Annotated in this window: 46 protein-coding genes (2 of these 46 running past the window's edge); 14 read left to right on the top strand and 32 right to left on the bottom strand. The window is 45.6% G+C overall.

Annotated elements, in window-relative coordinates:
* The 14 genes from GC093_RS19435 to GC093_RS19500 form a co-directional block, all read right to left on the bottom strand.
* Nucleotides 1-2,887, bottom strand: partial view of an efflux RND transporter permease subunit gene (locus tag GC093_RS19435; RefSeq protein ID WP_171653539.1) — the 5' portion only. The gene continues 227 nt to the left of window position 1, outside the view; 2,887 of the gene's 3,114 nt are visible here — the first part of the coding sequence; its start codon is at nucleotides 2,885-2,887; the stop codon falls past the left edge of the window.
* Nucleotides 2,888-2,974: 87 nt separating this feature from the next.
* A complete protein-coding gene (locus GC093_RS19440; protein ID WP_171653540.1) occupies nucleotides 2,975-3,499 on the bottom strand; it encodes a GbsR/MarR family transcriptional regulator in 525 nt (174 codons plus the stop codon).
* A 212-nt stretch (nucleotides 3,500-3,711) separates the two neighbouring features.
* Entirely contained in the window at nucleotides 3,712-5,877 is a 2,166-nt protein-coding gene (locus GC093_RS19445) for a hypothetical protein (RefSeq protein ID WP_171653541.1), read from the bottom strand.
* A gap of 8 nt (nucleotides 5,878-5,885) precedes the next feature.
* Nucleotides 5,886-7,352, bottom strand: coding sequence for an ABC transporter substrate-binding protein (locus GC093_RS19450; protein ID WP_171653542.1), 1,467 nt, complete (start codon nucleotides 7,350-7,352; stop codon nucleotides 5,886-5,888).
* A 49-nt stretch (nucleotides 7,353-7,401) separates the two neighbouring features.
* Complete coding sequence (locus GC093_RS19455; RefSeq protein ID WP_171653543.1) at nucleotides 7,402-8,286, bottom strand: ABC transporter ATP-binding protein; 885 nt, start codon at nucleotides 8,284-8,286, stop codon at nucleotides 7,402-7,404.
* Between the two features lie 3 nt (nucleotides 8,287-8,289).
* Nucleotides 8,290-11,265, bottom strand: coding sequence for an ABC transporter permease (locus GC093_RS19460; protein ID WP_171653544.1), 2,976 nt, complete (start codon nucleotides 11,263-11,265; stop codon nucleotides 8,290-8,292).
* Nucleotides 11,265-12,386 (bottom strand): efflux RND transporter periplasmic adaptor subunit, encoded by a 1,122-nt coding sequence (locus GC093_RS19465; protein WP_246314806.1) that lies wholly within the window; start codon nucleotides 12,384-12,386, stop codon nucleotides 11,265-11,267. Before GC093_RS19465 ends, GC093_RS19460 begins: the two co-directional genes overlap by 1 nt.
* On the bottom strand, nucleotides 12,346-13,191 hold the full coding sequence (locus tag GC093_RS19470) for an ABC transporter ATP-binding protein (RefSeq protein ID WP_171653545.1): 846 nt from the start codon (nucleotides 13,189-13,191) through the stop codon (nucleotides 12,346-12,348). The genes GC093_RS19465 and GC093_RS19470 overlap by 41 nt, the downstream gene beginning before the upstream one ends.
* A 385-nt stretch (nucleotides 13,192-13,576) precedes the next feature.
* On the bottom strand, nucleotides 13,577-14,251 hold the full coding sequence (locus GC093_RS19475; RefSeq protein WP_171653546.1) for a DnaD domain-containing protein: 675 nt from the start codon (nucleotides 14,249-14,251) through the stop codon (nucleotides 13,577-13,579).
* Between the two features lie 26 nt (nucleotides 14,252-14,277).
* Nucleotides 14,278-15,576, bottom strand: a complete 1,299-nt coding sequence (asnS, locus tag GC093_RS19480) for an asparagine--tRNA ligase (RefSeq protein ID WP_171653547.1) — start codon at nucleotides 15,574-15,576, stop codon at nucleotides 14,278-14,280.
* Between the two features lie 65 nt (nucleotides 15,577-15,641).
* Entirely contained in the window at nucleotides 15,642-16,859 is a 1,218-nt protein-coding gene (locus GC093_RS19485; RefSeq protein WP_171653548.1) for an acetate/propionate family kinase, read from the bottom strand.
* Nucleotides 16,856-17,728 carry a 3-hydroxyacyl-CoA dehydrogenase family protein gene (locus GC093_RS19490; protein ID WP_171653549.1) on the bottom strand — a complete coding sequence of 291 codons (873 nt, stop codon included), beginning with the start codon at nucleotides 17,726-17,728 and terminating at the stop codon, nucleotides 16,856-16,858. The genes GC093_RS19485 and GC093_RS19490 overlap by 4 nt, the downstream gene beginning before the upstream one ends.
* 490 nt (nucleotides 17,729-18,218) lie before the next feature.
* On the bottom strand, nucleotides 18,219-19,241 hold the full coding sequence (locus tag GC093_RS19495) for a Gfo/Idh/MocA family protein (RefSeq protein WP_171653550.1): 1,023 nt from the start codon (nucleotides 19,239-19,241) through the stop codon (nucleotides 18,219-18,221).
* A gap of 26 nt (nucleotides 19,242-19,267) precedes the next feature.
* Entirely contained in the window at nucleotides 19,268-20,041 is a 774-nt protein-coding gene (locus tag GC093_RS19500) for a sugar phosphate isomerase/epimerase family protein (RefSeq protein ID WP_171653551.1), read from the bottom strand.
* 126 nt (nucleotides 20,042-20,167) lie between these two features.
* Here GC093_RS19500 and GC093_RS19505 point away from each other — a divergent pair, with 126 nt between their 5' ends.
* Nucleotides 20,168-20,992, top strand: a complete 825-nt coding sequence (locus tag GC093_RS19505) for a helix-turn-helix domain-containing protein (RefSeq protein WP_171653552.1) — start codon at nucleotides 20,168-20,170, stop codon at nucleotides 20,990-20,992.
* A gap of 184 nt (nucleotides 20,993-21,176) precedes the next feature.
* A complete protein-coding gene (locus tag GC093_RS19510) occupies nucleotides 21,177-22,424 on the top strand; it encodes an MFS transporter (RefSeq protein WP_171653553.1) in 1,248 nt (415 codons plus the stop codon).
* 128 nt (nucleotides 22,425-22,552) lie between these two features.
* Here the strand turns inward: GC093_RS19510 and leuD are convergent, their stop codons facing one another.
* Together leuD and leuC are read right to left on the bottom strand one after the other, a co-directional pair.
* Complete coding sequence (gene leuD, locus GC093_RS19515) at nucleotides 22,553-23,158, bottom strand: 3-isopropylmalate dehydratase small subunit (protein ID WP_171653554.1); 606 nt, start codon at nucleotides 23,156-23,158, stop codon at nucleotides 22,553-22,555.
* A gap of 73 nt (nucleotides 23,159-23,231) precedes the next feature.
* Nucleotides 23,232-24,650, bottom strand: a complete 1,419-nt coding sequence (leuC, locus tag GC093_RS19520) for a 3-isopropylmalate dehydratase large subunit (RefSeq protein WP_171653555.1) — start codon at nucleotides 24,648-24,650, stop codon at nucleotides 23,232-23,234.
* A gap of 145 nt (nucleotides 24,651-24,795) precedes the next feature.
* Between leuC and GC093_RS19525 the strand changes: the two genes are divergently transcribed.
* Nucleotides 24,796-25,716, top strand: a complete 921-nt coding sequence (locus GC093_RS19525) for a LysR family transcriptional regulator (RefSeq protein WP_171653556.1) — start codon at nucleotides 24,796-24,798, stop codon at nucleotides 25,714-25,716.
* Between the two features lie 248 nt (nucleotides 25,717-25,964).
* Here GC093_RS19525 and GC093_RS19530 read toward each other — a convergent pair whose 3' ends face one another.
* Both GC093_RS19530 and GC093_RS19535 read right to left on the bottom strand, forming a co-directional pair.
* Nucleotides 25,965-26,762 (bottom strand): carbon-nitrogen family hydrolase, encoded by a 798-nt coding sequence (locus GC093_RS19530; RefSeq protein ID WP_171653557.1) that lies wholly within the window; start codon nucleotides 26,760-26,762, stop codon nucleotides 25,965-25,967.
* A gap of 78 nt (nucleotides 26,763-26,840) precedes the next feature.
* Nucleotides 26,841-27,629, bottom strand: coding sequence for a class I SAM-dependent methyltransferase (locus GC093_RS19535; protein ID WP_171653558.1), 789 nt, complete (start codon nucleotides 27,627-27,629; stop codon nucleotides 26,841-26,843).
* Between the two features lie 255 nt (nucleotides 27,630-27,884).
* Between GC093_RS19535 and GC093_RS19540 the strand changes: the two genes are divergently transcribed.
* The 7 genes from GC093_RS19540 (at nucleotide 27,885) to mtnB (ending at nucleotide 35,438) form a co-directional block, all read left to right on the top strand.
* The gene (locus tag GC093_RS19540) at nucleotides 27,885-29,090 is read left to right on the top strand and encodes a pyridoxal phosphate-dependent aminotransferase (RefSeq protein ID WP_171653559.1); all 1,206 of its coding nucleotides are present in this window, start codon (nucleotides 27,885-27,887) and stop codon (nucleotides 29,088-29,090) included.
* A gap of 343 nt (nucleotides 29,091-29,433) precedes the next feature.
* A complete protein-coding gene (gene proB / locus GC093_RS19545; protein WP_171653560.1) occupies nucleotides 29,434-30,564 on the top strand; it encodes a glutamate 5-kinase in 1,131 nt (376 codons plus the stop codon).
* A 33-nt stretch (nucleotides 30,565-30,597) separates the two neighbouring features.
* Complete coding sequence (locus tag GC093_RS19550) at nucleotides 30,598-31,878, top strand: glutamate-5-semialdehyde dehydrogenase (protein ID WP_171653561.1); 1,281 nt, start codon at nucleotides 30,598-30,600, stop codon at nucleotides 31,876-31,878.
* A gap of 49 nt (nucleotides 31,879-31,927) precedes the next feature.
* Complete coding sequence (proC, locus tag GC093_RS19555) at nucleotides 31,928-32,791, top strand: pyrroline-5-carboxylate reductase (protein ID WP_171653562.1); 864 nt, start codon at nucleotides 31,928-31,930, stop codon at nucleotides 32,789-32,791.
* A 58-nt stretch (nucleotides 32,792-32,849) separates the two neighbouring features.
* On the top strand, nucleotides 32,850-34,142 hold the full coding sequence (locus GC093_RS19560) for a 2,3-diketo-5-methylthiopentyl-1-phosphate enolase (RefSeq protein WP_171653563.1): 1,293 nt from the start codon (nucleotides 32,850-32,852) through the stop codon (nucleotides 34,140-34,142).
* Nucleotides 34,139-34,804, top strand: a complete 666-nt coding sequence (locus GC093_RS19565; RefSeq protein WP_171653564.1) for a 2-hydroxy-3-keto-5-methylthiopentenyl-1-phosphate phosphatase — start codon at nucleotides 34,139-34,141, stop codon at nucleotides 34,802-34,804. The genes GC093_RS19560 and GC093_RS19565 overlap by 4 nt, the downstream gene beginning before the upstream one ends.
* Nucleotides 34,797-35,438, top strand: coding sequence for a methylthioribulose 1-phosphate dehydratase (mtnB, locus tag GC093_RS19570; protein ID WP_171653565.1), 642 nt, complete (start codon nucleotides 34,797-34,799; stop codon nucleotides 35,436-35,438). Before GC093_RS19565 ends, mtnB begins: the two co-directional genes overlap by 8 nt.
* A 104-nt stretch (nucleotides 35,439-35,542) precedes the next feature.
* On the opposite strand, the gene helD is transcribed toward mtnB, so the two are convergent.
* The 8 genes from helD to pyrR all read right to left on the bottom strand — a co-directional run bounded on the left by helD (nucleotide 35,543) and on the right by pyrR (nucleotide 47,168).
* Nucleotides 35,543-37,918, bottom strand: a complete 2,376-nt coding sequence (helD, locus tag GC093_RS19575; RefSeq protein WP_171653566.1) for an RNA polymerase recycling motor HelD — start codon at nucleotides 37,916-37,918, stop codon at nucleotides 35,543-35,545.
* A gap of 300 nt (nucleotides 37,919-38,218) precedes the next feature.
* Nucleotides 38,219-38,875: an orotate phosphoribosyltransferase gene (pyrE, locus tag GC093_RS19580; RefSeq protein ID WP_171653567.1), complete on the bottom strand. Its 657-nt coding sequence runs from the start codon at nucleotides 38,873-38,875 to the stop codon at nucleotides 38,219-38,221.
* 48 nt (nucleotides 38,876-38,923) lie between these two features.
* Nucleotides 38,924-39,664 (bottom strand): orotidine-5'-phosphate decarboxylase, encoded by a 741-nt coding sequence (pyrF, locus tag GC093_RS19585; RefSeq protein ID WP_216624704.1) that lies wholly within the window; start codon nucleotides 39,662-39,664, stop codon nucleotides 38,924-38,926.
* Nucleotides 39,665-39,851: 187 nt separating this feature from the next.
* Nucleotides 39,852-43,067: a carbamoyl-phosphate synthase large subunit gene (carB, locus tag GC093_RS19590; RefSeq protein ID WP_171653568.1), complete on the bottom strand. Its 3,216-nt coding sequence runs from the start codon at nucleotides 43,065-43,067 to the stop codon at nucleotides 39,852-39,854.
* On the bottom strand, nucleotides 43,054-44,241 hold the full coding sequence (locus GC093_RS19595; protein WP_171653569.1) for a carbamoyl phosphate synthase small subunit: 1,188 nt from the start codon (nucleotides 44,239-44,241) through the stop codon (nucleotides 43,054-43,056). Before GC093_RS19595 ends, carB begins: the two co-directional genes overlap by 14 nt.
* Nucleotides 44,242-44,377: 136 nt before the next feature.
* Nucleotides 44,378-45,667 (bottom strand): dihydroorotase, encoded by a 1,290-nt coding sequence (gene pyrC, locus GC093_RS19600; protein WP_171653570.1) that lies wholly within the window; start codon nucleotides 45,665-45,667, stop codon nucleotides 44,378-44,380.
* Nucleotides 45,668-45,702: 35 nt separating this feature from the next.
* A complete protein-coding gene (locus tag GC093_RS19605) occupies nucleotides 45,703-46,608 on the bottom strand; it encodes an aspartate carbamoyltransferase catalytic subunit (RefSeq protein WP_171653571.1) in 906 nt (301 codons plus the stop codon).
* Nucleotides 46,605-47,168 (bottom strand): bifunctional pyr operon transcriptional regulator/uracil phosphoribosyltransferase PyrR, encoded by a 564-nt coding sequence (pyrR, locus tag GC093_RS19610; protein WP_312886578.1) that lies wholly within the window; start codon nucleotides 47,166-47,168, stop codon nucleotides 46,605-46,607. Before pyrR ends, GC093_RS19605 begins: the two co-directional genes overlap by 4 nt.
* A gap of 487 nt (nucleotides 47,169-47,655) precedes the next feature.
* On the opposite strand from pyrR, the gene dapD reads away from it, so the two are divergent.
* The 3 genes from dapD (at nucleotide 47,656) to GC093_RS19625 (ending at nucleotide 50,692) form a co-directional block, all read left to right on the top strand.
* The gene (gene dapD / locus GC093_RS19615; protein WP_171653573.1) at nucleotides 47,656-48,366 is read left to right on the top strand and encodes a 2,3,4,5-tetrahydropyridine-2,6-dicarboxylate N-acetyltransferase; all 711 of its coding nucleotides are present in this window, start codon (nucleotides 47,656-47,658) and stop codon (nucleotides 48,364-48,366) included.
* Nucleotides 48,367-48,453: 87 nt separating this feature from the next.
* A complete protein-coding gene (locus GC093_RS19620) occupies nucleotides 48,454-49,626 on the top strand; it encodes an N-acetyldiaminopimelate deacetylase (protein WP_171653574.1) in 1,173 nt (390 codons plus the stop codon).
* 358 nt (nucleotides 49,627-49,984) lie between these two features.
* Nucleotides 49,985-50,692: a class I SAM-dependent methyltransferase gene (locus GC093_RS19625; RefSeq protein ID WP_171653575.1), complete on the top strand. Its 708-nt coding sequence runs from the start codon at nucleotides 49,985-49,987 to the stop codon at nucleotides 50,690-50,692.
* Between the two features lie 84 nt (nucleotides 50,693-50,776).
* On the opposite strand, the gene GC093_RS19630 is transcribed toward GC093_RS19625, so the two are convergent.
* From GC093_RS19630 to lspA, 5 genes are all read right to left on the bottom strand, one after another.
* On the bottom strand, nucleotides 50,777-50,938 hold the full coding sequence (locus GC093_RS19630; RefSeq protein WP_171653576.1) for a hypothetical protein: 162 nt from the start codon (nucleotides 50,936-50,938) through the stop codon (nucleotides 50,777-50,779).
* On the bottom strand, nucleotides 50,935-51,951 hold the full coding sequence (locus tag GC093_RS19635; RefSeq protein WP_171653577.1) for a nucleotide-binding protein: 1,017 nt from the start codon (nucleotides 51,949-51,951) through the stop codon (nucleotides 50,935-50,937). The genes GC093_RS19630 and GC093_RS19635 overlap by 4 nt, the downstream gene beginning before the upstream one ends.
* 140 nt (nucleotides 51,952-52,091) lie before the next feature.
* Nucleotides 52,092-53,246 (bottom strand): aminotransferase A, encoded by a 1,155-nt coding sequence (locus GC093_RS19640; RefSeq protein WP_171653578.1) that lies wholly within the window; start codon nucleotides 53,244-53,246, stop codon nucleotides 52,092-52,094.
* A 13-nt stretch (nucleotides 53,247-53,259) separates the two neighbouring features.
* Nucleotides 53,260-54,183, bottom strand: coding sequence for an RluA family pseudouridine synthase (locus GC093_RS19645; protein ID WP_246314840.1), 924 nt, complete (start codon nucleotides 54,181-54,183; stop codon nucleotides 53,260-53,262).
* A gap of 37 nt (nucleotides 54,184-54,220) precedes the next feature.
* Nucleotides 54,221-54,712: a signal peptidase II gene (lspA, locus tag GC093_RS19650; RefSeq protein WP_171653580.1), complete on the bottom strand. Its 492-nt coding sequence runs from the start codon at nucleotides 54,710-54,712 to the stop codon at nucleotides 54,221-54,223.
* 178 nt (nucleotides 54,713-54,890) lie between these two features.
* Here lspA and GC093_RS19655 point away from each other — a divergent pair, with 178 nt between their 5' ends.
* Nucleotides 54,891-55,646: a TraR/DksA C4-type zinc finger protein gene (locus GC093_RS19655; protein WP_171653581.1), complete on the top strand. Its 756-nt coding sequence runs from the start codon at nucleotides 54,891-54,893 to the stop codon at nucleotides 55,644-55,646.
* A 70-nt stretch (nucleotides 55,647-55,716) separates the two neighbouring features.
* Here the strand turns inward: GC093_RS19655 and ileS are convergent, their stop codons facing one another.
* Nucleotides 55,717-57,671: the 3' portion of an isoleucine--tRNA ligase gene (gene ileS / locus GC093_RS19660; RefSeq protein WP_171653582.1), read on the bottom strand. 820 nt of this gene lie beyond the right edge of the window; the window shows 1,955 of its 2,775 coding nt (coding positions 821-2,775); the start codon falls outside the window, past its right edge — the gene reads right to left on this strand; its stop codon occupies nucleotides 55,717-55,719.

Consider the following 57,671-nt stretch of genomic DNA (forward strand, 5'->3'; position numbering starts at 1 on the left):
CTAGAACGGTAGCACCAGCCGTCATTATGATCGGTCTTAGACGAGTCATTCCTGCTTCCACTAAAGCATCGCGTACGCTGTAATTAGCTTCACGCAGCTGCTGTACACGGTCTACAAGTACAATCGCATTCGTTACGACAACCCCTATAAGCATCAAGAAGCCGATCAAGGATGTGATGTTAATCGATTCTCCGGTGAATAAAAGCCCGAACAAGCCACCGATTGCGGCAAGAGGAAGCGAGAATAATATCGCGAATGGCGCGCTCGCATTACCAAATGCAAGCACCATAACTAGATACACGATAAAAATGGATGCTCCCATGGCAATAAACATCTCACCAAAGCTCTTCTGAATATCGTCCGTTACCCCTTTTACCTCAGTACGTACGCCAGCAGGAAGCTCTATAGTTTTCAGTGCATCTCCTACCTTCTGACTGATGCCCCCCTTATCGGGATTATCAATTTTGGCTGTTACACTGACGATCTGCTCTTGAGCTTCACGACCAATAGCAACTGGCGCATCGATTTGGCGTATTTTTGCAATATCGTTAATGGATATCGTCAAGCCAGTCGCCGTTTTAATCGTGAACTGACCCACCTTTTCAAGGGAATCTTTAAACCGGGAGTCCAGCATTACCTTGGTTTCGTAAGTAATATTATCGAACTTCAGGTCTCCGATTTCTTCTTCAGCCAACCAACTACGCACGGTTTCCATGATTTGAGGTGAGCTTAAGCCATACATTCTAGCTTTATTCTGATCAACCGTAATTTCCACTTCCGTCTTGGATTCACTGAGACTGTCTTTAATGTCAATCAGCTCAGGGAACTCTTTCATTTTCTCTCTTACTGCTTGCGCACCTAGTTTTAATAGGTTAAGGTCCTCACCTTTTAAGGCGTAAGAGAAATCTGCTCCTCCAGATGGAGGGCCTCCAGAAAGCAGCATTACTTCTACCTCGGCACTTTTTGGAACTGCATATTCGATCATTACTTTTAAATCTTTAACAACCTGCTTAGCATCTGATGCTTTGGAAACCTCCGAAAAGAACTGAGTACGGTATGGAATTCGATCTGAACCGCCATTGTATCCAGTCAATGATTCAATATATACAAAGGTTGGTTTCCCAGCAGGATCCTTTAAATCTCGCATCATAGCTTCAACTTCTTTTACCTTTGCATCCATCGTTTCCAATTTGGTTTCACGAGGCATCTTGATAGTAACCTGCATTAATTTATCTGCTTCGCTCTCCGGCATAAAGCCTACCGCCAAATTAGGAATGGTAACGACTATCGTGATTATAAACATGAGAAGTGCAAGCAGCAGTGTTTTAATCCGGTTTCTAAGCGACCAGTGCAACGCTTTTTTATAAGTTAATGCCATTTTCCCTACATGATTTTCATCGTGATGCGGGATTTTTTTGCTGTTCATTACCAACAGCTTAGCTAGCATAGGAATTACGGTTAAAGCCACAATCAATGAAGACATCAAGGCACAAACCAAAGTGATCGCGAACGGCCGGAACACTTCTCCGAGCACACCGCTTACCATCGCAATTGGCGCGAATACACCTACCGTTGTAATAGTAGACGATGTAATCGCTGAGGCCACCTGCTTTGTCGCTAGCTTGATGACAGATTCATTGCGATCCTGCGCTTTGAGCAGCTGGCTGTATATATTCTCAATAACAACAATACTATCGTCTACGACCCGACCTACAGCAATCGCCATGCCGCCCAAGGTCATAATGTTTAAGGAAATATTAAGTGGAGCCATTAACAATAGCGTTGTTAAAATAGATAAGGGAATAGAGACCAACACGATCAAAGTCATTCGAATATTTCTTAAAAAAAGTAAAATCATAACGGAAGCCAGAATAGCTCCGAGCGATCCTTCCTGTAACATCCCGCGAACCGAATCTTTAACGTCGACGGCAGAGTTGTAAATGGTATGGAAAGTGATATTAGGATAATCTATCTTCCATTGTGCCATTAAACGGTCAGCATCATCGGCAAATTGTACGGCATTAGCATTTTTCGTTTTAAATAAATGAATGCCAATCGCCGGCTTGCCATCCAACCTTGAAATAAAGGTTGATTCTTGAATCGCTTCTATTTTAGCAAACTGCTTCAGAAGTAAAGTGTCGCCTGATGGTGCGCTGATCTTCATATTTTCCAAATTGTAAATCGTGTTAAGCTCCGTTTTTACACGAACCATCTGTGTATTTCCGCTAAAATCAACGGATCCTGTTGGACTGGACATCAATGCGGCTTTTATACTGTTGGCAACCTGCGCCGGTGTAAGATCATAGTTGTTAATTGAGTTAGCATCGAGCTTTAAAGTTAGTACTGCTTCCTGATTCCCGATGGAATCTACATGGTCAATTCCCTTGATGCTATTAAAGCCTGGTAAAATAACATCCTTATATACCTTATCGAGATCATTCTGGTTCATCCCGTTGTTAGCATAAGCCGACAAATAATAGACCGGCTCAGATGCAAAACCCATAGTAGCCACTTTGGGCTTCTCGGAGCTTTGCGGCAGCTTAACGTTGGATATCAAGCTTTCAACATCTTTTTTTACATCATCAGGCTTCTTGTCTTGCTCGAGCTCAATAATCACCTGCGAAAAGTTGTCACTTGAATTAGACGATAATTTCTTAATCCCTTCCAAACTGGCAATCGCTTTTTCAAGCGGCTTTGTTACGTCCTCCAGCACATCTTTAGGCGGCGCTGTATATTGGGTCGTAACGATGACAACCGGGAACGTAATGTCCGGCATACTTTCCATCTTGAGCGTGGTCGCTGCATAGGTTCCGCCTCCAAACAGCAGCAGAATCAAAATGATAACAGCTGCGACGTTTTTCATCGAAAACTCAGTTAACTTATTCATCTCTCTACTCCTCCATTACTTTTGCTGACTTTTTAGACGAAGCTTTTTTTGGCTACCCCTTCAATTTTTATTGAAAAGTGGAAAATTTTATTCAATTGGCGGAAATAACCTTGCTCTTCTTTCGTTCCACTCCTCTTCTAAGCCATCCAAACGGTTCAAAAACATCTGGTACAGCTCCTGCATCTCGACAAATCTTCGTTTCGATATGTCGTGTGATCGTTGCTCTGGTTGTTCAATATCCTCCAAGCTATTAAACAGAAGTAAAGTCGACTCAATTTGCTGTAAGACGCGCCTCATCTTAATAATGCTGTTCTGAACTGCCGTCATGCTGAAATCTTCCGATATGTAATAATAATCCTTGCGATCGCTGCTTGTGGGCAGCTTTTGGCACATTAAATGCTTTTCAAGCGTTCTCACTTGTACGCTGATTGCGGCTTTAGTGACACCGAGTTGATTTGCCATTTCCTGAAGACTGACCGGTTCCGCTGCAAAAAGCAAATATGCAAAAATTCTTCCTACCAATGGACTGAACCCTTCGTTTTCAAAAGACAGTGACATATGGTCGCTCTCGCGTTGCTTTAAGCCGGAAAATGATTGATGCGATGGTTTCATAGCAATCCCCTCAATTTTGTGCATTATGATCGTTAAGATTGTTGTTAACGATAATAACATTAAAGTTTTTAGAAAAAACTGTCAATATATTTTAGAAAAATTAACCAAATGTACATAAATGGGACCAGTAATAATATCACAAAAAATGCCCTGTCAGGGTCATGCTCTAGGCATTCTTTGACAGGGCAGTTATATTGTGTGAATTTTATTTATTAGTCCGTTGTTGAAAACCAATCGATTTTTTTAGTTGCTAGCAGCTTTTTCTGACCCTGGAACGAGTCGTAAATGCTGAGCTTGTATGTTTTTAGTGTTTCTAATTTAAATATAAGATCTTGGTCACGTTCAATAATTTTAACACCGTCATGCTTGCCCAGAGTCAGCTTGGTAATATTAACATCATCGCCTGAACTATCTACGGTAGCGGCACTACTATCAAAATCTTTAAAATCAAATTCTCTGCTGAAGGTTTTATTGCCGTTTTCATCCTCTAATCCAATTATCAGCTTGCGGCCTTCTGTATTAGATTCCATCAACAGATTTTTGGTTAGCTCATAGTTAAAGGTTAGCTTCAGCTGACCTTGCAGCAACCATGTATTAATATGATTCATTGAGAATTTATATGGCAATAAATCTATATTCATCAAATCATTTTGAACCGTCAGTTCCTCGTTAGGCAGCCAAAAGGCCGCAGCATTAACATAGGCATCAGCTACTGCTTCCTTCTCCGTGAATTTATCCTCTGTTACAGCTTCACCAATCATTAAATGCACATTAGATGATGGGAAGCCCTTAGGAAGTGTTCCGGATAAAAATAGCAAGGATGAGGCGTTAGGGCCGATCTTTTTCTTAATCTCAGATATGGCTGCAGGATAGACCGTACCATCTGTCGTTTTGAATTGAGCAACCAGCTTGGATATATCCGTGAAGCGTTTCTCCAAGTTCGTAGCTTCAAGCTGCACAGTGAAAATATCAGCCGTATCTCCTGAATAGGTTTTGATACTTCTTACACTGTAGCTCGCGTTGCGGCCTACACCTGTCATTTTGTAGGTTTCTCCTACATTGTGATAAGGGATATTGAGCAGTTCGGAGCTATGTGCAAACTCCAGTAGCTCCTCCTTCTCCGTTTCACTTGTTTTCTCCTCAAGCACCAGCTTTACTGTTGTAAATTCATAGGTGTAAGGCATTTTACCAATGAATTGAAAATTTGCCGAAGCCCCTTTGGCAAGCCCAATAGTTTTGTCTGTCTTGATCAGCTTGGCTTCCACCTTTACTGCATCATCCAGCATGTAATAACCGGCTATGTCAGGAAGAGGGAGCGCCTCAACGCCCTTATTCATCAAAGTAATATTCGCCGCCAAAATGTCCTGATCCTCCCAAGGTAAGCGTTGGAACGAGTTCAGCTTGGTTGTGTAGGTACCCTTCTTGTTCGAAAAATTATACTCAATTCCTGTTGCTATTGTATCAGTGGCCGAAACAGGCGGCAGCTGAAAATAAGCAATCGGCAAATTGAGTTTTAATTCTGTTGATTCTTGAACAATTACAAGCTGCCAGCCTTCCGTGCTCACAGCAATCGGTACGGAGCCGGATAGCTCTACTTCTTCCTTGACTTGAGGATTGATGGTCAAATCTTTATTTTTCTTGGCATCCAGCGGATACATATACCCTTCCGCAGTTCGCAGCAAGTATTGATAGCCAGGGAGCTTAGCCGTACGGTTTCCGATATTCTCCATATTTAAGATGACCGTAGGTGAATAGTTCTTCTCATTTTTGGTCAGAAGCACTTTTTTTATGGATGTCTTCACATCTGTTCCCGTCATATTAATTGCATGCGACTCTTCTGCGGGTGTCACTGTAGAATAATTGTTAGGTACAGCAATATCGCCTATCATTCGTTCGAAATTAGGCTGGCTGAAGTCCCATTTAATGAATTCAAATACAAGATCATTCAGTTCTGTAGTCTCATTAAGAGACGCATAGAAGTTAATATCCTGTTCCGATTTGGCTGATATCTTATTTTTGTCTTTATCCTGAGGTAGTACTCGAACCGATATTTGATTTCCGGACTTCGTCCTCACATGAACCCAATAATCAATGAAGAGTAGATCCGTACTGCTTTCATTATGGACGTTTACAGTAAAAGTAACGGTCTTGCCTTTCTGTTCGCTAAGCATAATCACATTCTTAAGTTCAAAATAACTGCCGCCGTTCAACGGTACAGTCCCGAGCGAAGGAGCACTTCCTGTCGAAAAGGTTCCGGATGAATTGCCATTTGAGGACGAAGCTGAAGAGCTGTCAGCGGCGAATGCCGTAACAACACTGCTGCAGCTCAATGCAGCTGCTAATAATAGTACCATGGTTGCTTTCTTCTTAGTTCTCATGTTGTTGTTTACCCTCTTCCTCCATTTATGGGTCCATTGGGATTATTCTTGATCTCCTGCAGCATTGCATCACCGTCGGTTTGCCATTTTTTTAACGCATCCCGAACTTGAATTTTTCCTTGGGTTACATCGTTAAACAAACGTCGTCCAATATCTTGCACCTGGTATAAATTTCGATTCTCACGATAAATCTTGTTATCCGGTTGAGGAGCCGGTGTTAGCGTTGTGAAAGCTTCGATGTGGAATTGAATACCGTCCTTAGGTTTGATGTACTTTTTACGTGTAACGATCTGGTAGGAGCTGTTTGACTTAAGACGGGCCCAGTCTTCGCCATTAATAAATTTAATGAACTTCCAAGCATCCTCGATATTTTGAGCTTTGGAGTTTATTCCCATAATCCCATTCATTCCGATTTGCCCGCCAATGTCCGGTGCTTCAGGATGAACAGGTAAAGTTACAACATCCCAATCGATTGGTGTAAAACCTTTAACATTTTGCGCGTTTTTATTGGCATTGTTGATTTGACTGATTTGCCCGTAATTAATTATCGACATGGCCACACGGCTTGACAGAAAATCGTCATATTGGAACGGATTGAAGCTCTCACCGCTTGCGCTGCTCATAGCACGGCTTTTCATCATAGCCGGCTCCTGTTGCGAAGGTGTTACTTTATCCTGCGAAAGCTGGTACATCTTTTTCCAAATTTTTTCCCATTGGTCAGTGTCAACGGTCATACGCTCGGCCTTCTCATCAAACATACTCAGCTGCAAGGGGGCTGTATACATTTGCATCGAGTAGAACATATCCCCCATAGATTGGTTGGAAAAGGAGAAGCCGTATTTGCGATTTTCTCCTTCTCCCTTCGTCAACCGTTTAGCTAAATCGAAGGTTTCATCCCAAGTCATTTTATCTTTGGGATAAGCTACGCCAGCTTCGTCAAACATTCTTTTATTGTAGATAAGGGCTGAAGAGCTAAAGTTGGGTGCCATCGCATACAGCTTGCCATCGCCCATCTTCTTTAATCCGTCAATTACGGCTGGAACCATATCCGAAGTATCGAATTTATCCTTAGTGATCATAGGATCCAGTTGCGTCAACAGATTGCCTCCGATCAATTCACCAAGCTGATCATAGCCAACCATCACGACATCCGGCGGATTGGCACCCTGCATAACTTCCTTAAGTTTGACCATTGGATCAACAGGCTTCGCATTAGGATCCTGTCTTCCGTAGCGGAAGCTTTCATCCATCGTGGGAATCATCTCCAGCTTGATTGTTGGATTGGCAAACTCAAAAACCTCTGTAAACTGCTGGCGAAAATATTCATCATCACCATAACCGAAGCTTGTCGCAATTCGAAGCACTTTCTCCGTCTTGCCGTCACCGCTCTGCGTTTTGCTGCATGCAGCCAATAAAGGTAAGGTAAGACTCGTACATATGGATAATAGCATGACTTTCTTAATACGTGATTTCATTCCAGCACTCCTCCAAATATATCATTCTTAAATCCGTATAAAAATAGTACTATAATGCTTTAGGTGGGCGTATTATGATTTTTTCTCCATCAAATTCCATAGAAGCTTTATTATCAATTTTGAGTGCTTGTAGGTAAGCTCTCGGAATTTGCATTCTCCCGGCGCGGTCTAATACCACATATTCCTCATGTGCTTCTTGAATGGTATCCGTATGCGATCCAGCAGAGCCTCCCTCTTCTATGTGATCCAAATTAGGATTGCGTTTGATAAATTCGGTGCTAGTCATACCGTCGCGTATTGCTACGACACGATCCACTTTACTGGCAAGCGTCATATCATGGGTAACAATTACAATAGTGACGCCAAGCTCTTGGTTTAGCTTACGAAAAATATCCATAATCATATCGGATGTTTTGGTATCGACAGAACCCGTTGGCTCATCCGCCAGTAGGAGCGATGGCTTATTGGCCAGTGAAATGGCAATAGCTACACGCTGCTGCTCCCCGCCTGACAACTGCTGCAGCTTGTTGCCCATACGTTCCTTAAGCCCGACCCATTCAAGCAGCTGCTTTGCATATGCCCGGTCATACTGACCGCTCAGCATCATTGGCATTTCAACATTTTCCAAGGCTGATAAATAAGGCACTAAATTACGCGCGTTATTCTGCCAAATAAAGCCGACAGTTTTGCGTTTATACTGTACAAGCTCTTCGTCACTAATCTTAAGCAAATTCCATTCTCCGACCTGCACCTGACCGGCCGAAGGACGGTCGAGACCGCCTAAGATGTTAAGGAGCGTTGATTTACCACTGCCGCTGTTACCAATGATCGCCATCATTTCGCCATCGGCAATAGAGATGTTAAGGCCTTTTAATGCAACAACCTCTATTTCATCGGTTTTGTAAATTTTGACGAGCTCTTCGCATTGAATCACCGCTTATTTCTCCTCTCCGAGCTTCACGGCTTGATGCACCTTCAGCCTACGTATATGAAGGAACAATAATCCTGCTCCCGTAAGCATCATAAAAGCTACCACAACGTACAGCTGATCTGTGTCCCTGGCATTAAATACAACCCTGAATGGCGGAACTTGAGTCTTAACATTCTCCGCTGTTTGCAGGAATGGCAGGAACAAATAGCTGGTCAGCTTGCCGATTCCAACCCCAAGTGCAATTGAAAGTCCCGCAGTAAAGCCTTGTTCGAGAAGGAGCATACCTGTCAGCTGTCTCCTGGACAGCCCCATCGCCCTGAGCACCCCGAACTGCACTACCCGGCTCGAGAGATTGAAGAACCAGTACAGAATGTAACCGACCAAGGACACAAGCACGGATACGAGGAAGCCAAGACTCAGAATCCCGAACACACCGCCTCTTGCAGGATGCTTCTTCTGCGTTATTAGCTCGTTGCGGACATCCTTCATGCTTGCAATTTGAATTTGCTTGGCATTCAACGCTTCAATAAGCGGTGCTGCCTTCGCCCCATCCTTCATTTTTAGCCAAACCTCATAAGGAGTAACAGGAGCTTGATCATAGATATAATCCAGATTAGCTATGAAGAACGGCATCTGCTCCGGATATTGACTTGGCCAATAAGGCACAGTCGCAACGACAACAAATTCAACCAGCTGCTGCTGGATGGAAATGCTAATAATATCGCCTTCCTTAATATGATTCTTCTCTGCAAATGAGGTCGGCACAATAACAGCCTGCTCATAGGTTCCCAATAGGTTTAAATATTGATAAGGATGCGCCTTAAACAAGTCATTTCGAAACCAAGCTACCTTCGCAAAATCGACATTATCAATCCCCATCAGCATCCCCTGTCCGAAGGACTTGCCGGACACCACAACATTCCCTTTTGTACGTAAAACACGGGCTGCGTGTTCTACTCCCTCCATCTGCTGATACACGACAAATGGCGGTTCAACATACCTCAGCTTTGGAGGAGGTTCTTCCATCCCACCTCCGGGGCTGCCTCCACCTGCTGCGCCACCGCCCTGTTGTCCTCCGCCTGAACCACTGCCAGCACCTCCGCTGCCACCCTGTGATCCACCGGCTCCACCAGAGCCGCCAGCTCCTCCCGAACCGCTACCGGAGCCACCAGCACCTCCGCTTTGTCCACCGGATTGATCCTGAGGCAATTCATCAGAAACGCCATCCCAGACAGCCTGAATGACAATGTCTGTTCCATACGCATAAAGTGTTCGGTCCGTTGAATTCAGATCGATCGTCCGGGCAGCCGAGGAATTATACACCCCAAGTCCCAACGTCAAGATTAACAGCAGCATTAATGGATAATACGACTGTGCGGAACGCGACAGCTGTGTCAAGGTTAAGTAGACCGGAACTGGAAGGAATCGCTTGCCCAACCAATTCCACAGCCTCAGCAGCCATGGAAAGATACGCAGAAAAAATAAGCCTAATGCAATAATCGACAGCGCCGGCACAAAAAATAACAGAGGATGTACCTGCAGCTGATCCGTGGTCAATCCAGTTTGAGCGGATAAAACCTGCCGTTGGTCAAACAAATAGTAGCCATAGCCCACAATACCAATCAGCAATACATCGAGAAACCATTTTTGCCAGAATGGCGAACGATCCGATCGGGCAAGCTTTTGCTTATAGCTGACGATTGACGCCCTAGCAAAAACGATAGCTGGAATGACACTCGCGAGCAATGCTATTAGAACGGCAACCGCACCGTATATTAACGCTTCTGCCGAAACACCAATCGGTACGGACTGACGATCGACAAAGGTCAGAAACCCGCTTGAGGAGCCGATGCTCTTAGCCATGAACCAGCCAAGCACAGGACCAATAATCAAAGCTGTAATTCCTAGAAGCAGTCCTTCGAGTAAATAAATACCGATGATTTGCCTAGTACTGCCTCCACGGCTGCGAAGCACCGCAATGACACTGCGTTGGCGGTCTAACGATTGTCTTGCATTCATCACAATATAATAGAACACCATAGCAATCATAGGCGCAGCCAATGTAAACAGTAGAATTTGCAGCTGCAAGCTTTGTGTTTTGAATTCCTGAAGAATCGGAATAAACGACAGGTCCACCCGAGTGTTTTTCAGTTTTTGATACAAGGTGACATCAAGACGCTCCAGCGTATTTTCCAAAGGTGAAAGCTGGCTCGTTTGAATATTGCGCAAATCAAATGCGTAGTACCAATTCGCCAGGTTCAACGGAATTTTTTTCTGCTTCAAAATATAATCTTGAAAACCCGAATCGCTCATAAAAAAAGTATTAATAAGTCCTTCCATCCCTTGAAACCAGTAAGGGTCATTGTCATCCTTAGCCTTAATGGTTCCGGCTACCCTAATTTTCAGCGGAGCAATACCTAGCCCTCCACTGATCGGATATGTAAATACATCTCCGATATGGATATCATTCCGATACATGGCTTCTTCCAAAATAACCGCATCAACGATACCTCCGGTCACTTGATCGGAGAACCATGCACCCTGCTTAATCTCAGCATGTTCCTTCAAGCTGTTTTGCGACAGCAAGGTCATCTGCCGTTTCTTGCTGGGATCTACCTTTTGGGGATCATCCGGTGTCAGCTGAGAAACGCGAATGGAATAGCTCTTCACATAGGCTTGATACGGAAAAGCGATGTCCTTAGGGAGATCATTCTGTATGTATTGGTCCGCATCGTTCAGCGAATCCAGATCAGCTTTGTCACTACCCGCCACTTGAAAGCGGATCAGTACGGAGCCAGCAGGCAAACCACCGTTTTTCTCTTGAAGCGATTTGGTGACTACCCTTTTCAAAGAACCGTCTGCGTACATGGGAATACTCGTTGTAAAAGCTACCGCCATGATCAAACCAAGCAAGGAGCTTAAGGTCAACCAGCGTGTATTCCACATTTTACGGAATAAAAAACGAAGCATCGGGATTGACATTATCGGCCCACTACTTTCTGTCCAGGCGTTAATCCTTTAATTATCTCAACGTCTGTAGCCGTTTGTTGACCTATTTCCACATCCACTTCCTTCTTATTTCCTTGTTCATCTACGACCTGTACGTAATTCCTTCCTGAGTATGAACGAAGTGCAGCCAAAGGAATCGTTACTGCTTTCTCTTTGCGCTGGGTAATAACCGATACGCTTAGAGGTGTTCCTCTATTCAATCCTTTGGGTAGAGCATCCAATTCAACGACCAAATAATTTTCTATCGTATCTATAGGCTTAGGCTGTCCATTGCCTCCCTGATTGCCCTGAATATAACCTCCATTGTTGCCGTTGTTACCATTGTCTTCCTTAGGAATCGGAAGCTGAGTAACTTTTCCCTTATGCTGGCCTGCTCCATTAATGTCAACAACGGCTTCCATTCCAACGGATACTTTTTTCAAATCCTCTGTATTCAAGGTTGCGACAACCGTTAACTGAGATAAATCAGCGATTGTAGCTACAACGTCATAGGCTTGGGCGGAGTCCCCTTTTTTCATATAGATCGTAACCACTGTTCCCGCAAAAGGTGCAGTCAATTTGGCATTGGCAATTGTAGTTTCCAGCTTAATCAATTCTTCTCGTCTCAGCTCAAAATCGATTTTGGCTTGCTCCAGCGCCTCGGCGCTCATTTCATCCGCTTTGCGCAGTGATTCAATCATGGCCAGCTCATCTTTGCGGGTTTGCAGCCTTTGCTGCTTTAGCTTGCTTTCCTGCTCAGTGACATCCAGCTCGGCAATGACCTGTCCTTGCTCAACCTTATCGCCATTCTTAATGTTCATGGCTTTAATCCGTCGGTTGGCTTCATCGGTAAAATACAAATCTTCTTCCTTGGTAGCCATCATCCTGCCGGAACCGCGTACTTTAGTTTCCAGTGTATCGGTTTTCACTACATATTCCGGTTTCTTGGACAGCTTGGGAGCTGCGATGGCAGGCAGTGTCTCCTCCTCATCCTCCTTGGGCAGCAACGAACATCCGGAACTAACTGCCAATGAGGCAGCCATACATGCGATTAATACAGGCCTTGCGGCTCGTTTATGTGTTAATAAATTTCCCATCCACCATTTCGAATACATGGTCGGCAACCTCCATAATTGTCGGATCGTGTGTTGTCATACATATGGTCACTTGCTCGGCTTGAATAATATCACGAAAAACGGCCATAACCTGTGCTCCCATTTGGGAATCTAGCTCCGCCGTTGGCTCATCCGCTAGCAAAAGACTAGGCCGGTGAGCAATTGCTTTAGCAATAGCAACCCGCTGCTGCTCGCCCCCTGAAAGCTCGAACGGACGATGGTGCATCCGCTTGCTTAGACCTACCAAGTCAAGACAGTGGGCCGTACGCTTTTTCCACTCCGAACGCGGTACATTAGCCATTCGCAGTGCTAGCTCTACATTCTCCCAAGCTGACAGCAGCGGCATCAATGCAAAGGATTGGAAAATAAACCCAATCTCCTTGCGCCGAACTAAAGTTCTCTGGTCATCACCGCTTTGATGAAAAGGATGCCCCATGAAAACAATCTCTCCCTTATTGGGCTGGTCCAATCCACCAATCATATTAAGCAGTGTGGTCTTTCCCGAACCTGACCGCCCCTTAAGCATAATAAGCTGCATTGGAAAAAGCGCCATATCGATGCCCTTCAAGACATCCAATTGACGGCCTCCCACCGAAAAAGAACGTTCAACTCCGCTAACCGTAAGCAGAGGCTTAGTCTCATCAAATAGGCGTGGAGCGAATAAAGATCCAGCACTCGAAGAAAATGCTTCTACTTCTGATATTTCCTCTATAGAAACCTCTGTAGAATCCTGTGCCTTGGAATCGGGATCCTGCTTCGCTGCGATATTACTCGTTTTGCCCTTCGATCGAAGCCAACCCATCATCTCGAACCGCCCTCCTGTCGGTAATCTCTATGTATTTAAGGATTTCTTAATATTTCCAAATTATAGACGACTCAAAACTCCTAAAAGTTACAAAATAATTTCAATTAAAAAAATATTTTTAATGTAAACTAAATTTCATAACCCAAACCAGTGCTTGATTGGTCTGTTGAGCCTGAATTAATTGATTACATGCAAAGTGGAGTGTAACAATGCGGATTTAAAGGGGTGTAAAGCCTTACATAGCGGATCGAGGAGTTATCAACTTTCCATTGTATTCAAAAAAAGACCGCTGCTCCCCGTTTGACGGAGAATACAGCAGTCCTCTTCTCTTGTGAAGCTCGTATTGCTTCCAGCTTTAGCAACCCGTAGTCTCTTCCCTTAACGCTTAACGAATAGAGCGAAATTTTTGCGAGTGCTCCTTCGCTTGCTCCACGGTTGTAATCCGGTTACGGCTCCACTCCATTAAAATCCGGTCAATGTAGCGGAAATGCACTTTGCCGGCAAACACGGCTTCCTTTAACCCAGCCAAAATAAGCTGCTCTTGATATTGATCCTTGTCGAGCCACCCTGTAATGGATTCGAGCTCCATAGGTGTGAGCGGACGACCGAATTCTTTTTCGAAAATACTGAAAATATCTTTGCGCACCACCGGCTCGGATTGCTCCCGCGCTTTTTGCCGCTCCATCTGCTCATCGTACCAGCAGCCTGCCAGCCGCTCCAATAATGGACTGAAGTTGTACTTCTCGCACTGCATCCCACTTACAGGATCAATATCTTCATCTATTGTCAGCAGCCCTTCCTTCAATAGCTTCTGCAGTGCTGCAATAACTTTCTCTGGCCCTACGGACATCCGCCCCTGCAGTTCCTCCAGAGTTGGAAAATCTTTGCGTTCTTTTTCGATCAAGGCCATAACATGGATCATAAGCATGACCTCAACCTCATTCAATTTCAATTGGCTATAATGCTTCAGCAGCAGGTAAGGAATTTCAATATTCCCTTCCCTCCAGCCTGCCACAAAAGCGTTCTGCAGCCCAAGCCGCTCGTAATCGTTTCGTATCATCCGTTCACCTCTTTATTTCGATACTTCTATGGGTACAGTCGGTACAACAGCCTTGGAAAAGGTATCGTCTCCCGTACATGATCCAACCCGCAAATCCAAGCTACCGTACGCTCTAAGCCAAGCCCAAAGCCGGAATGTGGTACAGAGCCGTATTTGCGCAAATCCAAATACCATTGATACGCTTCTTTGGACAGCTCATGCTCCGCAAAGCGTTCCTCCATCAGCTCCGGATCGTCAATCCGCTGGCTGCCTCCAATAATTTCTCCGTAGCCTTCCGGCGCGATCATATCCGCACATAACACCACTTCAGGACGGTTCGGATCAGGCTTCATATAAAATGCTTTAATTTCCGTTGGCCAATGAGTGATGAACACGGGCCTATCATAGTTTGCGGCGATGGCAGTCTCATGGGGAGCACCAAAATCCTCACCCCACTCGAATTCATGACCATTCGATTTCAAGAAATCGACCGCTTCATCATAGGTAATACGCGGGAATGGGGCTGTAATTTGCGCCAGCTTTGTTACATCTCTTTCGAGTACCTCAAGCTCCTTGGAGCAATGCTTCATTACGGATGCAACAATATGGGAGACGAACTGCTCCTGAACCTCTAGATTTTCCTCATGAGCCACAAAAGCCATCTCCGGCTCAATCATCCAGAATTCGATTAGGTGACGCCGCGTTTTGGATTTTTCAGCACGGAATGTAGGGCCGAATGAATACACACGGCCAAGCGCCATCGCTGCAGCTTCCATGTACAATTGTCCGCTTTGAGTCAAATACGCATCCTCATCGAAATATTTGGTGTGGAACAAATTAGTCGTTCCCTCACATGAGGATGGCGTTAGAATCGGCGGATCCACTAGCTGGAAACCTCGCTCGTCAAAAAACTGCTGAATGGCACGAATAATTTGTGCACGTACAACGAGAATTGCCCTCTGCCGCGGTGTCCGAATCCACAAATGACGATGATCCATCAAATAGTCGACCCCATGCTCCTTAGGCGTAATCGGATAGTCACTCGTAATTTGAATAATCTCAACTCCGGTAACATTCAGCTCGAAGCCGCCCTTACTTCTTGTATCTTCACGCACCGTTCCAGTCACGTATAAAGAGCTTTCTTGAGTCAGCTTTGCCGCTGCATCCCACACTTCTTGGGTAACATCACTTTTCACAACCACACCCTGGATATACCCGGAGCCATCGCGGAGCTGCAAAAACTGAATTTTACCGCTTGAACGTTTATTATGCAGCCAGCAGCCTATAGTAACGGTTTCATTTATATGCTTATCAACATCACGGATCATGGATAATTTTCGACTCATAGTGACCAATCATCCTCTCTCTTTCTATTTCCATCTATCTGTCTGCAGTGTTTAAGCTTTCTTCATTATACTACATCTTCCTCGCGGGCTAAAATCAGCCTGTGCGTGTCGCGGGCGATCACTAACTCTTCGTTGGTTGGAATTACCATCACTTGTATACGAGATTCCTTTGTGGAAATGACACGTTCAGCATCAGATCTCTGAACGTTAGCATGCTCATCCAGCTCTAAACCAAGGAATGTCAGGTTGCGGCATAACGCTTCGCGCAGCTCTGCCGAATTTTCCCCGACGCCTGCTGTGAAAACTAATAGATCCAAGCCATTCATCGCAGCCGCATACGCGCCGATATATTTACGCAGCCGATATTCGTACATTTCAAAAGCGAGTGTCGCATTCCTGTCACCGGCTTCCATCGCCCGTACTATTTCCCTCATGTCGCCGCTTATGCCTGATATCGCCATTAAACCGCTATGCTTATTAAGCATCGAGTTAACCTCATTGAGAGTCAGCTCCTCCTTACCCATAGCAAACGGGACAATAGCAGGATCAATATCCCCGCTGCGAGTTCCCATCATCAGCCCTTCAAGAGGTGTCATGCCCATACTGGTATCTACGGAGCGTCCGTTCAAAATTGCTGCGCAGCTAGCCCCATTGCCGATATGGCAGGTCACAATCTTTAGCTTATCGAATGGCTTTTGGATTAAAGCAGCCGCTCTCTCGCTGACATAAGCATGAGATGTACCATGAAAGCCGTATCTACGAATCTGGTGCTTCTTATACAGCACCATTGGAATCGGATACAAATAAGATTTTGGCGGCATGGTTTGGTGGAATGCTGTGTCAAATACAACGACTTGCGGTACATCAGGCATATTATTCTCAACCGCTTGAATTCCTAGCAAATGGGCTGGATTATGAAGCGGTGCAAGATCGAATAATCTTCTGATCTCCCGCTTCACTTCCTCATTGACGATTACCGAGCTTGAAAATGATTCACCGCCATGTACAACCCGGTGTCCAACCGCATCAATTTCTTTCATTGATGACAGCACTCCGTGGTCCTTATGCATAAGCATGCCTAGAACCTTTTGGATAGCTGTCGTATGCTCCAGAACCTCAGCTACCTCCCTGATCCCCTGCCTCTCTGCAGGATCGTAGCTAAGAATAGCCGTTTCCATACCAATCCGTTCTACCTTCCCTTTAGCCAGAACCTCTTCATTATCCATATTATACAACTGAAATTTTAATGACGAGCTTCCTGCATTGATTACTAATATATTCACAAGCGGTCGCCCTCCCTATCGTAGCTGAAAAATCCTTGTCCTGTTTTTGTACCCAGCTGTCCTGCACGCACCATTTGCTTCAGCAGTACAGAGGGCCTATATTTGACATCCCCAAACTCACGGAACATCCGCTCCATCGCATCCAGAACAGAATCCAATCCGAAGCGATCTGCCATCTCCAATGGGCCGTAATGAAATTCATAACCGAGCCTCATCGCTGAATCAATATCTTCAGCAGTAGCCACCCGCTCCGACAAAGTATGCATGGCTTCATTAATAAGCACACATATCAATCTTGTAGTTACGAAACCAGGCGATTCATATACTTGAATACCGCGCTTTTGAATCTTATTCTCAACAAATTCCTTAGTTAGAGTAAATGTCTGCTCGGAGGTTTTCAACCCGCGAATAATTTCTACTAGGTGAACCTTCGAAACAGGATGCAGAAAGTGAACCCCAATTACCCGTCCCGGTTGTGTCGTAACGGCTGCGATCTCGGTCAAGCTAAGCGTAGACGTGTTGCTGGCAAGGATAACCGACGGCGGACAAATCGCATCCAGTTGCTGAAAGAGCAGCTTTTTCTGCTCTAAATCCTCACTGATAGTCTCTATGACCATCTCGCAATCAATTAACCTTTGCATATCGGTTTCTTTATGTATTCTAGACATAATCAGCTTCTTCTCCGAAGAGGTGATCGCCCATTTCTCCAGTCTTTTATCGAGACTTATTTCGATAAATTCGAAAGCCTGCTCTAATCTCAGCGGCGTTCGTTCCATTAGAAGAACTTCCAATCCCTGCTCTGCTAACATTTCAGCGATTCCCTGACCCATAGTACCGGCGCCGATAACGCCAATTTTATTAATTTGCATAACGTGATCTCCCCCTAGCAAACAGCAATTACTGATGGTTATTCCCATCTTACAGGAACCTACTTAACCATTTTATTATACAACAACCTTGGATTGAAATGAAAAAACGCACACTTAAATAAGTTCCTTGCGGTGTCCTTGGTGTCTAATTTATGAATGTGGGATTACAGGCACTGTTGGAAATCAGAGGAATAACGTAACAGCTAGTTCCGTTAACTTTCTGTTTTTCGCCTTTTGAACATACTTGCCCAAAATAACGGAATTTCGAGTTCCGTTATCGCCTTAAATTGAAGACGCCAGGATCAACAAACGAACTTCATGTTCCGTTCCAATTTTTTCAGAACTCATACCAGCTTCGCCTCTACCCTCTTTTATTGCAATGTCAGAAAAGTAAAAGGTAAGCCAGAGCAGCTTAAACCGCTCTAACTTACCTTTTGAGATTGACTTTTGATATGACTAGTTCAATTCCTCGAAGGTCCTAACGACCCACTCACTTAACAAGTACGTTTTGTTTAGTTGCCTGAGATTCAAATGCCGCCAAGATAACGTTCAACGATTTCAAACCTTCTTCACCGGAAATGCTTGGTGGAGTATTCGTCACAATGCTGTTGATAAAAGCATCGATAACGCCGCTTGCCGTTTGCTTATCGTTGGTTGCCATCGCACCGACTCTATGCTTCTCAACTGACCCGTCACGAAGTTCTACGATAACTTGATCCTCTGGATGAGTTCCGATATGCATAGCGCCGTTCTCGCACCATAACACTGTGCTGTTGTCTTGACCTTTGTAGTAAGTCCAGCTAGCTACCAATGTACCGATCGTTCCGCTCTTCATGCGCAGCAAGCAGGTTGAGTTGTCGTCGCATTCTGTGCCCTCTTTATGTATCGTTCCAACAAATGCGGCAACCTCAGTCACCTCATCTTCCAGCAGCCAACGGATCAAGTCGGACTTATGTACGCCAAGGTCACCCATCGCTCCCATAATTGCTTCTTCCTTGCGGAAGAACCAGCTATTGCGTCCATCAATACTCCAGCCTTCCGGGCCTGGATGTCCGAAGGAGGTACGGAAGGTCAATACTTTACCAAGCTTACCGGTTTGCAAAATTTCTTTTGCTTTTACGTGAGGAGGCATCAGACGTTGATTGTGACCGACCATCAAGAATACGCCATTTTTCTTTGCCGCTTCAATCATCGCCAAGCCTTCCTCGTAAGTAGTCGCCATAGGCTTTTCTACCAGAACATGCGCACCTGCATTGGCAACAGCGATTGATACCGGAGCATGAAGTACATTCGGCAGGTTGACGCTAACTGCATCCGGCTTCTCCACTTGCAGCATTTCTTCATAACTTGAATAGGCTTTTGCACCATGTAGCTCGGCGTAATGTTCAGCACGTTCAATAACGATATCGCAAAATGCTACTAACTCAACGTTCGGATTAGCCGCATATTCAGGAATATGACGGTGCTTGGAAATCGAACCACAACCTATTACAGCGACTCTAACTTTACTCATGATTTATATGCACCCCAGTTATATGTTTAAAATTTAGACAAATAATTATCTCTAACCCAATTTAAGCTCGTTGCCACGCTTTCTAAAGGAGGATTTGCACAACGGTCCTGTTCGACAATCAGCCATTCCACCCCAGCGTCGGATGATGCTTGAATCACATTCGGCAAATCAACCTCACCAAGTCCCAGCTCAACGGTATCCATTTGATTTTCGGGTCCACGGTTAAAGTCCTTTAAATGAAGCAATGGTAATCTTCCAGCGTACCGGTTTATATAGGCAAGGGGATCTTGGCCTGCATATTTAACCCAGCAAACATCCATCTCAACTTTTACTGCATCAGCAGAAGTGGTTGAATATAACGCATCGAATACAAACTCATCGTTAATGCTTTCTTCAAACTCAAATGCATGGTTATGATAGCCGAACTGTAGTCCAGCTTCCTTAACTTGATGACCTGCATCCTCAAAAAATGCAAACAACGCCTTCCAAGCTTCAGCATCTTTACGGTCTTCCAATGCAATATGAGGGCAAATGAAATAAGGAGCGCCAATCGCTTTCAAGTAAGCGATTTCTTTTTCAAGGTTTTCTCTCATATTTTTAAGGCTTACATGGGCACCTATTGCTTTCAAGTTGAGCTCATCAAGTAAATCTCTTAGTTCTTCTGCTTCCAAGCCTCCGTATCCGGCGAATTCCACACCTTCGTAGCCAAGCTCAGCAACCTTGCGCAGTGTACCACGAAAATCCTCTGCCAAGTCATCGCGCAATGTGTATAGCTGTAAGCCAATTCCCATTCTTCTCATGCTGATGCACACTCCTTAAAAGTTTTTGTATTTGATTCCATTGTACCTATAAATGCCCTATAATGACTATGAACGATGTGGTTCGAACATGAACTATTTGGCTACAAAGTAGACGAGGTGCAAATAATGAACTCCCAGATTTTAACTTGTGGCTATTCTTATCACTCACAAAAGTTTCATAACAGCCATAGCGATGGTCTCCCCTGCTATTTATTCCGGTTACAGACAGAAGGCTGCAGCTACGCTTTGGTAGGTGGCAATATGACCCTTATCGAGACAGGCGACCTGCTCCTTTTTAAACCGGGGGATAAATATGATTTACATGTGGAGGAGCATACAAATTTGATGCAGCAAACCCTCATATCCAGTGGAGATTATTACATTTTGTGCAAAGGTGACTGGATTGATGAATGGTGGAGCAGCTCCAAAAAGCCGCAGAAAGTCCGCATAGCTGTCAACGAACCGCTTCTCACTTTATGGCGGCAAATTATTTTGGAGAAACGCCGTTTCGAGGATGAAAACAAACAATTATCCGAATATTTGTTGTGGGCCTTATGTCTTCACATTGAGCGTGCTGTAGACGATCATATTTCATTGCGAGGCAGCTCTTTCCTCGCCACCCGGATGAAAAGCTTCATAGAGGAGCATGCAGTCCTCCCCTTCAAAGTCGAGGATGTGGCTCAACATGTAGGTATCAGCGTATCACGCGCCGTCCATTTATTTAAGGAATGCTTCGGTAAGACAATCATCCAATACACGCAAGAGATTCGTCTTTCTTCCTCTATTGAGAGGATGGTTTATACCACCATGACATTGGAGCAGATTGCCGAGACCACAGGCTTTGGCAGTTATTCCTATTTCCATCGGGTTTTTCGAGATAAATACGGCTTATCCCCTAAGGCATACAGAGTCAAATTCTCTGATGGTGGAATAGATCAGCCTAGCCTTTAATAGCAGTGAACGAGATAAACGGCTTTTTTGATTATATTCAATCTATCCGTTTCGAGCCTCCGGTCAGCCATGTTATATTGAGTTAACACATCAACAATGATAAAGGAATATTTTGCATTGGGCCATGGGGTTGCTCCACGGCTCTTTTTGATTAAGCAGCAATCTTTGGAAAGGAACTGCATCTATGAACATAAGTCAAAGTCATCTCTCCAGAAATATCCCCTTATTTTATTTGTACCAGTTTTTGAATTCCTTTATTCTCGATCGCGGCATCTGGATGCTCTATTTGGCTTCCCGCGGCTTCACTTTGACAGAAATCGGTTTCATTGAAGCATTGTACCATGCTGTAATTTTCATTTTCGAGGTGCCGACAGGCTATATCGCCGACCGTTTTGGAAATAGGACCAGCCTGCTGCTCTCACAAATACTAGGACTGCTCGCCTCCGGCTGTCTGGTTTTGGCTTCCAATCCCATTTATATTGTTGCGGGTTTTCTACTCGGGGCCTTTGTCGGAACTCTGCAATCGGGGGCAACCAGTGCTCTCGTTTACGAAACGCTTAAGGTTCAGGGTAAACAAGAAGCTTTTAAGAAGCTTACTTCACGGCTGTCTGCTATCGTACTTATATCAATGGGACTTAGCGGCAGCGCTGGCGGCTTTTTATCCGATCTTCATTGGGAATGGGTATACATAGGTAAAATGGTCCTCCATATTCTCTCGTTTCTCATCATTCTTATGATTATTGAACCTCTTCATGTTAGAGGCGAAGAAGGAAGTAGAGAAACCTTGCTCTCTGGAGTAACCCAGCTATCGTTTGTTAACCAATTGCGCAAAGGGTATACGTTCATCAGTGAGAGTCGCCCTTTTCTAACTTTGAGCTTATTCGGTGCATTGCTGTATTCTATGTCTTGGTCAATTTCTTTTTATAGTCAAATCTTATTTCAACAAAACGGCCTGACCAACTCAACCATAGGAACGGTGAATGGGCTCGAAACATGGGTCTCGGCAGCCATTACCGCTGTTGCTTATATCGGTGAACGCTGGCTCGGTAAAAAAGGTTCGTTGATTCTAAGTGCTTCCGGTTTTGCTTGCTGCTTAGTGCTGTTTTCCGCAAGTGAAGGCTCTGTGATGGTTATCAGCTGCTTTTTCCTGCTATCTGTCTTTATTAGCTACTTAGAGCCTCTCTTGGAAGCCTATCTGAATGAGCTTGTCCCCTCTTCCATGCGAGCAACGATGCTTTCTGTTTTTAATATGATGGTTTCTGCAGGGATGATGATAACCTTTTTGCTTCTTGGTATACTGGGGGACCGTATGGGAGTTTTCACTGCTCTGCAATCAGTTCTCGTCGTGTGGGTACCGCTGCTCGCACTATCGATGTTAGGGTGTCTAAGATATACTCATAGTAAAAATGCTAACCCATCAAATATTAAGTAACGCGAAATAGTTTTAAGTAAGGCAAAGCAACTGTTCCCTATGGGGGGCAGTTGCTTTTCTTGTACGCTGAACGCAAAAAAAGCCATTGAGAGAATGACCTCTCAACAGCTTTTTGATTATCTTTAAACTTATTTGTAAGCTAATCTTGCTTGGTGAGCAGCTTCATAAGCACCGATTTTATCATCGTGTTGAAGCGTCAAGCCGATATCGTCCAAGCCTTGCAGAAGGAACTGACGGCGGTGCTCATCCAGATCAAACTCGATGCTAAGACCTTGATCGTCGGTAATTTTGTTGTTCTCAAGATCAACAGTCAGCTTGTAGCCTTCTGTTTTAGCTGTGCGTTGGAACAAATCTTCCACTTGCTCTTCGCTCAGCTTGATAGGCAGGATACCGTTTTTGAAGCAGTTGTTGTAAAAAATATCGGCATAAGAAGGTGCAATAACAACCTTGAAGCCGTAATCTTGAATCGCCCATGGCGCATGCTCACGAGAAGAGCCGCAGCCGAAGTTAGCACGGGAAATCAAGACGGAAGAGCCTTGATAACGCGGCTGATTCAAAGAAAAGTCAGGAATGACATTTCCTTGATTATCAAAACGCCATTCAAAGAACAAGAACTGGCCAAAGCCGGTACGCTCGATCCGTTTCAAAAATTGCTTAGGAATAATCGCATCTGTATCTACGTTTACGCGGTCTACCGGACCTACAAGGCCGGTATGCTTTTTAAAAGCTTCCATGTCGTTCGTCTCCTCACATGAGTGACAGCCACCTTCGGTGTAACTGAAGTAACGGCTGCACTATAAGTTAATTTTAGGCTTGCTGCTTCACTTTGAAGTTCCAATCGCGCACATCAACGAAATGCCCTTTAATAGCAGCCGCAGCAGCCATAGCTGGGGATACCAAGTGAGTACGTCCGTCACGTCCTTGACGACCTTCAAAGTTCCGGTTAGAAGTCGATGCACAACGTTGACCCGGCTTCAATACGTCCGGATTCATTGCTAAGCACATGCTGCAGCCGGCATCACGCCATTCGAAGCCCGCTTCGATGAAAATTTGGTCCAAGCCTTCTTTTTCAGCCTGAATTTTTACGCGTCCTGAGCCAGGAACAACGATAGCCGTTAAGCTAGAAGAAACTTTGTGACCTTGAGCAACCGCTGCCGCCGCACGAAGATCCTCGATACGGCCATTCGTACAGGAACCGATAAATACATAATCCACGGACAAGTCAGTCATCGGAGTACCTGGAGTTAAGCCCATGTATTCAATTGCTTTTTCAGCCGCTTTTCTCTCGTTCTCGGTTGTAAAGTTTTTTGGATCTGGTACAAGCGAAGTAATGTCGGCTCCCATACCAGGGCTTGTTCCCCAGGTTACTTGTGGGATTAGAGTGCTTGCATCAAATTCAACAACACGGTCAAATTGAGCACCTTCATCGGTAATAAGCTTCGTCCATTCAACAACTGCTTGATCAAAAGCTTCGCCTTGCGGTACATATTCGCGTCCGCGCAAATATTCAAAGGTTTTCTCGTCTGGTGCGATCAAGCCGGCTCTTGCTCCGCCTTCAATCGACATGTTGCAAACAGTCATACGCTCTTCCATAGAAAGGTTGCGGATAGCTTCGCCTGTGTATTCAATAACATAGCCGGTAGCAAAATCCGTACCATACTTGCCGATTACCCCAAGAATCAAGTCCTTAGCAGTAATTCCAGGATTCAAGCTTCCAATGATGCGAACTTCCAAGGTTTTAGCCTTTGATTGCTGCAAGCATTGAGTTGCCATTACGTGCTCAACTTCGCTTGTACCGATACCGAAAGCAAGTGCGCCAAATGCGCCGTGAGTGGATGTGTGGCTGTCGCCGCAAACAATCGTTTTGCCCGGGTGAGTTAAACCAATCTCAGGTCCCATAACGTGTACAACGCCTTGATCGATGTTGTCCAAGTCGAATAGCTTTACGCCAAAATCCTTGCAGTTTTGTGAGAGAGTATCAATTTGCTGCTTGGAAATAGGATCTGTAATGTTGAAACGGTCTTTCGTAGGTACATTGTGGTCCATAGTTGCAAATGTCAGGTCAGGACGGCGCACCTTACGGCCGCTTAAGCGAAGACCTTCAAATGCTTGCGGGGACGTTACTTCATGCACAAGTTGCAAGTCGATATAAATGATGCTCGGCTTGCCCTCTTCCTGATGAATAACATGGTTGTCCCAGATCTTTTCAAATAAAGTTTTTGCCATCAGTTTCACCTCATTATCATGAATGCGAATCAATTCATTTTATTTTCTTATACTAGCATTACTTTATTGATTGATCCAAGATATAATATCTATAAGCTTGATAGCTGTTTCCTATAAATTGTAGCTGTAAAGGAGTCTTATTCTTATGGAGCTTAGACAATTGCAGTATGCGCTGCAAATCGCAATAGAAAAAAACTTTTCCAGAGCTGCCGAGAAGCTGCATATCGCCCAGCCATCCCTCAGTCAGCAGCTATCCAAGCTGGAGAAGGAAATCGGTGTGCTGCTGTTTCAGCGAACCACCAACTCGGTGGAGGTGACACACGCAGGCCTGTTGTTCATGGAGAAAGCGCAAGCCATTCTCGACATGGTCGAGCAGCTGAAGCGCGAAATGGAGGATATCTCGCAAATGCGTAAGGGCAAGCTCGTTGTCGGCAGTCTGCCGATTACCGGAGCTCATGTGCTGCCGCTAGTGCTGCCTGTGTTTCAAGCGAGCTATCCTGAAATTGAAATCATGCTGATGGAGGAAACATCCGCGAACCTTGAGCATATGACAGCGAGCGGCCAGATCGATATCTCCTTACTTTCGCTGCCGCTTCAAGACGAGTCATTAACCTATGTACCTTTAATAGAAGAAGAAATTGTTATAGCTGTTCCTCCACAGCATCGATTAGCGCAGTTCTCGGAAAACCCGCAGCAATCGATTAACCTTAGCGACCTGCGTGATGAGCCTTTTATCGCGCTGAAAAAAGGGCAAGGATTCCGTCAAATTACGATCGAGCTCTGTGTGAATGCCGGCTTTACGCCTAGAATAGTTTTCGAAAGCAGCAATATTGAAACTGTGCAATCATTGGTGGCCGCTGGTATGGGTATCGCATTCGTCCCCCACATGGTGTCTAGAGGCGGATGGAGCGAGCATGCACCCCGTTATTTATCATTGTCACACCATCCGACAAGAACACTCGTCATCACCTACCGTAAGGGAAGATATTTATCCAAAGCAGTCGAAGCCTTTATGACAACCTTCCGTGAGGTTGTAGAAAAGCAACAGCAGGAGAAACGCAGCTGAATCGACTCGTTAGCCAGATGTAGTAGCCTTTTCCAAAAAGATAAAAGCAAGTGACTGAATCCCATAAAATGTGCAAAAAGAACCTTCAAATCCACTATGAAAATGGAACTGAGGGTTCTTTTTATCAGAATATTACCTACAAAGCGGTGGCTTAGTTTCCATAAGGTGACACACACTCTTAAAACATTATTTCAGGCAATCCAATCCGCCCTATGCAATCCAATCCATAAGCCATGTTTATTTCTTTCTCAATATAAAGTCGGGCGCCGATCCTCGAAGATCGGAATACGGCTGCGCACTTGCCCAACCAGCTCCATATCGATCTCAGCCCGAATAATCTGTTCGGTCTCATCGCCTTCCGCAAGCACTTCACCCCATGGATCAATGACCATCGAATGCCCGAAAAATTCCGTTGTTCCGCTAATGCCGACCCGGTTGCAAGATACGACGAACATTTGATTTTCAATGGCCCGAGCCATTAATAAAGTCCTCCAATGATGCAGCCTTGGATTAGGCCACTCAGCCGGTACGAATAAGATTTGCGCACCACCAAGCGCCAGCTTTCTGGAAAGCTCGGGAAACCGGATATCATAGCATATCATCATTCCTGCAGGTATATCATCAAGCTGGAACTGCCCTAAGCTTTTGCCTTCCTGTAAATACTTCTCCTCATCCATCAGACGGAATAAATGAATTTTAGAATAATCGGCCACCCGGTTGCCTTCCCGGTCATAAGCATAAATCGTATTGTAAATCTCGTCGCCCTTCTTCTCCGCTATCGAACCGCCAATTACATTTACACCATGCTTCATGCTAAAAGTCGAAAGAAGCTCATGCGTCTGCTTGCCTTCTAAGTCAGCCAGCTCCTGAATTCGGTCTAGCGCATACCCCGTATTCCACATTTCCGGAAACAAGATAACATCAGGCTTAGGCCCCTTCTGAACGGCCTCATCCAGCATTGCTTCTAATTTCGAAAAATTCAACTGCGGCTCCCCAATAGCAATATCCATCTGAAGCAGCGCTACGTTCCATTTTTTATGTGCCATGCAATACCATCCTCTTTACTTAAAATACAACCTTATAAATCAACCTTTTATACATCATAGACGAAGCTGACCAGGACTTCAATGCTTCCTTGCAACCCATACCGTCCAACGATCCTTTTCTTCAAAAGCATCCTCATTCCTATAACCGGATCTCTGCTGAATGAAGTCCGCCAATTCAATCAATTCCTTATCATTCAATTCATGCAAAAGTGTGCGTCCGGTCCGTTTCAGCAGATCACTGCGAAAATCTGAAAACTTAATGTACATTTCTCTCGTTTCCCACAGCAGCATCTGTTCTTGCTCTACAAAGCCCGCCTCCGCAAGCGCATTGCAAACAGCAGACGATGAATGCCTCCGTGCGGCTTCCTTCTCAATTAACTTCGGGAACCTTTCAAAAAAGTATCCTCGCAAATGCTCCCGTCCGCCTGCAAGCAGACAATCATCCGGTGTGCGGTCCTGCACAAGGAGCGTTCCTCCCTGATCTAACACGCGGTATGCTTCACAAAAACAGTCAGTCAGCTGATCAGCAGACAGATGATGAATTAAAGCTCGCTCCAAAACGACATCAAACCCACCATCCGCGAGTCCCGTCTGCAGCGCATGACCTTGGTGGAAATGGATATTCTCAATACCCGAGCAATATACCGCAGCTCCATCCAGCATCGCTTGAGAGAAGTCGATACCTGTCACTTCAGCTGTGCCGAGTTCGGCCAACGCTTTCGTGTAGATCCCGCCACCGCAGCCAATATCGACTGCTTTTGCCCCTTTCAAATCGACCTTGTCTGTAATAAGCTGCCTCCAGCCTACATTAGCAGCCCGACTAGCATAGGAATTGCTGTGTTTACTATCATGAAAGTCCATAGTCATCCTTACACGACCCTTCAAAAGAAGATAAAAACACAAATGAGGATAAAACGCAAATCATCGTATCACGTAGTGAAACTTAATCTCGTTATATAAAACTGTGTGGCACTTATTTTATCATTTCCTATTGAACTTGAAAAGCAATAATCCCGATCAGCTATACAGCTTTTTCGTTTCATGTTACATTATTTTTAGTTTCTTGGAACAATAATCAATACGGATTAAAATAACCTACTTTATCATGGAGTGTGACTATAGATGAATTCATCCTTTTCATCCCAAGTATCTGCTTTTGAGATTCAACCAGCCGAACGTATGCAAGAGCTCCCGACCCAATTTTTTGCCACATTGGTACGCAAAGCGAATGAACAAATTACTGCGGGACATGACGTTATCAATTTGGGCCAAGGCAATCCAGATCAACCGACACCTCCCCATATCGTAAAGACGCTGCAGGAAGCAGCCGAAAATCCGCTGTATCACCGCTATCCGCCTTTTAATGGGTTTATGTTCCTCAAACAAGCTATAGCTCAGCGCTATAAAGAGGATTATGGAGTAGACTTAAATCCGGAGACCGAGGTCGCGATACTATTTGGTGGCAAGACCGGACTTGTTGAAATCAGCCAATGCCTGCTTAATCCAGGGGACGTATGCTTAGTGCCAGATCCCGGCTACCCTGACTATTGGTCCGGAGTAGCGCTATCTGGGGCTAGAATGGCGTTTATGCCGCTCCGTGAATCCAATGCCTTTTTGCCTGATTACAGCGCTCTATCGGCCGATGATTTGAACAAAGCCAAGCTAATGTTCATCAACTACCCTAACAACCCGACAGGCGCAGCGGCTCCCGCTTCATTCTATCAAGATACGATCCGTTTCGCTGAAAAACACGGAATCGTTGTTGCCAGCGACTTTGCGTACGGTGCTCTGGGCTTTGATGGTCAGAAGCCGGTCAGCTTCCTGCAGCAGCCGGGTGCCAAAGAAGTCGGAGTTGAATTCTATACCTTGTCCAAAACTTACAACATGGCTGGATGGCGAGTTGGCTTTGCGCTTGGTAATCCAGAAGTTGTTCGCTTGATTAACCTGATCCAGGATCATTACTATTGCAGTTTATTCGGAGGCATACAAGCGGCTGCGGCGGCCGCGCTGACTGGGCCACAGGATTGCGTTACCTCATTACTTGCTATGTATCAAGGCCGAAGAGACGCATTATATTCCGCATTAGATCAAATTGGCTGGAAGGCTCAACGTTCACAGGGCTCCTTCTTCACTTGGCTGCCGGTTCCCAAGGGCTATACCTCAGCATCGCTTGCCGATCTTTTACTAGAAGAAGCCAAAATTGTTGTAGCTCCGGGCATCGGCTTTGGAGAAAATGGAGAAGGCTACGTTAGACTAGGACTCCTAACACCAGAAGAAAGGCTTCGAGAAGCCGTAAACCGGATAGCTAAGCTGAATTTGTTCAGCTAAATTCTAAGCTGTGATGATGACGTCTCAACCTTTACAAAACAGCCAACAAAATGCTATGCTAGAAAAAACCAAACGTAATGATGGGACCATTAGGAAGCCCCTTCACGCGCAGAGAGTAAATTCCATTGGCTGTAAGAATTTACCGTGAAGCCTTACCGAACCTGCCCCGGAACGGCCAGTGACGAGCTGGACGGCTGCCTTGCTGTTACCAAAGGCTTATAAAGATGGATGATTTATCATCAATTAAGGTGGTACCGCGGAAGTTCAAGCTTTCGTCCTTATAGGACGAGGGCTTTTTGTGTTTTTTCAGGATATTTGACGTGAAGAAAGAAGTGAACCTGTCATGCAGCAAACCGTAGTTGTCAAAATAGGGAGCAGCTCCTTGACCTCGGATGAGGGCGGGCTAAACCGCGATAAGCTCGGTTTTTTTGCCTCAGAGCTCTCCAAGCTTCAGCATCAAGGCTTTCAAGTATTGCTTGTTACATCCGGCGCCGTTGCCGCTGGGTTTCGAGAAATGGGTTATGTGAGCCGACCCAAAAATGTTCATGAACAACAAGCCGCTGCATCTGTGGGTCAAGCGCTTCTCATGCAGGCTTATCATGTTGCTTTTGCCGCCCATCAGGTGGGGGTTGCACAAATTTTGTTGACTCGCTACGATTTCTCCAATCGCAGACGAATCCACAATGCCTCGATGACTATTGAGGAGCTTCTCAAGCATCGTATTGTACCTATAATTAATGAAAATGACACCGTAGCCGTAGATGAATTGAAAGAGCTCAAATTCGGTGATAATGATAAGCTGTCTGCTTTAGTTGCCAATCTGGTACGCGCATGTCGGCTCGTCATTCTTACCGATACGGATGGATTATATACAGAGGATCCACGTAAAAATGCTAACGCCAAGCGTATAGATCGTGTCACAGAGATTGATGAAGAAATGTATCGCATTGCAGGAGGCTCAGGCTCCTCTGTCGGCACAGGCGGTATGCGCTCCAAAATTGAGGCCGCCCGCATTGCAATGCGGGGAGGAGTGCCTGTATTTGTAGGCCGTGTGGCTGAAGACGGCGACCTTGATCTGGCTGTTCGCGGCACGGGCAAAGGTACATACTTCGATACCAGCGAGCATAATCTCCCCATGAAGAAGCAATGGCTCGGCTTCCACTCGCTGCCTCAAGGCCGTATAACCGTAGATCAAGGAGCTGAGACAGCGCTTGTGGTAGGCGGTCGAAGCTTGCTGCCAGCAGGCATCCAAGAAGTGAGTGGTGATTTTCACCCAGGAGATGTCGTAGAGGTTGTTAACTCTGATCAGCAAATCATCGGTCGTGGTGTCGTCAATTACTCCACGTGGCAGCTGCAGGCGGTAGCCGGCCTCAGCTCCGAGGAAGTTCAGAAGCGTATTGAAGTGCAGCGAATAGAAGTTATTCATCGAGATGAATGGATCACACTCACAGCTGGCAAGCAAATAAATGAATAAAAATTATCCCTATTTTCTAAGGAGGCATCGGCAATGGAATCTTCTCAAACTCAATCAAAAACTGTCGTCAGTGAGGTTGTCCAAAAATCTACTTTAGCCAAGCTTGCGGCTCCTCGCCTTAGCTTGCTTTCAACCGATCAAAAGAATAAAGCACTGCTTCTGATGGCTGACGCCCTAGTTGCCGAAACGTCATCAATAATAGAGGCAAACGCCAAGGATTTACAACGCGGCAAAGAAATCGGAACCAGCCAATCGCTGCTAGACCGGCTTGCATTAAATGAAGATCGGATCGAAGCCATGGCCGAAGGCTTGCGCCAAGTAGTTGAGTTGCCTGATCCAATTGGTGACATATTAGAGGAGGTAACCCGCCCTAACGGTCTCCACATCCGCAAGCTGCGCGTTCCAATCGGTGTAATTGGCATTATCTACGAAGCGCGTCCGAACGTGACTGTAGATGCTGCTGGACTTTGTTTGAAAACCGGCAACGCGGTCGTTCTGCGCGGCGGTTCATCGGCCCTCTCATCTAACCAACGCGTTATTGAAGTGCTGCATGAAGCACTCTCCCGATCGGATGTGCCGACTGACGCGATCCAAATCATCTTGGATCCTAATCGATCCTCTGTAGACGAAATGCTAAAGCTGAATGGGCTGCTGGATGTACTAATCCCACGCGGTGGTCATGCCTTAATCCAAAATGTTGTGAAAAATGCAACCGTACCTGTCATTGAAACAGGCGCCGGCATTTGTCATACTTATCTGGATGCATCAGCGAACTACGAAATGGCTTTGAACATTGCTATTAATGCCAAGGTTCAAAGACCTTCCGTCTGCAACTCGATGGAAACATTGCTCATTCATCAAAGCTTTGCCGCAGAGCATCTTGCATCAATTGCAGACCAATTTACCAGTCTTAATGTTGAACTGCGCGGCTGTGCGGCTGCACGTGAACTCGCACCTGTCATTAAAAAAGTAACCGATGAGGATTGGGACACCGAGTACAATGATTATATTCTCAACATCCGAATCGTCAGCGAACTGGACGAAGCTTTGGAGCATATCCGTCTCCACAGCACCATGCACTCGGAATGCATCATTACCGAGAGCGCAGAGCATGCAGAGCGTTTCCTTCAAGAGGTTGATGCAGCTGCTGTATACCATAATGCCTCCACTCGTTTCACCGATGGCTTCGAGTTCGGGTTCGGTGCAGAGATTGGTATTAGCACCCAGAAGCTTCACGCTCGCGGACCTATGGGACTGCCAGCATTAACTTCTACTAAATATATTATTAAAGGCAGCGGACAAATTCGGGGATAATAGAACCCTACCCACTCACTAATTGATATTCCAAAGGAGACACATTGTTATGTCCTTAACCTTATCCAACGCAGCCTTTACCTTCGTCGGCGCCGGTTCAATGGCCGAAGCTATCGTTCGCGGCTTGACCTCACAGAAGGAAGGAAACCCTTCAAGAATCACCATGCTTAACCGCCAGGATGTTTCCCGTCTGCGGGCACTACAGCAGAGTTATGGCGTCAGCTATGCGGTTGAAACATCAGACAAGAACCAAGCCATTATAGATGCCGACGTAGTAATCGTTGCTTTTAAACCTAAGGATGCTGTAGAGGGTTTAAAAGCCTTGGGTCCTCTATTGCAGCGCTCGCAGCTGCTTGTTTCGGTAATTGCCGGACTGTCTACGTCAACAATCGAGGATATACTCGGTGCAGCAGGGCAACCGATTGCACGCACCATGCCTAACACCTCAAGTTCTATCGGTTTGGGTGCTACCGGCATTTCCTTTACCCCATCAGTTACAGCCAACCAGCAGAAGCTGGCAATTGACATGTTCGCTTCCACCGGTATCGTCTCCGTAGTCGATGAAGCGAAGCTTGACATTGTTACCGGTGTTTCAGGCAGCGGACCGGCCTATATCTACTATATGATGGAGGCTATGATAGAGGGTGGCATCCGTGGCGGATTAACACCGGAAGCAGCCAAGCAGCTTACGGTGCAAACCGTGCTCGGCGCAGCCAAGATGGTGGAGCTGACCGGTGAGGATCCAGCGGATTTACGCCGCAAGGTAACCTCTCCGAACGGTACTACTCAGGCAGCCCTGGAGATGCTCGATCGCCATGATTTCTCAACAGGCGTAACCAAAGCCGTCCTACGCTCTGCAGAACGTGCGGGAGAGCTTGGTCAAGCCATCAGCGCGCAAGCTGCAAACCGCTAATTAGCAGCTGGTGAGTGAAAGTGTTCAAACTATATATAAAGAGCAGGTGAGCATAGAGATGAATCCATACTGTGTAGCGACTTATCGCTGCTATGATGAAAAAGCCGATTTTGCAAAAAAAGCAATCAGCATCGCCGTAGGACTAACGGTAGGAAGCTGGACGGATATGCCTGAAGCGAAAAAAGCAGAGATGGAAAGACATCTTGGTAAAGTAGTACGCGTAGATGTACACGAGCCAGTAGGTGCAGGTGGAACCGTCTCTGAACGTTACGCCGATATTCAAATTGCCTACCCTGACGCTAATTTCAGCAAAGATATTCCTGCTCTTCTAGTTACCGTTTTCGGCAAGCTGTCTATGGATGGCAGGATCAAACTAATCGACCTATCCTTTTCTCAAGATTTCATTTCTGCATTCCCTGGACCGAAATTCGGCATCCAAGGCGTCCGTAATCTATTGGGCGTCCATGACCGTCCGCTGCTAATGAGTATTTTCAAATCGGTCATCGGACATGATATTTCTGCGCTGCGCGAGCAATTCTACCTGCAGGCTGCAGGCGGCGTAGATTTGATCAAGGATGACGAGATTCTTTTTGAAAACCCACTAACCCCTATCGAAAAGCGGGTTGAAGCCTGCCTAGAGGCTGCCGCTCAGGCTAAGCGTGAAACCGGTCAAGAGCTTCTATATGCTGTAAACTTGACGGGATCCACCTTCGGCCTAATCGATCAAGCACGCAAAGCGATTGCTCACGGCGCTAACGCACTGCTATTTAATGTGCTGGCCTACGGCTTCGATGCATTAAGTGAGCTTAGCCGCCACCCGGACATCAAAGTGCCAATAATGGCTCACCCTGCCCTCGCAGGAGCCTTTTACCCATCTACATATCACGGCATTTCCGCAAATGTATTGCTTGGCAAGCTAATGCGCCTAGCTGGTGCCGACCTTGTGCTATTCCCTTCTCCATACGGATCGGTTGTGATGCCGCGTGAGGAGAACATGGCCATCAAAGAAGTGCTGCTTACCGAGCAAGCTAGCCGTTATATTTATACCGGATCAGGCGGTCCTGCGAGCAGAGAAGACAATGCAGCATTGCCTTTAAAAACAAGCTTCCCCGTCCCCTCGGCAGGTATTCATCCTGGACTTGTTCCATTAATCCTCAAGGATTTTGGAGATCAAGTAATCGTGAATGCCGGAGGCGGAGTACATGGCCATCCAATGGGGGCCATTGCCGGAGGACAAGCTTTCCGCCAAGCCATTGATGCTTGCCAAGCAGGAATACCTCTTCAGGACTATGCCACTGCAGAGCATCCCGAGCTTCAAGCCGCTGTTAAGCTGTGGGGTATTAAGGAATGAAGCGCAGCCGGGTCATCTATTGTGATTTTGACGGAACCATAACCGTTAACGATAACATTGTTGCTATCATGAAACATTTTCAACCTGAAGGCTGGGATGAGCTTGTTGAGCAGGTGATTTCCAAAACCATTTCGATTCGTGAAGGCGTTGGCCGGATGTTCGCACTCCTTCCAACCTCTCGCAAGCAAGAAGTTATCGATTATTCTATAAACAACGTAAAGATTCGAGACGGCTTCAGCGAGCTGCTCGAATATTGCAAGCAACAAAACATCACGTTTCTAGTAACTAGTGGCGGGATTGATTTCTTTGTTTACCCGGTTCTTTCTGCTTTTCCAATTCCAACAGAGAACATTTATTGCAACGGAAGCGATTTTAGCGGCAGCCATATTGAGATTGTATGGCCACATGCTTGCGATGATCAGTGTCACAATCAATGCGGCATGTGCAAAACAACTATCATCCGCGGCTACCCGAGTGATAGGTATGAACGGATTTTGATCGGTGACAGCGTAACTGATTTTGAAGGAGCAAAGCTAGCTGATACCGTATTCGCCCGTTCCCACTTGATTGATCTGTGCAAAGATTTAGGGTTGAACTATTATCCCTTTGATAATTTTCACGAAGTAATTGAACGGTTAGAGGAGATGAACGAGCATGAGTGAAATCCTTCGATTAGAGGAAAAGCAGCAGGCTTTTGCCGAACTAAGGGACATCAAAACAACACTTGCAGCAAGAGGCTGGTTTCCTGCTACGAGCGGTAATCTATCGATTCGCGTGGGCGATTTCTCGCCGGAGCAGTTTACGTTTGCTATAACAGCAAGTGGCAAGGATAAGTCAGTTAATACTCCATCCGACTTCTTGTTAGTTGATGGGCAAGGGAAGCCTACAGATCATACCGGTTTGAAGCCATCCGCCGAGACATTAATTCATTGTGAAATTTACCGTGCTACAGGCTGCGGTGCGATTTTCCATGTGCATACTGTTTTTAATAACCTGGTATCTGAGCTGTTCTGGGAACGTAAATCGATTCCGGTTGATGGCGTTGAGCTGATCAAAGCATTCAATATTTGGGATGAGGAAGCACAGCTTGAAATCCCTATCCTCCCTAACTATACAGATATCCCCCGTATCGCCGAATTGGTGGAGAAAGCGATTGTACCTCGCGTTCCTGGCATCATGCTTCGCAAGCATGGAATCTACGCTTGGGGTGCTAATGCATTCGAAGCGAAGCGCCATCTGGAAGCCTTTGAATTTTTGTTCGAATATGTGTACCGGCTTGAGCTGTTGAAGAAATAATGCCACCGAATACCCAAAAAAACAGAGAATTAACGGAACAGTCAGTTCCTTTATCTCTCTGTTTTTCTATGAGCACTTTTTCAATCTCAAAAAAGTTCCGGTATTTATCTTGATGAACTATCAATTGGAAGCGGCGCAAACTCATAGGTTAGTGGATTTTGAGCAAGGACAAACGGACTTAACTCCCCCACAGCATAAACATGAAGTAGATGCATCGCACGTGTGCAGGCGGTGTAGAAGAGCTTACGCTCACTTTCACGGTTATATTGCTCCTCAGAAGCGTCATAAATAATAACGGCGTCAAATTCCACTCCTTTTGCCAAATAAGCAGGAATAATCAACGTCCCTTTCTCGAAAGTTGGGGTATATTGGGTTACCAAATTCAGCTCGAATTTATCACTTAACTCACCAAATAATTCTTTGCTTTGGGCAGCTGTTTTACAAATGACTGCAATCGATTCGAAGCCGCTTATCTGAAGTGCTTTGATGTCTGCTGTGATCCTTGCATGAAGCTGGGCGTGATCAAGCACTGATGTTACCAAAGGCTTCTCTCCACTTCTGTTAAAGGGCTCTATCGCTTCTCCTCCCGGAACCATCCCCTTCGTAAACTCTACAATTTGCTGTGTAGAGCGGTAGCTTCGTGTTAATCGGATGAGCTCAGTTTGTTCTGCACCATATAAGGCCGTGATCGGTTCAAAATCACTTAACACTGAGCCATGAGCATAAATCGCCTGGTTCAGGTCACCCAATGCTGTCATTCTGGCTCGCGGAAACAGGCGCTTTAAAAACTCTAGCTGGAATGGTGAATAATCTTGAGCTTCATCTACAATGACATGCCTTACCGAGGTATTGCTTTGGAAGCCTAATATCAGCTCCTGGAAGTATAAAAACGGCGTTGCATCCTCGTACGCAAGTTCCGATTTCTCTAGCAGTGCCACCGTCTCACGGCAAATATCCTGCCAATACTCGGGTTTAGCTCCTATCCCGGCAACTTGTTCAAACAGCTGTTCATTTGAGAAAAGCTGTACATAAAGCTTGCGTATATCAACGAAGCTGAGGCGTTTCACCCGCTTGATTAGCGGCTTCAACTCTTCATGGACAATTGATCTGGCTAACCATTCCTTTTCTGTATCGAAGTCATCGAAAGTATCCCCCTTCCCCTTCTGAATTTGGCGCAGCTTCTTATAAGAACGAAGATAATCCTCGGGTTCGAGCAATTCCATCCTATCTTCGACCCAGCCCTCCTTCCATTCCTGTTCCTCAAAAGCTGCAATCTCATTTAACAGCCATTCCTTGAGCAAAACAATCCGATTAGGCAGACGGGTAGCAGAATCGTATGAGTAAAACTTTTCTGCGATAATATCCTGAGCTGCAATTACACGGCCGCGGAATCTTATAGCCTTGAAGATCATACCTTCCTGCTTCAGTAAATCCTTGTAACCCCCTATAACTGCTAAATAATCAGCAGAAGACTTATACCGAATGGCATTTATTTTCGCTGAATAACTGCGTTCCTTTACTGCTGTCAATACATATTCCATTTGGTTAAACGGACTTTCCACCTCAAATTGACCGCCGAGCCTCTTCTCTAAATATTCCTGAAATGTTGTTTGCTGCATGTTCTCTTCTCCAAGCTCAGGAAGCACCGTAGATACATAACTATTGAACATCGGATTAGGTGAAAAAAGCACCATCTGATCCGCTTGCAGATTTTCCCTGTGTTTATACAGTAAGTAAGCAACCCGCTGCAGCGCAGCAGATGTTTTCCCGCTGCCTGCTGCCCCCTGAACAATTAGCATTCGGCTTCGGTCATTGCGAATAATTTGATTTTGCTCCTTCTGAATTGTGGCGACAATGCTTTTCATCTGAGCGTCTGAACTACGGCTAAGTACCTGCTGCAGCAGCTCGTCGCCAATAGTCACACCTGTATCGAACATGAGACGGATGCTCCGATCACGAATCACAAATTGTCTTTTTAACGACATTGTCCCTTTGATCTCACCAACGGGTGTTTCAAATGCGGCTGCCCCTGGACCATAATCGTAATAAAGGCTTGATATAGGAGCACGCCAATCATAAACCAGATACGTTTGTTCATCCTCAGACAAATAGGAGGCTATTCCCAAATAAATACGTTCTTCCGGCCCTTGACCCTCTTCTTTAAAATCAATCCGTCCAAAATAGGGAGACTTGATCAAGCGTTTAAGCTTTCCAAGCACCGCTGCAGCTTGCCGGTAACTGCGTTCGCGCTCCGATAATACCTCCGCCTGCTGCCTCATGCTTGAATACGTCTCTGCCTTATCCTCGTGTGTGCTGACGTTGATGCTGACATCATCCCAGAAATGCTTGCGAATATTTACAACTTCAGTTCTGACATTTCCTACTTCTTGCTCCAATTTATCCATACGCCCGGCCATTTGATTAGTAACCTCGTCCACACGCTCTTGTTCTAAACGCCATTCATGTTCGAGCACGTTCATACAATCGCCTCTCTTTCAAAATGGGATGTGAATCGATACCTTTACAAAGTAGAAACTCATTTGACAACCAGCACACATTGTGTTATTGTTATTATAGGTTAAAAATGTCTTGTTCACATTCAGTTTTCGACTGCCATTTATCATTCTAACATCCCAAACTTCCGAAATCAATAAGGAAGTTATTTTTGTTTTCTACTGCCGCTACCCTCTAACCATCACTATACAAAAAAGCCTTAGTCTGTATACTTACAAGACTAAGGCTTTATCTATTTATATTAGCGTATTGTCATCCATTTATGCTTATTTTCCATATTCGCTTGGGTTAACACTCCAAGCTTGCAGCGCCTGCAGATCCTGCTGTTGAATGCTACCTTGCTTCAAAGCTACATCCAGAAGCACGCTGTAGTTGGTAAGCGTTTCGAAAGGGACTCCAGCTTCGTTAAACGCAGCAGTGGCCTTCTCGAACTGGTAGGAGAAAATCCCGAGCACCGATAGAGTCTTCGCACCGACGTCATTGACAGCCTGAGCCACTTTCAGTGAGCTGCCGCCAGTAGAAATCAGATCCTCGATTACGACAGTCTTTTGCCCAGGCTGAATTGCGCCTTCGATCAAATTCTCTTTACCGTGGCCCTTGGCCTTATCACGAACATACACCATAGGTAGATTCAGCTTTTGAGCTACCCAAGCCGCATGAGGAATACCACCTGTCGCCGCTCCTGCAATGACCTCTGCGTCGGGAAAATTCTCACGGATCAATGACACGAAGCCCTCGGCTATCAACTCGCGAATTTCGGGATAGGAGATTGTTAAGCGATTGTCGCAATAGATGGGTGACTTTAAGCCTGAGGTCCAAGTGAAAGGCTGCTGCGGACGCAACGCTACCGCTTGTATTTGCAGCAAGGCTGCAGCAACTCTCTCAGAAAGCTGGGGATTGATCGTAATAGTTTGGGAACTCATAGAACATCTCTCCTTTGATAAAATAAGGGCTGGGGCAATCCTTGTTTACTACTGTTGAATCGATTCGATGATTTGCTCTAGAGCCGTACGCGGATTGTCAGCCGCCGTAATCGGACGTCCAATGACCACATAATCCGTACCTTGTGCGAAAGCCTCAGCAGGAGTCATTACACGAGACTGATCTCCGATAGCCGATCCTGCAGGTCTGATGCCAGGCGTTACTGTTACGAAGCCGGAACCGCAAGCAGCTTTAATCTGTGTTACTTCCAATGGCGAAGCGACAACACCGTTCAAACCAGAGGCTAAAGCAAGCTTTGCGTAGCGGATTACAGCATCCTCTACCGTTCCTGCAAGACCGATTTCGTCATTCATCACGGTCCGACTCGTGCTGGTCAGCTGCGTTACGCCGATAACAATCGGCTTAACGCCACCATTTGCAATTCCGCCTCCTGCGAGTGCTTTGTCGACACCTTCCAAAGCAGCCTCCATCATTCCTTTTCCGCCAGCAGCATGGATATTAAACATATCCACTCCTAGCCTTGTTACGCTCTCTGATCCGCCTTTAACGGTGTTAGGGATGTCATGCATCTTCAGGTCAAGGAACACCTTGTAACCTTGCTCCTTCAGATCGAGCACGAATTGGGGCCCAGCGCTGTAGAAGAGCTGCATTCCCACCTTCATGTAGCATGGAATACCTTTTAAGGATTCTACCAGCTTACGCGCTTCTCCCGCTTCTGCGAAATCCAATGCCACCATAATTCGTTCTGCCACATTCGTCTGAACTGTCATTTAACTGTCGCCTCCTAAAAGTTTTCGTAGAAAACTACTTCGCAAGGATGTTCCCCAGCAGGACGAACAATCCACCCAATCAGAGGATTAGCACAGCGTCCCTCCGTTGTTCCAGGGCTGCTGTGCTAATCTATAATGGCTATTTGCGCGCAACCATTACCTCAAGCACAGCGAGGTTGGTCGTCACTTATATATGCTGCGCAGGCATCGGTCTGGATTGGAAGTTAATCGCTTCAAGCATATGCCAGAGAGCTCTTACTGTATCCAGGGATGTCATGCACACAATCCCGTTTTCTACCGCTTCACGACGGATTCTGAAGCCGTCACGTTCAGGGGCTTTACCTTTGGTCAGCGTGTTCACAACAAAGTGCGCTTCCCCATTACGGATCAAGTCAAGAATGTTCGGTGAGCCTTCGCTCAGCTTATTAACTGTTGTTACACGAATGCCTGATTCTTCCAAAGCTTTCGCAGTCCCGCCAGTAGCAACGATTTTGTAGCCAAGTTTGTAGAAGCCCGTTAAAATCTCGATAGCTTCCTCTTTGTCTTTATCAGCAACTGTGGCAATAATCGAGCCTGTCGGTGGAATTTTCATCCCCGAGCCGATTAAACCTTTGTATAAGGCTTTAGCAAAGTTCTCATCGCGACCCATAACTTCACCTGTTGATTTCATCTCAGGTCCGAGAGTTGTATCTACGCGGCGCAGCTTGGCGAAGGAGAATACAGGTACTTTTACAGAAACAAACTCATCTTCTGGCCATAATCCCGTTTCATAGCCCATATCAGCCAGCTTTTCGCCCAAAATAACACGAGTAGCCGCATTTGCCATCGGAATTTTTGTTACTTTACTTAAGAAAGGCACCGTTCTTGAAGAACGCGGGTTAACCTCAATTACATAAGCTTGATCTTGATAAATAACGAACTGGATATTGACCAGACCTATAATCTGCAGGCCTCTAGCAATTTTCACTGTAATATCGATAATTTGTTGTTTGATTTCCTCAGAAACCGATTGTGGAGGATATACAGCGATAGAGTCACCGGAGTGAACGCCCGCTCTTTCAACATGCTCCATAATTCCAGGAATCAGAACCGTTTCTTTATCGCAGATTGCATCAACTTCTACTTCTTTACCCAGCATATAACGGTCGATCAGTACCGGATGCTCCGGATTGATTTTAACCGCATATTCCATGTAGCTCAATAGCTCTTCATCGGAGTAGACGATTTCCATCGCACGGCCGCCCAGTACATAGGAAGGACGAACGAGCACTGGGTAACCGAAGTTAGCGGCCATGCCAGCTGCTTGATCGACTGAGGTTACGGTTCCGCCTGGAGGTTGTGCAACATCTAATCCGCGCAGTAACGCTTCGAACTTTTTGCGGTCCTCAGCTGCATCGATATTCTCGAGATCGGTACCTAAGATGCGTACTCCTGCTTTAGAAAGAGGCGCTGCCAAGTTAATGGCTGTTTGTCCGCCAAATTGAACGATTACGCCGATTGGCTGCTCGCGCTCGATAACGTTCATTACATCTTCGAAGAAGAGCGGCTCGAAGTACAAGCGGTCCGAAGTGTTAAAGTCTGTCGACACGGTTTCTGGGTTGTTATTGATAATAACAGCCTCGTATCCCGCTGCTTGGATCGCCCAAACCGCATGTACAGTCGAGTAATCAAATTCGATACCTTGTCCGATACGGATCGGGCCCGAGCCTAGAACGACAACCTTCTGTTTCGTTGTTTCTTTAACTTCATCTTCGGTTTCGTAGGTTGAGTAATAATAAGGTGTGGTTGCTTCAAACTCAGCTGCACAAGTATCAACCATTTTGTATACAGGTTTTAATCCAATGCTTAGACGATGCTTACGAATCTCAGCTTCCTGAGTAAAGCTTAAGCCACTGTTTGCAGCACTGCGAACCTCAGCAATAGCGCGGTCTGTAAAGCCTTTACGCTTCGCTTCGCGCAGCAATTCATCAGTTAATTCAGGTTGAATCAACTGCTCCTCAAACTGGATCATGCCTTCTAGCTTACTTAGGAACCACCAGTCAATTTTGGTCAAATCTTGGATTTGCTGCAGCGTGTACCCGCGGCGGAATGCTTCCGCGATCAGGAACATCCGTTCATCATCTGGCTTAATCAGACGCGACTCAAGCGTTTCTTTATCCAACAAATCGGTTTCCTTCAAGAATAAGCGGTGAACACCGATCTCAAGTGAACGAATTGCTTTATGAATCGATTCCTCGAAGGTACGGCCAATCGCCATAACCTCGCCTGTTGCTTTCATTTGCGTTCCAAGCTTACGATTAGCCGCTGTAAATTTATCGAACGGCCAGCGTGGAATTTTCGACACGATGTAATCCAACGTCGGCTCGAAGCAAGCATAGGTTTGACCCGTAACCGGGTTAACAATTTCATCAAGCGTGTAGCCTATTGCAATTTTTGCAGCCATCTTCGCAATTGGATAACCAGTTGCTTTGGAAGCCAAAGCTGAAGAACGGCTTACGCGAGGATTTACCTCAATAACATAATATTGAAAGCTGAATGGATCTAGAGCGAACTGAACGTTACAGCCGCCTTCGATGTTCAAGGCACGAATAATTTTTAAAGATGCAGAACGAAGCATTTGATACTCACGGTCAGATAGCGTCTGGCTAGGTGCCACAACTATGCTATCGCCCGTATGTACGCCAACCGGGTCAAAGTTTTCCATGTTGCAAACAACGATACAGTTGTCGTTCGCATCACGCATAACCTCGTATTCGACTTCTTTCATACCGGCAATGCTTTTTTCAATCAAGCACTGTCCTATTGGGCTGTAGCGGATACCGGAAGCTACCGTCTCCAGCAGCTCTTCTTCATTAGCGCAAATACCGCCTCCAGTTCCTCCCAGCGTATAAGCTGGACGAACGATGATCGGATAGCCAATCTCGTTAGCAAAATCAAGAGCAGCTTGTACCGTTGTTACGATAACACTATCCGGTACAGGCTGTTCCAGCTCTCTCATCAAATCGCGGAATAAATCGCGATCCTCCGCTTTTTCAATTGCTGTAAGCTGAGTTCCAAGAAGCTTCACATTTTCCCGTTCAAGCACGCCTGCGCGGGCAAGCTCAACAGCCATATTCAAGCCGGTTTGGCCGCCCAAAGTTGGCAGCAAGCCATCAGGACGCTCTTGACGAATAATTTGAGTAACAAATTCAAGTGTAATTGGCTCGATATATACTTTGTCAGCCATATTCGTGTCGGTCATGATCGTGGCTGGATTGCTGTTGATCAGTACAACCTCCATGCCCTCTTCTTTTAGAGCTTGGCAGGCTTGTGTTCCTGCGTAGTCAAACTCGGCCGCTTGCCCGATAACAATGGGACCGGAACCGATAACCAATATTTTTTTGAGACTATTATTTTTTGGCATAATGTAGCTCTCCTTTCGATGCAGGGGTGACAGAGCCGGCTGTAAGAGCTGCAAGCTTGGAAGCTGCAGAAATTTGAGCCTGTTTAGGCAGCTGCGGGTTATTTAGCTTATGATTGCGAATCATCGAGATAAAATCATCGAACAAGTAGCTGGAGTCAAAAGGCCCCGGAGCTGCTTCAGGATGATATTGTACCGAGAAAGCAGGGTGCTTCTTATGTTTCAATCCTTCGATAGTGCTGTCATTGTTGTTGATGTGTGTAACTTCTAGCTCCGTACCTGCTATCGAGTCATCTTTTACTGTGTAGCCATGGTTTTGTGATGTAATGTAGCAACGGTTGCTCTGCAGATCTTTAACCGGATGGTTACCGCCACGGTGACCGAATTTCAGCTTATCTGTATCCGCTCCGCATGCAAGTGCAAACAGCTGATGTCCAAGGCAGATACCGAAGATTGGGAATTCGCCCAACAAATCAGAAATCATTTTCACTGCTTGTGGAACATCCTTAGGATCCCCAGGGCCATTGGACAGCAGAATGCCGTCTGGCGCCAAGCGACGGATTTGATCAGCCGTAGTATCATGAGGCACTACTACAACATCGCAGCCACGCTTAGTTAGATCACGCAGAATTCCGCTTTTGGAACCGAAATCAACCAGGACAACACGCTCTTTAGTACCAGGGGCGCTAAATACGCTTTTGGTGGAAACTCTGGATACTTGATCCGTCATCAGTGTACTGCCGGTCAGCTGCTCCAGCAATTCTTCGACTCTCATATTAGAAGTTGTCAACAGACCTTTCATAACACCATGGTGTCGAATACGACGAGTCAGCATTCGCGTGTCAATATCGCTGATACCGATAATACCGTATTCCTTAAGCAAACTATCGAGGGAATACTCCGCTCTCCAGTTGCTTGGAACAGTTTCGTGCTGACGTACTACAAAACCGTGAATAAATGGACGGATCGCTTCAAAATCATCACGAGCAATTCCATAGTTCCCAATAAGGGGATAAGTCATTGTTACAATTTGTCCGCAGTAGGACGGGTCTGATAATACCTCTTGGTAACCTGTAATCCCTGTATTAAATACGACCTCGCCAACCGAGTCGCCTTCACTTCCGAAAGCTTTTCCGGTAAATAATGTACCGTCCTCCAACAATAATCTTGCCTGCATGCCATTCAACTCCTTATCAGTGTGAAGAACTTAATAATCTAGTACCAAAATCTGCATAAAGCTATCTATGTGAAAAATATTGGATGAACTTATATATATTTAGCTAGGATTATGCTGCTTGACTCTAACTGTTTGATTAAGCTTCTGACCAAACCACTTTACCGCCCACAATCGTATGAGTCGGCCAGCCTTTTAGATTCCAACCAATAAACGGTGTATTGCGACCTTTTGAAGCGAATTCAGCAGGGTCAACAGCTTTTTCTGTATCCAAATCAATGATTGTGATGTCTGCTTCCTTGCCAACTTCCAGCGTACCCAGTGGCAAGCCGAACACTTGTGCTGGCAATGTAGTCATTTTATCTACCAAGAACTGCAGTGTCCATTGTCCAGTTGCTACAAACTTCGTATACAAAAGCGGGAATGCCGTTTCGAATCCTACGATACCAAACGGTGCAAGATTAACGCCCTTGGCTTTCTCTTCTTCGCTGTGAGGTGCATGGTCTGTTACTAGGATGTCGATGGTGCCGTCCAGCAAAGCCTCGATACATGCTTGTACATCCTTAGGAGTACGAAGCGGCGGGTTCATCTTCCAATTAGCGTCGTCCAGCCCTGGGATATCTTCATCCGACAGCAGCAAGTGATGCGGGCACACCTCTGCTGTAACTTTAATTCCGAACTGCTTCGCGTGACGGATTAAGCGAACCGACTGCTCCGTGCTAACGTGGCACACGTGGTAGTGAACGCCTGTAGCTTCAGCTAGCAGCACATCACGACCTACATGAATCGCTTCTGATTCATTCGGAATGGCCTTCAAGCCATGCTTGCGGGAAAATTCGCCCTCACTCGCCCAAGCGCCTTCAACCAGCGTATTATCTTCGCAGTGCGCGATAATCGGCAGCCCGATGGACGCTGCTTTGGCCATCGCATCCTTCATCATTTGCGCGCTTTGCACGCCAACGCCGTCATCAGTAAAGCCGATAGCTCCTGCTTGCTTCAAAGCGTCAAAGTCCGTTAACTCACGACCCAGCTCATTTTTGGTTATGCAGCCGTAGGGCAGCACGCGCACTATGCCTTCGGTTTCAGCCTTGTCCAACACATACTTCACGGTTTCTACTGTATCAATAACCGGACGTGTATTCGGCATGCAGGCGATGGTTGTGAAGCCGCCGCGTGCAGCTGAGCGTGTGCCGCTCGCAATCGTTTCCTTGTGTTCGAAGCCCGGCTCACGTAAATGCACATGCATATCGATCAGCCCCGGCGTTACAAGCTTTCCTGCCGCGTCAATGACCGTGTGTCCAGCTGTCTCAGGAAGTGCGCCAGCAGCCTCTATCATTTGTTCTATAGTATTGCCTTCCAGCAAAATATGTTTCTTCGTCAACTCATTGCCTGTTGCAACTGTTTGTGCATTTAAAATCCAAATTCCCATAATAGCCTCCCTGCAATGATATGTATTAGGTTTATTTAGTTTAGGGCCCGCTCGATAACTGCCATACGAATCGGCACACCATGACTCATTTGCTCAAAAATCTTGGATCGTCCGCATTCAACCAGTACATCATCGATTTCTACATCACGGTTAATCGGTGCTGGGTGCATGATGATAGCATGAGAAGCCATTGTCGCTTCACGTTTTACGGTCAAGCCGTATGCCTCGCGGTATTCCTCCGTGGACTTGAACACACTTTCCTCGTGACGCTCCAGCTGTACGCGAAGCATCATTACAACATCAGCCTTCACGGCCTCATCCATCTTGATGTAAGGAGCATGAGCTGCCAGCTCTGGTGCCTGCATGCTTTCCGGCGCGCAGAAGCTGACTTTGGCGCCTACTGCTTGCAGTGCCCACAAGTTCGAGCGTGCCACGCGGCTGTGTCGCACATCACCAATGATCGACACATTCAAGCCGCGGAGGTCGCCGAACTGCTTTCTCATCGTGTATAAATCAAGCAGCGCCTGGGTTGGATGCTCATTGTTTCCATCGCCCGCATTAATAAGCGGCACTTTAATCTTCTGAGCCAGCTCGGCCAACAATCCGTTAGGCTTCATCCGGATGACACCAGCATCGATCCCCATTGACTCCAGCGTCTTCACTGTGTCATAGATCGACTCACCTTTCTGAACGCTAGACACCGCGGCTGCAAAATTTAATACTTCTGCGCCAAGACGCTTTTCGGCAACTTCAAATGAAAACCTCGTTCTCGTGCTGTTTTCAAAAAACATATTAGCCACAAACCGGCCTTGTAAGTGATTCGACAGCTTTACGGGATATTGTTCCCAATAAGCGGCACGATCAAGTATCGACGTAATTTCTTGTGCAGTCATCCCTTTGGTGCCTAACAAATGCTTCTCTGATGCGACAAGTTGTGTCATCCGTTTTGCCTCCTCTGTTGAGTAATCACGACTTGATCGATTCCATCCACTTCATTAAGCTGAACCTCGATCGACTCCATGCGGGAGGTCGGGATGTTTTTGCCTACATAATCCGGACGGATCGGCAGCTCCCTGTGACCTCTATCCACCAATACAGCTAGTTGTATGATTTGTGGCCTGCCCAGGTCCATCAGAGCATCCATTGCCGCCCGTACTGTTCGGCCCGTGTATAGCACATCATCGAATAAAATAAGCTTCTTATTATGGATGTCCATGGGCGAGTCAACCGACTCTTCCTGCAATTTGAATTTCTTTTCCGGCCTGCCTGATCTATCGTCACGGTAATGAGTAACGTCAATTTCTCTTACGGGTGCAGGAACATTCTCAATATCCAAAATCAGCTCAGCAATCCGGTTGGCAAGGTATATTCCTCGAGTACGGACACCGATTAGCAGGCAGTTTTCAAAGCCTTTGTTCTTCTCCAAGATTTCATGGGCTATTCGAGTTAATGCACGTCGTACTCCCGTAGCATCCATTAGCACATGCTCGTGCTGTTCCACTTCCTGAGCCAAGATCATCGCCCCCTGCTTATTAGGTTAGACATCTGCACATTCCCCAAGAGTGAAACCAAGCCTTCGCAGGCTTATTCCTGATTACTTTCGGGGACCCCTGATATCCAAAAGAATTTACTATTCATAATCCTAAAGGCATAAAAAAAACCTTGCCATTAGGCAAGGTTTGCGGACATAACGAGAGATCCGGATACGGATAAATTGAGCCATATTAAGACTCGATTCCCCGAAAAATCCGCTTCTAACATTCGTTCACCTTGCCAGCCTCTCTGGACTGTTCTTAAAGGTGCTATTCGATTACAAATATTATCCCATGTTCGACAACTGATGTCAATAGGATTGTTGATGTCTTGTCGATGTCTGTCAGTTCGAACATTGCTAGAAGGTAGCTTTTATGCTATAAAGAATAAAGAATGTTTCGCCAGTGTCCGGGCTTATCCGTACGCGGTAATTTACATAAGGAGTTGGATTTTGCATGTCAGAAATGAATACGCAAGAAATTATTAATTTTATTAAAACTAGCACCAAGAAAACACCGGTGAAAGTATATGTGAAAGGCGATTTAGAAGCAATTGATTTTGGTTCTTCCATTCAATCCTTTATTTCCGGTAAAAGCGGCGTTTTGTTCGGCGAATGGACAGAAGTGAAGCGCGTATTAGATGAAAACCAAAGCCGCGTTGAAGATTATGTAGTAGAGAATGACCGCCGTAATTCAGCTATCCCTACACTTGATCTGAAAAACATCAACGCTCGCATCGAGCCAGGTTCTATCATTCGTGATAAAGTGTTCATCGGCGACAATGCCATCATCATGATGGGTGCATCCATCAATATCGGAGCTTCCATCGGTTCAGGCACTATGATCGATATGAACGTAGTAGTTGGCGGACGTGCTCAAATCGGGAATATGTGTCATATCGGTGCCGGTTCCGTTGTTGCAGGCGTTATCGAGCCTCCTTCCGCTCAACCCGTTGTTATCGAAGATGATGTTCTTGTTGGAGCCAATGCAGTTATTCTTGAAGGCGTTCGTGTTGGTAAAGGCTCCGTTGTGGCCGCTGGCGCAGTTGTTACTCAAGATGTTCCCGAGTATACAGTTGTTGCAGGAGCACCGGCACGCGTTATCAAAAACGTAGATGCCAAAACCAAGTCCAAAACAGAAATTATGATGGACCTGCGTACACTGTAAGGTGTCCGATTACAAGCACGGCTCGGCGAACGTCGCCGGGCCTTTTTTGTAAGCTTCTAATATTGCGAGTGAGAGGAGCAATTCCCAATGACCCCATCTACAGGCCAAACCGGCAGCAGTCCAGAAGCTATCAGCCCTTTTGCTGCCATTCGCAGAGAGCTGCACCAAATTCCCGAGCCAGGCTTTGCCGAATTCAAGACCCAGCAATTTCTATTAGACTATATTCAGACGCTGCCTCAAGAAAGAATCGAAGTTCGAACTTGGAGAACGGGTATTCTTGTAAATGTAAAAGGTACCTCACCTAAGCGTCGTTTCGGTTATCGCGCTGATATGGACGGACTGCCAATTACTGAGGACACCAGCTATGAATTCCGCTCAACCCATCCCGGCTTTATGCATGCCTGCGGACATGATGTTCATATGTCGATCGGACTTGGCGTACTTACCCATTTCGTGAAGCAATCAATTAATGACGATATTACATTTATATTTCAACCAGCGGAAGAAGGTCCCGGCGGAGCTCAGCCCATGCTTGAATCCGAGGAGCTGCGGGATTGGATGCCCGATCAGATCATAGCGCTCCATATTGCTCCGGAGTACCCGGTCGGTACGATTGCAACAAAGCCAGGGATACTGTTTGCAAACACTTCCGAGCTGTTTATTGATCTTACCGGCAAAGGAGGACATGCTGCATTCCCCCATTTGGCCAATGACATGGTTATTACTGCCTGCCAACTGGTATCGCAGCTGCAAACCATTATTTCCCGCAATATCAATCCGCTCGATTCCGCGGTGATTACTATAGGTAAAATCGAAGGCGGCACAAAGCAAAACATCATCGCCGAGAAAGCAAGACTGGAAGGAACTATCCGTACCCTTTCAGCAGATACTATGACGCTTATTAAATCACGGATCGAATCATTGACTGCAGGGATTGAGACTTCCTTTAACTGCAAGGTGGATATTGATTATGGGGCTAATTACCGTCAAGTATACAATCATGCTGAAACCACTCGTGAGTTTATGGATTGGGTTAAGGAATCAAGTGACATGAAGCTAATCGAATGCACCGAGGCAATGACCGGTGAAGATTTCGGTTACTTTCTCGCAGACATTCCAGGGTTCATGTTCTGGCTCGGTGTCGATACGCCTTATGGTCTCCATCACGCTAAAATCGAACCTAATGAGCATGCCATCGATCTGGCAATTGATCTAATCAGCCAGTATATATCTTGGAAGTCGGATCCAAATGATAAATAATCAAGACAATTAAGTCATGGGCAGACTCCCAGATAACTTTTCAGCAGCTATTAAAAATTGTTATAGGCTGTATTTTCATCTCGACTTATTTATACAGCCTGCACAGCTTATCAGAGAAGGCAAAGGGGTAACCGCAGTTATCCCCCTTCCCTTCTACCATTCCTTCCAATCCACCCCATTCCTGCGCCTCCGCAGCACATTTCCAAACCGAATCCGAACCTTTAATCCTCCTCCATAGCTAACACCGATCTGAAACTTCTATCACCCTAATTCATAGGAAATTCCACCTTTTTCTTGAATATGTATTCATGAGGAATAACTTGTTCTTCCATAGATATGCGAAAAGGGAGAGGGCTAAATGATCAAACCATCCGAATCTATTTTTACACCCGACGACGTAAATAAAATGCTTGATTCCTTGCTGCGCGAAGCGGCACCTTGGTGGAATGAATTTTATTCGGACAGGGAGAAAGGCATTCCCTTTTTCGTAAACGCTCCTGACGAGAACCTGGTGCAGCATTTTGACAATGGCACTCTGTTTGCAGGCCGCGTATTAGAGCTTGGCTGTGGCCCAGGCCGCAATGCCATCTATATGGCTCAAAAGGGGTGTGAAGTCGATGCTGTTGATTTATCGCAGGAAGCTTTAAATTGGGCTAAAGAAAGAGCCGCAAGCCTAGAAGTAGAAGTACAATTTCAATGCGCCAATATATTCGATCTAACCTTTACTCCCAACAGCTATGACCTCATCTACGATAGCGGCTGTCTACATCATATCGCCCCTCACCGCAGAATTTCATATAAGGATATGATCCGGCAATCACTTAAGCCTGGAGGCTATTTCGGCTTGACTTGCTTTGTATATGGGGAACATGGAGCTCAGATTACGGATTGGGATGTGTACCGTTTGCGCAGCTTAAAAGGTGGGTTAGGATATACCGAACAGAAGCTGCGTATGCTGTTCCATGATTTCGAGGTTGTGGAGCTGCGCCCCATGGTCCGTAAGGAACAGCCGAATCCCCTATTCGGTGAATCATTCTTGTGGGCAGCACTTTTCCAAAAGCGGTGAGAGATCTCCGGCGACTAGTATGAGGTACAAAAAAAACAACAACCACTGTGCCCAGTGGTTGTTGTCAATCCGCTCTATGTCAGCCTATCTCGCAAAAGATGGTTTTTTATAAGTTGCTTTCTTTTCGAACACTATTGTATATTCTTTATCTGCTCCCCCAACAACCGACGGAGCTACTACCATTTGGGACTTCACAGCAGGAACACGGCCACCCGATTTATTCTTATCCGGATATAGTTTGCTCATACAGAATCCCCTCCAAAAAGATAATTAACTGTTCCCATTAAATCTTCGTTATCCCCATACACTCTATTGAGATCCTCCTCAGTTACGGCTGTAGGACCTGTGAGATGAACCGTCAATACAAGTTTCTTGTCTACAGGATAACACAGTAAGTACTCATAAGCAACATGCTGCCTATACAGAAAAAACTGTACTTTACTGTTTAAATAGGCATCCAGAACCCCTATCCTTTGCTCCCCTGCTTGTTTGGCATCATTAGCTCCTATGTTATAAAATCTACCCTTCCCCACATTGCCGGCAACCTGTCGAAGACCATCAGTCCCCTCTACATTCCACACGGATACACCTCTTACTTTAAAACCCCTTAAAGCCGTAGGGTCATACGCATTTCGAAACGCTTCATATAGCTTTTCAAATTTATTTACTTCATTTAATTTTTGAATATCAATAAATTCTATAAAAAAGTGCAGGATTTGCTGCTTTCTATCGATCTCAGTTCTAGCTGCTTCAAGCTGTATCACAGGGTCACTAAACAAGCCTTGCTCCTCAATGTTCCTAATAATTTCAGCACATGCGACATTAACGGCTGCTGAATAATTTTTATCAGAACGAATCTCATATTTCAAAAGTGTTAGCCCAAACAGATCAGAAGGAATATGAAATTCATTGATGTCTATACCATTCTTATGCAAAGGAATTAGATTAGGAACCAAGAAAAAGACTCGTGTTCTCTTTAATTTACCCCAAAACATTCCCATTTCAAAAATCGTGTTATCCCGTGGAGATAGATAGATTTGTTCGCGCATGTAAACGATATCATCGGCAGAGAACACAAATACCGCAAAATCATTATGCGCTAGTTGTTCCTCTAGATCTTCCATTGGGTATTTATTTGCTTTGAACACTCCGGCTGACCATGGAGTAACCTCTGTATAATAGCTTAATTGTTGATGAAGGGCTGTAACAAGAGGGATCGATTCTCTTGCAGATCCAATGAAAACCCGCGGTTTCCTCACAGCTCACAGCTCCTCTCCTAGGTAATCATTTCCTTTTACTATACTAAAAATGGATGCCTTTTACGAGAAAAAAAGCTCCTTTTACCCATTTATAAGGTAAGGAGCTTTTAAGCTGTTAATAATATCATTGATTATAAGAGTTACAGCTTACGAACGAATGCTTCCATACGCTCAGTAGCCTTTTCCAATATATCCATTCCATACGCGTAGGAGATTCGTATGTAGCCTTCTCCGTATATCGAAAATGCATCCCCTGGTACAACTGCCACACGCTGTTCCTCCAGCAGCTTCATTGTAAAATCCATAGATGATAGCTTAAACTTCTCAATCGATGGGAACAAGTAAAAGGCGCCTTCCGGCTTCTCCAGTTCAAAGCCCATTTCGAGCAGCCGATTATATACGAAATCTCTGCGTTGTACATACGCTTCCTTCATTGGCAGTGCATCATCCACACCGTTAGTTAATGCTTCAAGCGCTGCATATTGGCTTATCGAGCTGGCACAAGTCACATTGTATTGATGCACTTTAACCATATGCTGTGTGATCTCTTCAGGAGCAAATGTAAAGCCGATCCGCCACCCGGTCATAGAATGAGACTTCGATAACCCGTTAATGACAATTGTCTTCTCGCGCATACCTGGGTATGATGCCAATGAAATATGAGGTTGACCATATATCAGCTCACTGTAAATCTCATCGGATATGACGAAAATCGATTTATCTTTCAACAATCTGGCGATATCAGCTAATTCTTCCTTACTCAACACCCGGCCCGTAGGATTGGAGGGATAGCACAAAATAATACAGCGCGTCTTCTCCGTAATATAGGGATCGAGCAGCTCTGCTGTAAGCTTAAATCCATTCTTACGCGTATCAGCATAGACCGGTACTCCGCCGCATAAACGAACTAAGGGCTCGTATCCTGGATAGATAGGACCTGGTAATATAACCTCGGACCCTTCCTCCAGAATAGTACGCAGCGTAATATCGAGAGCTTGACTGGCACCTGAGGTAACAATAACTTCAGATTCCGGTCGATAATCCAATCCATATTTACCTTTTACGAAAGCCGAAGCGGCTTGACGCAGCTCCAGCATTCCCGGGTTCGGTGTATAGGTTGTCTTATGGGCATCAATTGCAGCGTGAGCTGCTTTCATAATATGATCGGGTGTTGGGAAATCCGGTTGACCAATAGTTAAAGTCAACGCATCCTTATAGGTACTAACCAAGTTGGAAATTTTACGGATACCCGAGATTTGAATATCCTTTACTCTAGGGTTAACTAAATGTTCCATCTCCGCATCATCCTTATCGATTTTTTAGGACATGAGTCAAATGCAGCATGTCTTCCGGCAGCGGCGCTTCGAATTGCAGCTGTTCTCCTGTCCGCGGATGCTTGAAGCCGAGCACAGCAGCGTGAAGCGCCTGTCCTTCTATCGTCATGCTCTTGCTGCGTGAAGGACCATATGCCGGATCACCGGCAAGCGGGTGACCGATAAATTTCATATGGACGCGTATTTGATGTGTTCGCCCCGTTTCGAGCTTCAGCTCCATCAATGTGTAATCGCCATATCGCTCCAACACAACAAAATGAGTCACAGCGTGTTTGCTATTGCGCTCTGTTACCGTATATAGCTTACGATCGTGCGGATCCCTTCCAATCGGCGCATCGATAGTTCCATGTTCATGCGCTACATTTCCGTGTACCACAGCGATATATTTACGGTTCACCGTATGCAATTTTAGCTGCTCAGCCAATGATGTGTGGGCCAGATCATTTTTCGCAGCCATTAGCAGTCCTGAAGTATCTTTATCGATACGATGCACTATACCCGGCCTCATAACGCCATTGATTCCTGATAAATCCTTACAGTGATGCAGCAGCGCATTAACCAAAGTACCGCTATAATGTCCTGGCGCCGGATGTACGACAAGGCCGCGGGGTTTATTGACAACAATTAAATCCGAATCCTCATATACAACCTCCAACGGTATAGCTTCTGGAGTCAAATTCAACTCCTCTGGTTCAGGAATTGTCAAAGCTAATCGATCTCCCTCGATCAACTTATAGTTAGCCTTTACAGAAGCCCCGTTCACCGTTATTTGACCTTCTTTAATCCATTGCTGAACCTGTGTACGAGATATATCCTCATCCAATGATTCTGTAATGAATTTATCAATCCGCTCGCCACTATCTTCCGTTTCAGCAATCCATTCTTTTAAATTGTCCATATTGTCTAAACCTTCTTGTTCTGATACTGCCATTCGTTTACGCGCCTCTTTTCTCTTGTCTCCAGCTGATTAAAGAATCAACAAAAATCAAAATTACTCCTACGACAATTGCCGAATCCGCGATATTGAAAATAGGGTAAGTATAATCCACAGGACTGCCAAACCAATTAAATTGAAAACGAAACTGCAAGAAATCAACTACCTCGCCAAACAAAGCACGATCAATAAAATTGCCAAGCGCTCCGCCTAACAGCAAGCTTAATGCAAATGGCAGAAGCTTACGACCTTCTCTGAACGTTTTACGCAAATACCATACAATTCCACTTACAACTACCAGGGTTATGACGATGAAAAACCAACGTTGATCTTGCAAAATCCCGAAAGCAGCCCCACGGTTGCGATGAGATGTAATTTGGAAAAACTCACCTATTACCGGTCGCGATTCACCCAGCATAAGTCTGTTGACAATCGCCCATTTGGTCACCTGATCCAATAGAAGCACGATCAGTGCATATATATAATATCTCAATGTTTCATCTCCCTAGAGTTTTGCATATGCAAAGCTTTCTTCGTAAGCATTACCGGATTTCGCCTATGCGCTCATCCTTATTTTTCTTTTCCAATGATGCAAGCATTTTCCTATCTTAAAAAACACAGTTTGAGTAAAAAATAGTAGCATTGCGATATTATTAAGGAGGCATTCCTAAATGTGTAGTCAGCCACTTAAATTGGATTCGCAGCAGCTTCAAGGCTTAAAATCCGTTCTTCAGGAAGAGAAGCAATGGCTGGAAGAAAAGCTTGAATCCAATGACCAATACGGTCTTAATGAATCATTAAGATTTCAAACCGGTGAATTATCAACCAACGACAATCATCCAGCCGATCTCGGAACCGAAATGTTTGAGCGCAGTAAGGATATAGCTTTAAACGAAAGCAGCGAACGGCATCTTACCGATGTAAAAGATGCTCTGCTCCGAATGGATAATGGGAAATATGGACTATGCGATACTTGTGGGAAGTCCATTCCCTTCGAGAGATTACAGGCTGTCCCGACAACACTTTATTGCATGGAGCATGTTCCAGACCCACATACTTCTAATAACCGTCCAATTGAAGAAGAGCTTCTAGCTCCTCCATTTGGCAGATCCAGCTTAGATGAGCTATCTAAACAAACCGAATTCGATGGCGAGGACGCATGGCAAATCGTCGAAAGCTGGGGAACTTCCAACACTCCAGCTATGGCTGAGGATCCTAACGTCTCCAATAATTACAATGATATGGAAATTGAAGCAGATGAGCATGTTGGTTATGTTGAATCTTTTGAAAGCTTTCTGGCAACCGATATGTATGGCCAGCATGTAACTGTTGTGCGAAACCAAGCTTATCATGATTATATGCACAGCGGCGAAGGTGAAGGTCTGCTTGAACTCGATCCTGACTCCGAGAGTGACTATTTAGGTTAGTACGCTTTGCCTAACGAGCAATCCGGCACAAGATACTTGAATCTTATGCCGGAGCTGCCCGCTGGTACTATTAAGAATTAGCACTGGTGCTCAGTTTGATTACACCCGAGCAACGTTTACAAAGCGTCGGATGCTCATGATCGTGACCGACCTCAGGTGTAACGATCCAGCAGCGCTCACACTTTTCGCCCTCTGCGACCGTGATATGGATAGCAAGACCCTTAATTTTGAGCGCTTCTGCCGGAACAGCAGCACCTAATTCATGAATTTCAACCGCTGATACAATAAATAATTGATCCAGCTGCTCGAATCCTTGCAGAAGCTCCAAAGTTTCAGCATCAGGATACAAATGAACAGCTGCTCCAAGGGAATTTCCGATCAATTTCTCCTTACGCGCTTCCTCTAATGCCTTTAACACATCATCACGCAAGTTGATAAACCGTTCCCACTTCGATTCTACCGCCTCGTTATACAATGAACTGTCTACAGTTGGAAGCTCACTAAGCTGCACGCTCTCAAGCTCCACTCCAGGAATGTATTTCCATACTTCATCAGCCGTATGCGGCAAAATTGGAGCAATCAATTTAGTTATTACCGTCAGAGCGTCATATAATACGGTTTGAGCCGCTTTTCGTGCTGCATCATCAGGCAGGTTAGCATACAAGCGATCCTTGATGATATCCAGATAGAAGGAACTCAGCTCTACTGCACAGAAATGATGTACAGCTTGGTATACAACATGAAATTCGTAAGACTCATATGCTTTTATTACACGATCTGTCATACGGTTCAACCGCACAATTGCAAAACGATCTAGCTCACTCATAGTATCAGTGGCTACACGATCCGTTGCCGGGTTAAAATCATACAGATTTCCAAGCAGGAAACGCAGTGTGTTGCGGATTTTACGATACACTTCAGTGGTTTGAGTCAAAATATTATCGGAGATCCGATGATCCTGCTGATAATCAACTGAAGACACCCACAAACGCAGGATATCAGCACCTAGCTTATCACATACTTTATTAGGATCGATTGTATTTCCAAGCGACTTCGACATTTTGCGGCCTTCCCCGTCAAGTGTAAAGCCGTGGCTCAAAATTCCTTTGTATGGCGCCTGTCCTTTTGCAGCAACACCGGTAATTAAAGATGAGTTAAACCAGCCGCGATATTGATCGGAGCCTTCCAAGTACATATCAGCCGGCCATTGCAGCTCCTCACGAGTTTCCAATACTGCGACATGGCTTGATCCGGAGTCGAACCATACGTCCATAATATCCGTTTCTTTGCGAAAATGCGTATGCCCGCATTTCGGACAAGCGATACCATCTGGCAGCAGTTGGCTTTCTTCCTTTTGAAACCAGGCGTTAGAGCCTTCCTTTTCAAATATTTGTGCAACATGCTCAATGGTTTCGTTGTTTACTAACGGCTCATTACAGCTGCGGCAGTAAAAGATCGGGATCGGCACTCCCCATACTCTTTGACGAGATATACACCAGTCTCCGCGGTCCGCGATCATATTGTGAAGACGAACCTCTCCCCAGTTCGGGGTCCAGTTGATCCGTTTGATTTCTTCCAGCATCTCCTGACGGAACTTGTCTACAGAAGCAAACCATTGCTCAGTCGCCCGATAAATAACCGGCTTTTTCGTGCGCCAATCGTGGGGATACTGGTGCTGAATCATACTCATTTGAAGCAGATGACCCGACTCCTTCAGCATTTCCGTAATCATTTTATTGCCCTTATCATAGAAAACTCCTTCAAAGCCTGGAGCTTCTGCTGTAAAATGCCCCTGATCATCCACAGGGCATAATACGCCCAGATTGTAGCGTTGACCAATTACAAAGTCATCCTCACCATGTCCAGGAGCTGTATGAACACAGCCTGTACCTGCTTCCAGTGTTACATGATCGCCAACCATGACTAAAGAAGTACGGTCATAAAACGGGTGTTGGCACAGCACATACTCCAATTCGCTTCCTTTTACTTGGGATAGCACTTGAACATCCGTCCACCCAATTTGCT

Origin of the sequence: Paenibacillus foliorum (assembly GCF_013141765.1) — a bacterium.
GTDB classification, from domain to species: Bacteria; Bacillota; Bacilli; order Paenibacillales; family NBRC-103111; genus Paenibacillus_S; species Paenibacillus_S foliorum.

Excerpts from the sequence above, each read along its gene's own strand:
- GC093_RS19460 (WP_171653544.1), bottom strand. The coding sequence starts at position 11,265 with ATGTCAATCCCGATGCTTCGTTTTTTATTCCGTAAAATGTGGAATACA.
- GC093_RS19565 (WP_171653564.1), top strand. The coding sequence starts at position 34,139 with ATGAAGCGCAGCCGGGTCATCTATTGTGATTTTGACGGAACCATAACC.
- GC093_RS19560 (WP_171653563.1), top strand. The coding sequence starts at position 32,850 with ATGAATCCATACTGTGTAGCGACTTATCGCTGCTATGATGAAAAAGCC.
- pyrF (WP_216624704.1), bottom strand. The coding sequence starts at position 39,664 with ATGACAGTTCAGACGAATGTGGCAGAACGAATTATGGTGGCATTGGAT.
- GC093_RS19500 (WP_171653551.1), bottom strand. The coding sequence starts at position 20,041 with ATGAGAAGAATGGGAATTGGCTTACAGCTATACACATTGCGCGATGAC.
- GC093_RS19510 (WP_171653553.1), top strand. The coding sequence starts at position 21,177 with ATGAACATAAGTCAAAGTCATCTCTCCAGAAATATCCCCTTATTTTAT.
- GC093_RS19470 (WP_171653545.1), bottom strand. The coding sequence starts at position 13,191 with ATGATGGGTTGGCTTCGATCGAAGGGCAAAACGAGTAATATCGCAGCG.
- GC093_RS19640 (WP_171653578.1), bottom strand. The coding sequence starts at position 53,246 with ATGGAACATTTAGTTAACCCTAGAGTAAAGGATATTCAAATCTCGGGT.
- helD (WP_171653566.1), bottom strand. The coding sequence starts at position 37,918 with ATGAACGTGCTCGAACATGAATGGCGTTTAGAACAAGAGCGTGTGGAC.
- GC093_RS19605 (WP_171653571.1), bottom strand. The coding sequence starts at position 46,608 with ATGACACAACTTGTCGCATCAGAGAAGCATTTGTTAGGCACCAAAGGG.
- GC093_RS19495 (WP_171653550.1), bottom strand. The coding sequence starts at position 19,241 with ATGAGTAAAGTTAGAGTCGCTGTAATAGGTTGTGGTTCGATTTCCAAG.
- GC093_RS19655 (WP_171653581.1), top strand. The coding sequence starts at position 54,891 with ATGTGTAGTCAGCCACTTAAATTGGATTCGCAGCAGCTTCAAGGCTTA.
- GC093_RS19550 (WP_171653561.1), top strand. The coding sequence starts at position 30,598 with ATGGAATCTTCTCAAACTCAATCAAAAACTGTCGTCAGTGAGGTTGTC.
- leuC (WP_171653555.1), bottom strand. The coding sequence starts at position 24,650 with ATGGCAAAAACTTTATTTGAAAAGATCTGGGACAACCATGTTATTCAT.
- asnS (WP_171653547.1), bottom strand. The coding sequence starts at position 15,576 with ATGAGTCGAAAATTATCCATGATCCGTGATGTTGATAAGCATATAAAT.
- dapD (WP_171653573.1), top strand. The coding sequence starts at position 47,656 with ATGTCAGAAATGAATACGCAAGAAATTATTAATTTTATTAAAACTAGC.
- GC093_RS19625 (WP_171653575.1), top strand. The coding sequence starts at position 49,985 with ATGATCAAACCATCCGAATCTATTTTTACACCCGACGACGTAAATAAA.
- GC093_RS19525 (WP_171653556.1), top strand. The coding sequence starts at position 24,796 with ATGGAGCTTAGACAATTGCAGTATGCGCTGCAAATCGCAATAGAAAAA.
- GC093_RS19475 (WP_171653546.1), bottom strand. The coding sequence starts at position 14,251 with ATGATACGAAACGATTACGAGCGGCTTGGGCTGCAGAACGCTTTTGTG.
- GC093_RS19535 (WP_171653558.1), bottom strand. The coding sequence starts at position 27,629 with ATGACTATGGACTTTCATGATAGTAAACACAGCAATTCCTATGCTAGT.
- GC093_RS19490 (WP_171653549.1), bottom strand. The coding sequence starts at position 17,728 with ATGCAAATTAATAAAATTGGCGTTATCGGCGCCGGTACTATGGGTCAG.
- leuD (WP_171653554.1), bottom strand. The coding sequence starts at position 23,158 with ATGGAAGCTTTTAAAAAGCATACCGGCCTTGTAGGTCCGGTAGACCGC.
- carB (WP_171653568.1), bottom strand. The coding sequence starts at position 43,067 with ATGCCAAAAAATAATAGTCTCAAAAAAATATTGGTTATCGGTTCCGGT.
- GC093_RS19450 (WP_171653542.1), bottom strand. The coding sequence starts at position 7,352 with ATGAAATCACGTATTAAGAAAGTCATGCTATTATCCATATGTACGAGT.
- pyrC (WP_171653570.1), bottom strand. The coding sequence starts at position 45,667 with ATGGGAATTTGGATTTTAAATGCACAAACAGTTGCAACAGGCAATGAG.
- GC093_RS19595 (WP_171653569.1), bottom strand. The coding sequence starts at position 44,241 with ATGCAGGCAAGATTATTGTTGGAGGACGGTACATTATTTACCGGAAAA.
- GC093_RS19440 (WP_171653540.1), bottom strand. The coding sequence starts at position 3,499 with ATGAAACCATCGCATCAATCATTTTCCGGCTTAAAGCAACGCGAGAGC.
- GC093_RS19620 (WP_171653574.1), top strand. The coding sequence starts at position 48,454 with ATGACCCCATCTACAGGCCAAACCGGCAGCAGTCCAGAAGCTATCAGC.
- proC (WP_171653562.1), top strand. The coding sequence starts at position 31,928 with ATGTCCTTAACCTTATCCAACGCAGCCTTTACCTTCGTCGGCGCCGGT.
- GC093_RS19465 (WP_246314806.1), bottom strand. The coding sequence starts at position 12,386 with ATGTATTCGAAATGGTGGATGGGAAATTTATTAACACATAAACGAGCC.
- GC093_RS19645 (WP_246314840.1), bottom strand. The coding sequence starts at position 54,183 with ATGGACAATTTAAAAGAATGGATTGCTGAAACGGAAGATAGTGGCGAG.
- GC093_RS19630 (WP_171653576.1), bottom strand. The coding sequence starts at position 50,938 with ATGAGCAAACTATATCCGGATAAGAATAAATCGGGTGGCCGTGTTCCT.
- proB (WP_171653560.1), top strand. The coding sequence starts at position 29,434 with ATGCAGCAAACCGTAGTTGTCAAAATAGGGAGCAGCTCCTTGACCTCG.
- pyrE (WP_171653567.1), bottom strand. The coding sequence starts at position 38,875 with ATGAGTTCCCAAACTATTACGATCAATCCCCAGCTTTCTGAGAGAGTT.
- GC093_RS19540 (WP_171653559.1), top strand. The coding sequence starts at position 27,885 with ATGAATTCATCCTTTTCATCCCAAGTATCTGCTTTTGAGATTCAACCA.
- GC093_RS19505 (WP_171653552.1), top strand. The coding sequence starts at position 20,168 with ATGAACTCCCAGATTTTAACTTGTGGCTATTCTTATCACTCACAAAAG.
- GC093_RS19530 (WP_171653557.1), bottom strand. The coding sequence starts at position 26,762 with ATGGCACATAAAAAATGGAACGTAGCGCTGCTTCAGATGGATATTGCT.
- GC093_RS19445 (WP_171653541.1), bottom strand. The coding sequence starts at position 5,877 with ATGAGAACTAAGAAGAAAGCAACCATGGTACTATTATTAGCAGCTGCA.
- mtnB (WP_171653565.1), top strand. The coding sequence starts at position 34,797 with ATGAGTGAAATCCTTCGATTAGAGGAAAAGCAGCAGGCTTTTGCCGAA.